Here is a 43,275-nt window from a genome sequence, read left to right as displayed (position 1 = left end):
TTGTTTTTTTCCGGTCTGGGGGGGGGGCGGGGTGGGGGTTTTTCCTATGCGAAGCAAGAGGGGGTGGGGGTTTTTGCCTGTGGGGGGGGGGGGGGGTGGGGGTTTTTTCCCCCCCCGGGGCCCCCCAGGATATTTCCAACGAAGCAAGGATGAAGACCATGGCGGATCTGCTGCGCAAACCTTTTGGAACGCATGGGAAAGTCCATGAAATCACCCCGGTTTCGGCGGGGTGGCGCTATGTGGGCTTTTCACTCTATCGCTTGCGGGCGGGGGAGACGGTGGGCGAGGCCACGGGCGCCAATGAGGTGATCCTGGTGCTGGTGGAGGGCAAGGCGCGGCTGACGGCCGCCGGGCAGGATTTCGGCCTGATGGGCGAGCGGATGGATGTGTTTGAGAAAACCGCGCCGCATTGCCTCTATGTGCCGAATGGCGAGGCCTGGGAGGCGGTGGCGGAAACCGAATTGACGCTGGCGGTTTGCGCCGCACCGGGCCAGGGCGGGCACAAGGCGCGCAGGATCGGGCCGGAGGGCATCTCCCTGACCCAGCGCGGCACCGGGGCGAACACGCGGTTTATCAACAATATCGCGATGGAGAACGAGGATTATGCCGACAGCCTGTTGGTAACGGAAGTTTTCACCCCCTCGGGCAATTGGTCCTCCTATCCCAGCCACCGGCATGATGAAGATGATTTCCCCCGGATGACCTATCTGGAGGAGACATATTATCACCGGCTGAATCCGGCGCAGGGCTATGGGCTGCAGCGGGTCTATACCGAGGATGGCACCCTCGATGAGGTGATGGCGGTCAAGAACCATGACGTTGTGCTGGTGCCGCGCGGGCATCATCCCTGCGGTGTGCCCTATGGCTATGAGATGTATTACCTCAATGTCATGGCCGGGCCCTTGCGCAAATGGCGGTTCGAGAATGATCCGGACCACGATTGGATCTGGCAACGCGACAATGCCAAGTGAGACACAGCGCCACCGGGGATCACCCCGGTGGCGTTCTAGATTTCGAGCACTTCAAAATCGAGGCCGCGGGCTTTTGCGCGCAGCTCGCTCCGGATCATCATCAGATTCGGCATCGTCGGCGCGATGGCGCGCAGGCTGCCGCGGAATTTCAGCTCATGCAGGCGCTGGAGCACGTCCAGAATGTCGTAGCGCGCCGTCATCAGCGGCGCCAGAACCACGTCGGGGTGATAGCGCTCAAGCACGAAACGGTCGAGCTCGGCAAAGGTGATCAGGGTCACGCTGGCACCGGTGACGCCGCGCAGGGCCGCCGGCAGCTTCAGGATCGGTTCGATCACCAGCACGCGGCGGCGGCTGCACAGCTGTGCCAGCGGCCGGGAGGGCGGTGTGATCCGCGCAATGGGCTGGCCAGTCTGATGCGCCATGCGCCCCTTTTCCATGCTGTTGCGGTGCCAAGTGATGTCAAAAGATATAAATGCACGCTTAGGTTTAGCCTCCGGTTCATCCGCTCACAATTGCAATATTGTGAAAAATGAGAAAGGTCGCGCCCTTGCCTTCTTTATGACCCGACGTGCCAATGGTTTACTCTGTTCCACATTTCGGCGAGGGTCGCGCCAGGGGTCAGGGAGATGCGGATGCAGGACGGTTTGAACGCGGCGATTTTGGAAGCCTTGCCGATGCCGGTTTTGATCGTGGACCGGCAGGAACGGGTGATCGTGGCCAATGCCGCCTCGCGGCAGATTTTTGGCGAAGCCGTGCAGGGGCGCACCTTTGCCACTGTGTTGCGGCAGCCCGCCTTGATGTCGGCGCTGGAGGCGGCGCTCCGGCGCGGCGATCAGGGGCGCGTCCGCTGCCTCATTCAGGGCGCGGGGCGCGAGATGGTCGCGATGGTCAGCTGCGCGCCGATCGGCAGCGGTGCCATGCTGAGTTTTGAGGATGTGACCGCGCTGGAAGAAGCCGAGGCGATGCGGCGCGATTTCGTGGCCAATGTCAGCCATGAATTGCGCACGCCCTTGACCGCGCTGATGGGGTTTATCGAGACGCTGCGCGGCGCGGCGCGCGACGATCCTGCTGCGCGCGAGCGGTTTTTGAGCATCATGGACCGCGAGGCGAACCGCATGAACCGTCTGGTGGCGGATCTGCTGTCGCTGAGCCGGGTTGAGGCCGAGGAGCGCAAGCGCCCGGCGCAAAGGGTGGATGTCGTCTCGCTGGTGCAAAGCGCGCTGGTGACGCTGCGCCCGCAGGCCGAGGCGGCGGGGGTCAACCTGCTGCTGGAGGGCGGTGATGCGGCCATCGTGATTCCCGCCGATCCCGATCAGCTGACACAGGTTTTCACCAATCTCATTGAAAACGCGGTGAAATATGGCGGCAGCGGCGGTGAGGTGACGGCAAGGATCAGCCGGATCCCGCATGAGGCGGGCCTGCGTGGCCCGGCGGTGAAGATCATGGTGATCGACAAGGGCGACGGGATTGATCCTTTGCATCTGCCGCGCCTGACCGAGCGTTTCTACCGTGTCGACACCCACCGCTCGCGCGAGCAGGGCGGCACCGGGCTGGGGCTGGCCATCGTCAAACATATCGTCAACCGCCACCGCGGCCGCATGCGGGTGGAGAGCCAGAAAGGGCAGGGCAGCTCGTTTATCGTGACGCTGCCCGAAACCTGATTTAACCTGACCGCAGGCGGATCCCGTGCTTTGGCCCGGCGGGGGATTCTCCGGCATTTTAGACACCACTTGGGAGATGTTATGACCCGCCACGCCACCACGCCGATCCCGGGGCAAAAACCCGGCACCTCGGGCCTGCGCAAGAAGACGCCGGTGTTTTCCGCACCCGGCTATCTGGAGAATTTCGTACAGGCGACCTTTGATGCCCTTGGCGGGGTGACGGGCAAGACGCTCGTCCTCGGGGGCGACGGGCGCTATTTCGGGGACACTGCCACGCAGATCATCCTGAAAATGGCGGCGGCGAATGGCGCGGCGCGGGTGATCGTGGGGCAGGGTGCGTGGCTCTCGACGCCCGCCGCCTCGCATCTGATCCGGCTGCGCGGGGCGGATGGCGGGCTGATCCTCTCGGCCAGCCACAACCCCGGCGGGCCGGAGGAAGATTTCGGCGTCAAATACAATATGGGCAATGGCGGCCCGGCGCCGGAAGCGGTGACCGAGGCGATCTATGCCCGAACGCAAGTGATTGATTTTTATCTTAAACTTGAGGCGCCGGACGTGGATCTGGGGGCTTTGGGCGACCAGCATCTGGGCGATATGGTGGTCGAGGTCGTCGACCCGGTCGCCGATTACGCCGATCTGATGGAGACGCTGTTCGATTTTCCGGCGCTGAAGGCGATGTTCGCGGGCGGCTTCCGCATGCGCATGGACAGCATGAACGCGATCACCGGGCCTTATGCGGTTGAAATCCTTGAGAAACGTCTGGGTGCAGCACCGGGCACGGTGGTGCATGCTACGCCCTTGCCAGATTTTGGCGGCATGCATCCCGATCCGAACCCGACCTGGGCGCATGAGCTGATGGCCGAGATGATGGGCGCGAATGCCCCCGATTTCGGCGCCGCTTCGGACGGTGACGGCGACCGCAACATGATCCTCGGCGCGGGTTGCTATGTGAGCCCCTCGGACAGTCTGGCGGTGCTGGCGGCCAATGCGCATCTGGCGCCAGGCTATGCGGGCGGGCTGAAGGGCGTGGCGCGCTCGATGCCGACCTCGGCGGCGGTGGACCGGGTGGCGGCGGCCATGGGGATCGAGGCGCATGAGACGCCGACGGGCTGGAAATTCTTCGGCAATCTGCTGGATGCGGGCCGCTGCACCATTTGCGGCGAAGAGAGCTTTGGCACCGGTTCGGACCATGTGCGCGAAAAGGACGGGCTCTGGGCGGTTCTCCTGTGGCTGAACATTCTCGCCGCCACTGGCAAAAGCGTGGCCGAGCTTCTGGCCGATCACTGGGCCACATACGGGCGCAACTATTACTCGCGCCACGACTATGACGCGCTGCCGGTCGATCAGGCCAATGCGCTGATGGGCGATCTGCGCGCGCGGCTGGGCGATCTGCCGGGCGCGGAGGTGAATGGCATGACGATCCGCGCGGCGGATGATTTTGCCTATCACGATCCGATCGACGCCTCGGTGTCAAAGTCGCAAGGGCTGCGGATCATCTTTGCCGATGACAGCCGGATCGTGCTGCGGCTCTCGGGCACCGGCACCGAGGGGGCGACCTTGCGCGTCTATCTTGAGCGCTATGTGGCGGGCCCGGAGGGTCTGGCCGAGGATCCGCAGCAGGCGCTGGCACCGATGATCGCGGCGGTCGAGGCGCTGGCCGGGGTGGCGGCTCGCACCGGGCGCAGCGGGCCGGATGTGATCACCTGAGCCGGTCAACAGCACCTTTGGCTGCGGAGACTTTACCGCAGCCAAAGACCAGCCGTTCTCTGGCGGATGTTGCACGGCGGGAAGGACAGGATCCCAGCAGATATTGGCCGCAGATATTGGAAGTATCAAAGTACTGATAATCAGTATTATGTAAATATATTGACGTGGCAATCCCACAGTTTACCGCAATACCGGTTAAAAACCGCCCCGTCCGACGTGCGCTGCTTTGCCATTGTCGCAAAAGATTGGTAATTGCGGCCAAGACCTTTTGGAGGAGATCCCGATGAGCTTCGCGTTTGACCGCCGTATCAAGATCGCCCCGTCGATCCTCTCGGCTGATTTTGCCAATTTCGGTGCGGAATGCCGCGCGATCGAGGCCGAGGGTGCCGACTGGGTGCATGTCGACGTGATGGATGGGCATTTCGTGCCCAACATCACCTTTGGCCCGGCCACCTGTGCCGCGATCCGGCCGCATATCAAGGGCGTGATGGATGTGCATCTGATGATCGCCCCGGTGGACCCCTATATCGAGGCCTTCGCCGCCGCGGGCGCCGATGTGATCACCGCCCATGCCGAGGCCGGTCCGCATGTGCACCGCACCTTGCAGGCGATCCGCAATGCCGGTGCCAAGGCCGGTCTCGCTCTCAACCCCGGCACCGGGTTGGATGGCGTCGAAAACCTGCTCGACATGGTGGATCTGATCTGTGTGATGACAGTGAACCCGGGCTTTGGCGGGCAGAAATTCATTCACAGCCAGGTGGATAAGATCCGCCGCCTGCGCGCGCTGATCGGCGAGCGTCCGATTCACATCGAGATTGACGGCGGTGTGACGCCGGAAACCGCGCCTTTGGTGGCGGCGGCGGGTGCCGATGTGCTGGTGGCCGGTTCGGCGGTGTTCAAAGGCGGCTCGGTCGGCGATCCCGCACCTTATGGTGCCAATATTCGCGCCATTCGTGCTGCGGCTGAGGCATCCCTCGGTTGAAGCACCCTGCCCGCCCTGCCTGCAAGGCCGCCTGCTCTTGTAGGTTGAACCGCCTTGCGTAAACTCAACCAAGGCCTGCGGATTGCGGGCGCAGGATGAATAGGACCGCCGGATGTTGACCCGAGAGACCATGCGTCGCGGCCGGACGCGCCGATGAGGCCGCCGGTTCCGCTGATCTTTGACCTGGACGGCACGCTGATCGACAGTGCCCCCGATCTGCACGCCACCGCCAATGCCGTACTTGCGGCCGAAGGCCTGCCCGGTGTCACGCTGCCGCAACTGCGCAGCTATATCGGCAATGGGGTCCGGCATCTGGTCGACTGCCTGCTGAAGGCGGACAACCGCCCCGTCAGCGGCCCGCTGCAGGCGCGGGTTCTGGCGGCCTATATGGCCCGCTATGAGGCGGCGGTGACGCTGACCTATCCCTATCCCGGGGTGCGCGCGGCGCTTGAGGGGTTCCGGCGTGCCGGGCACCGGATGGCGATCTGCACCAACAAACCGATGGCTGCGACAATGTCGGTCCTCAAGCATCTGAAGATGAATGAGTATTTTGATGTCGTGATCGCCGGCGACAGTCTGGAACTCCGCAAGCCCGACCCGGCGCCTTTGCTGCTGGCGCGCGCACGGCTGGGCGGTGACGAGGCGCTCTATATCGGTGACAGCGAAGTGGATGCCGCCACCGCCGCCGCGGCCCGGATGCGGTTTCTCGTCTATACCGAGGGCTACCGCAAAGGGCCGGTCGATGCGATGCCGCATGTTGCGGCCTTTGACGATTTCGCCGCACTGCCGGGGATCGTGGCGCAGATCCGGGCCGACGTTCCCTGATTGCGCCCGGTGACGCCGATCGCGGCGGGGCGAAAAGGGCTTTGCGTCACCCCGGCCGGGACGTTACATCTGCGTCAGCGCCCCTTCCCAACCAGCCGGGGCTGAGACAAGCGGGCAGCGCCCGGATCGGAGAGACGGATGGACTTGCGACAGATCACGCCGGATTTTGCGGTGGCCCCGCAGATCACCCTGGAGGACGTTGCGGCGATTGCGGCGGCCGGGTTTCGCACCCTGCTGAACAACCGCCCCGACGATGAAATCGGGGCCGAGCTGGACGCCGCCGCCATGGAAAAAGCTGCGCGGGCGGCCGGTCTGGAGTATCGGCATCTGCCGTTCTGGCCCGGGCAGATGACCCGCGATCTGGTCGAGGGGTTCGAGGCGGCGCTGGCCGAATGCCCGGCTCCGGTGCTGGCCTACTGCCGTTCGGGGACGCGCTCTTCCAATCTCTGGGCAATGGCGCAGGCCGGGCATCTCGAGATCGAGACCATCCTCAGTGCCACCGCAGAGGCGGGCTATGATCTGGGATCGCTGGTCCCTGCCCTCGCCGCGCGCGCAGCCAGCCGCTGATCGGGCAGGCCCCGGGGGGCGGGCATATGGGCCCGTACCCACCGCCGGGGCACCCGCGCCGCAAGAGAGGCTTTTCCCGTAAGAGTCGGGCAAAGCTGCAAAACCACGCCTCGCGACTCGACAGCCGGGCTGGAAACTGTCACAAAACATCACAGGGGTTAAGTACCGACCGGGAATTGCAACCGGCAGGTTACACTTCTGAGGTGGTGGCGGGGGCCATTAGAATGTTGAGTTTTTTAGAACAGCTCGTGCAGGCCAAACATATTCAGGACATTTGGTCTTTATATGCTGCCCGCATGGAAGAATACGGCTTTGACCGCCTGATCTACGGGCTGACACGGTTCCGCACGGTCAACTCGCTGGGGGATCTCGCGGATACGTTGATGCTCTCGACGCATGAGAAATCCTATACAGATGCTTTCGTCTGGGGGGGCGCCTATCAAAAGGCGCCGATGGTCACCTGGGCTGCCGAGAATGAGGGTGTCTGTTCCTGGAGTGTGGTCGAGGACCGGATGCGTGCGGGCCAGCTCAGCGAAGAGGAAATGGGCGTCCTCCTCCTCAATCAGAAATACGGCGTTGTTGCGGGCTACACGATCAGCTTTCCCGCCATGTCGATGCGGCAGAAAGGCGCGATGGGGCTGTGCGGCCGCCCCGGCCTGAGCCAGGCCGATGTCGATGTCCTCTGGGCCGAGCATGGCCGCGAAATCATGGTGCTGAGCACGCTGGTCCATCTGCGGATTTCCACCATGCCGCATGCCTCTGCGCGGCGGCCGCTGACACCGCGGCAGCGCGAGGTGCTGGAATGGGTCGGTGAGGGGAAAACCACGGCCGACATCGCTGTCATCATGGGGTTGACCTCGGCCACGGTCGAGAAACATCTGCGTCTGGCCCGCGAAGTTCTCGATGTCGATACCACCGCGCAGGCGGTGTTGAAGGCCTCGGTGCAGAACCAGATTTTCATGACCGGGAAGTGACATTTTCGCACTCTCGAAAGTATGGTTTTCCAGACTTTCGTTGGGTCAGAAATGGCGGCATGGTGCAGGCGTTCCAAGAGTGGTGGCTTTGGCCAGGAACATGCGAAAAAGCGCCGGTCAGCATAGAGGCTGGGGTTGTTTCGTTCCGGGTTACCGGTTCCGGTCCGTGGGGCTTATTTCAGCTCTGTTGATCGGGGTGACGCGTCAGTCCTCATCCCCAGCCAGGTCGGCGTTGTCGGGGCGGTGCGGTCCGGTTGGATCGCACCGCCCTGTGCCTTTTGCGGGGCCGGGTCTGAGGCATGGCACCGCCGGGTCTGCGGCGCGGTGCCCTTGGCTGTCTGGTCCCTGCCCCCTGCCCGGCCGCCTGCCCGACAGCCCCTGTCGCGTGCCCCTGTCGCGCGCGGCGTTGAACACTGAAAACGCGCTCGCGGATATCCGCCGCGCCGGATTGCGGTGGCGCGCAGGCCGCTGTCATCGGCAGATCTGGCGTCAACGGACCTTGAAGACGTGTTTCCAGATGGTCCCGCCGAAAAATTTCTTCCCTGCCCAGAAATAGACGAACATCAGAACAAAGAGCATAAGGGCGGGCCCACCGCTCAGGTGAAAGCCTGTCTCTGTCGTGCCGCCCGAAAACACAGCAATCAGATAGCCAAGCAAAAAGAACGCGGTGATGAAATCAAGAAGTGCTGCGAGAATAATGCGCCAATGCGCCACGGGCTGTTCGCCGCTCATGTTTACCGTCCATGCATTGCAAAAGATTCGGGTAAGTACCCGTCCGATAGGCGTTTTGAGCCCGTCAGGACCCATTTTCCGGACCCTATAGGGCGTATCAGAACGGGTCAAAGGCAATCCGGTCGAGGCCCCCGATCCGCAGCCCGCGATCCGGGGCCCCGGTGTTGCGCCCGCTCCGGTTCGGCCGCCCCTTGCGCCGGACAGCAAAAAGCCGGCCCCGCAGGACCGGCTTTTCGCGTAACGTCGAAGAAATCAGGCGCCTTGCAGCGTCTTGGCAACTTCTGCCGCGAAATCTTCTTCTTTTTTCTCGATGCCTTCGCCCACTTCGACGCGGGCAAAGCCCACGACTTCAACGCCGGCTTCTTTCGCGGCCTGCGCCACGGTCAGATCCGGGTTGATGACGAATTTCTGGCCGAGCAGCGTCACTTCTTCAAAGAATTTCGCCATACGGCCGACGATCATCTTTTCGATCACCGCGTCCGGCTTGCCCGATTCACGGGCTTGCTCGGTCAGAACGGCTTTTTCACGCTCGATCAGCGCCGGGTCCAGATCGGCTTCGCCGAGCGAGGCCGGGTTGGTGGCGGCGATGTGCATGGCGATCTGTTTGCCGATGCCGTTGTCGGCACCTTTCAGCGCAACCAGCACGCCGATCTTGCCCATGTCGGTGGCGGCGGCATTGTGCACATAGGTCACAACCACATCGCCCTCGACGCGCACGAGGCGACGCACGGACATGTTCTCGCCGATCACGGCGATGGCTTCGTTCACCACGGTCTCGACCGGCTTGCCGCCGAGATCGGCCGCTTTCAGCGCGTCAACGTCCGCAGCACCCAAGGCCACTTTCGCGATGCTCGCCACCATCTTCTGGAAGTCGCCGTTCTTGGCAACGAAGTCGGTTTCCGAGTTCACTTCGACCGCAACGCCAACGCCGCCGTCAACGGCAACGCCCACGAGGCCCTCAGCCGCAACGCGGCCCGATTTCTTGGCGGCTTTCGCCAGACCCTTGGTGCGCAGCCAATCGACCGCGGCTTCCATGTCGCCATCGGTTTCAACAAGCGCTTTTTTCGCGTCCATCATGCCTGCGCCGGTGCTTTCGCGCAGTTCTTTCACCATCTGAGCGGTGACGGCCATGGCGGCTCTCCTCGAATTTGAAATGTGGTCAGGCGGGGAATATCCCCGCCCGATGTCAATCAGGTGACAGGCGCACGCAAAGTTACCTCGCCGCGCCCGTCCCCCCGCAGCAAGGCTCAGGCCTCGGCGGCGTCTTCCAGAACTTCCACCGGCGCATCGGTCAGCGCGCCGAGGTCGACACCGGCAGCGCCCATCTGAGCGGTCATGCCGTCCAGAGCTGCGCGGCTCACCAGGTCGCAGTAGAGCGAGATCGCACGGGCGGCGTCGTCGTTGCCCGGGATCACATAGTCCACGCCTTTGGGCGAGCAGTTGGTGTCAACCACGGCCACAACCGGGATGCCCAGTTTCTGCGCTTCCAGGATCGCCAGATCTTCTTTGTTCACGTCGATGATGAACAGAAGGTCCGGAAGGCCGCCCATGTCGCGGATGCCGCCGAGCGAAGCTTGCAGTTTGTTCTGCTCGCGCTCCATGCCCAGACGCTCTTTCTTGGTCAGGCCTTCAGCGCCGTGCTCCATGATCTCGTCGATCTGCTTCAGACGCGCGATCGATTGCGACACGGTTTTCCAGTTGGTGAGCGTGCCGCCCAGCCAGCGGTGATTCATGTAGAACTGCGCCGATTTCTCGGCAGCATCGGCCACGGCTTTTTGCGCCTGACGCTTGGTGCCCACGAAGAGCACGCGGCCGCCTTTGGCGACGGTGTCGCGCACGACCTGCAGAGCGGCGTCCAGCATCGGGACGGTCTGGGTCAGGTCGAGAATGTGGATACCATTGCGGTCGCCATAGATGTACTCGGCCATCCGCGGGTTCCAGCGTTGGGTCTGGTGGCCGTAGTGAACGCCAGCTTCCAAGAGCTGACGCATGGAGAATTCGGGCAGTGCCATCGTCCGTGTCCTTTCCGGTTTCGATCCTCAGCGGGGCGTTTCAGGGCTCTCGCCCAACCGGCGGACCTTTGAGGATTTCTCCCTCATTGGCCCAACCCCACCTGTGAAGTGCGCGCCCCTTAGCGCGGATTGGGCGGCCATGCAAGGCCCCTGCCCTAATTTCGCGCCCGAAACCGGCCTGGGAACGCTCCGCGGGGGATATTTGGAACGAAGCAAGCCTGAGCCCGCGCAAATTGCTTCGTTCCAAATATCCCCGCCGGAGGCATCCGAACTCTCCGCTTGCACGCGGATCGGACCTTGGGCAGGAAGGTGCCCATGAAACAGCAACCCGACATATTGTGCATCGGCTCGGTCCTGTGGGACATCATCGGCCGCGCCCCGGTGCATATGCGCGCAGGCTCTGACGTGCCCGGCCGCATCACCCGTCTGCCGGGCGGCGTCGCGATGAACATCGCGATGACGCTGGCGCGTTTTGGCCTGACGCCCGGGCTTTTATCCGCGGTGGGCCGCGATCCCGAGGGCGACGAGCTGGTCGCCGCGGCCGAGCGGATGGGGCTGATCTGCGCGCATCTCTACCGCTCCGAGGATCTGCCGACTGACCGCTATATGGCGGTGGAGGGCGGCAATGGTCTGATCGCGGCCATTGCGGATGCGCATTCGCTGGAGGCGGTGGGCGACAAGATCCTGCGGCCGCTGGCGGATGGCCGTCTGGGCTCAGCCGAGGCGCCCTGGGCCGGGCCGATCGCGCTCGACGGCAATCTGACCGAGGCGCTGTTGTCTGAGATCGCGGGATCCCCGCTCTTTGCCGCCGCCGATCTGCGGGTGGCGCCTGCCAGCCCCGGCAAGGCCGAGCGGCTGTTGCCGCTGATGGATCACCCGCGCGCCACGCTCTATGTCAATCTGGAGGAGGCCGGCCTGCTCTGTCAGTCCAGCTTTGACGATGCCGGGGCCGCCGCCGAGGGGCTGCTTGCGCGCGGTGCCGCGCGGGTGCTGGTGACCGACGGCGGCAAGGCTGCCGCCGATGGTGCGCGGCATGGCCCCGATGCAGGCGTGATCCTCGCCGCCCCGCGCAGCGTCATGGTGACCCGTGTCACCGGCGCGGGCGATACATTCATGGCCGCGCATCTTGTGGCCGAAACCCGCGGGGCCGACCGCGCCACCGCCCTTGCCGCCGCCCTTGAGGCCGCTGCCCGTTACGTATCCGGAGATATTGCCACATGACCGCCCTGCCCCTGATCTATGCCCCCGACGTCCGTCTGGCCCTCGAGAACCGCCAGCCGGTGGTGGCGCTGGAATCCACCATCATCACCCATGGCATGCCCTATCCGCAAAACCTTGAGACCGCGCAGCGGGTCGAGGCCGAGGTGCGCGCGCATGGGGCGGTGCCTGCCACCATCGCGGTGATGAACGGCCAGATCCACATCGGCCTGACCCCGGAGGCGCTGGAGGCTTTGGCGCAAGCGAAAGATGTGATGAAGATCAGCCGCGCCGATATTGCCGCCTGTCTGGCGATGGGCCGGGTTGGGGCGACCACCGTTGCCGCCACGATGATCTGCGCGGCGCTGGCCGGGATTTCGGTCTTTGCCACCGGCGGCATCGGCGGTGTGCACCGCGGGGCCGAGCTGAGCTTTGATATCTCGGCCGATCTGCGCGAATTGTCCGAGACGCGGGTGACGGTGGTTGCCGCCGGGGCGAAGGCGATTCTCGACCTGCCGAAAACGCTGGAGGTGCTGGAGACTCTGGGCGTGCCGGTGATCGCGCTGGGGCAGAACGCCTTCCCGGCCTTCTGGTCGCGCGATTCCGGCCTGCCCGCCCCCCTGCGGATGGACAGCGCCGCCGAGATCGCCGCCGCCCATCTGATGCGCGCCCGCATCGGCCTGCCGGGCGGCCAGCTGATCGCCAATCCGATTCCCGCCGCCGCCGAAATCCCGCGCGACGTGATCACCCCGGTGATCGAAACCGCGCTGGCCGAGGCCGAAGCACAGGGGATTGCCGCGAAAGAGGTGACGCCCTTCCTGCTGCAGCGCATCTTTGAGCTGACCGAAGGCGCATCGCTTGCCTCGAATATCGAGCTTGTTTTGAACAATGCGCGGTTGGCGGCAGCGATTGCGGTGGAAATCACCCGTCAACGCTAAGCCGCCCATTGCAGGGCGCGTGGGGCCTGCCTAGATATGGATCCAGCACGACCACGCGCCTTGCGCCTGCCCGGGGAACCCGAGAATGAACGACATACCCGAGCCGCATGCCCGACGCCGGGGCTTTGTTGCCCGCCTGCGCAGCGCCTTTCTGACCGGCCTGGTGGTAGTGATGCCGATCGGCATGACCCTCTGGCTGATCTGGACCGTCACCGGCTGGATCGACGGCTGGGTCCTGCCCTTCGTTCCCGCCCGCTGGCAGCCCGAGCAATATGTCGGGCTGAATGTGCGCGGCTATGGCGTGGTCATCTTCCTGATCTTCACCGTCTTCATCGGCTGGATGGCCAAGGGGCTGCTCGGCCGCTCGCTCCTGCGCTGGGGCGAGCATCTGGTGGACCGGATGCCGGTGGTACGTTCGGTCTATAACGGCCTGAAACAAATCGCAGAAACCGTTTTCGCGCAATCCGACAGCAGCTTTGATAAAGCCTGCATGGTGGAATATCCGCGCAAGGGGATCTGGGCTCTGGGCTTTGTCTCCACCGTGGCCAAGGGCGAGATCGCCGCGAAAGTGCCCGACTCGGATGAGATCATCTCGGTGTTTCTGCCGACCACGCCCAACCCGACCTCGGGCTTTTTGCTCTATCTGCCGCGCCGCGACGTGATCTTCCTCGATATGAAGGTTGAGGATGCGGCCAAGCTGATCATCTCGGCCGGTCTGGTTTATCCCAATGCCAAAGAACTTCCGGGGGCCGCGGCACAGCCGTAACCGGGGCTTGGGGTCAGGAGAACATCGCCGTCAGATCGACGGTTGAGCGTTCGTTGATGTCGGCGGCATGTTTGCTCAGGAACACATCCGCCGCCGCCTGTCCGGCCAGTTTCATCTGCCCCATCAGCTCGCGGTCGGCCATCATCTTGCTGGCCACCCCGAGACGGATCATCAGATCGTCATCCGCCAGCAGATGCACCAGCACATCCTTCATTCCGCCCTTCTCGACCTTGCCCTCCGCAATCAGCCGTTTCACGAAATTGATTGCCCGCAGTTCCCGCAGGATCGAGGCGTTAAAGCTGATCTCATTCACCCGGTCCTCGATCTGCGAGGGGGTCTGCGGCACCTCTTCGCGGCGCAGCGGGTTGATGTTCACCAGCAGAATATCGGGCGGCAAGTCCATGCCAAACAAGGGAAACAGCGCCGGATTGCCGGAAAAGCCGCCATCCCAATAGGCCTCGAGCTGCCCCGTCGCGGGATCGATCAATTCCACCGCGCGGAACACCGTGGGCAAACAGGCAGAGGCCATCAGCACCTCTGGCGAGATTTCCTTGCCGCTGAACACCCGGATCTTGCCGGTCCGCACATTGGTGGCCGAGACATAGAGCTGCGGCCCCTCCGCGCAGGTGATGCGCGCAAAGTCGAACTCCTCCACGATCGAGGCCAGCGGGTTGATGTAGAACGGGCCGCTGTCATAGGGGCTGAACACCCGTGTCAGCGCATCCATCCAGGCGGCGGGCGAAAAGGCCTGTGCCAGCCGCTGCATCGGGCGCGGCACCGGAAACATCGCCTCCATCCAGCGCGAGAGGCGGTAATCCTGCACCCCCGCCACCCGCCCCCAGAGGGCGTCCAGCATGGCCCGCGCCTCCGAGCGCTTGCCCCGGCTCAGCCCCTCCTTCAGCACCGCCGCGTTCAGCGCCCCCGCCGATGTGCCGCTGACCCCGGAAATCTCCAGCCAGTCCTCTTGCAACAGTCGGTCAAGGACCCCCCAGGTAAAGGCGCCATGCGCGCCGCCGCCCTGCAAAGCCAGATTGATGCGTTTTGTCTTCACCTGAATATCCCCTGCAACATGCGGTCCGGTCAGCGCAGGGCCCCTCCGGCGGTCCGCCAACACTAACCCGTTGACCGCCGGTGGAAAGTCACTTTCTGAACAGGAGACCGTCAGCCGATCATCGGCATCTTGCCGCCATAGGTCTCGTCGTAATGCCGCTTGAGCCGGATCAGCGCGATGCGCAGCACGATCTTGCCCGAGCGCGCCGACCAGCCCAGCCGTTGCTCTGCCGTCTCCAGCCCCTCGAGAAAACAGCAGCAGCGCAGCGCCATATCGCCAAGCCCCGGCCCCAGATCGCGCAGGGCCAGCGCCACCCGGTCGCGCGCGCGGTCCGAGCCGCCGCCGAGCGCCCCCTCCACCCGGTAGCTGCCGCGGTCACCGCCGGTCAGGAACCGCTCCCAGTTCTGCGCCACGCGGGGGCCCATCTGCGCCAGCTCGAAATCCTCGCGCAGGCGCTCGCCCGCGCTGACGAGTTCGGGGGCCAGAAACGGCGTGCCCTCCTTGTCGCGACGCCGCGCCAGAATGCCCAGCGGGCTCTCGGCCAGGTTGATGCGGCCGCGCGCGCCGCGCCCCTCGGACCAGGCCCGGTGTTGCCCCGAAAATGCCGCCTGCGCGTCGCTGAACCCTTCCGGTGCTGCAGCCCCGGCGCCCGGGGATGGCCGGGAATTCGCGTCGCTTTCCAGCAGGCGCCGCAGCATCGCGCGGCCCGCGGTGGTGATCTCATAGGTGGTCACCCGGCCCGCCTGCGCCACGGCGATCCAATCCTTGAGCGCGAAGGCCTGCGCCACGTCCCGCTCAAGCACCGCCGTGCGCAGGGTGCCCTTCAGCACCACCGCCTTGTCCATATCCGGCGCGACGGCCAGGAGCGCCCCCGCCTCGGCCAGCCGCCGCAAGATCCGGCGCGCCTCGCCGATCAGCTGCTCTTCATTGATCCGTGCCTGACCGGCCTTGCGAATGGGTGCAGTCATGATGATCCCTTTCTGGATGTCCCTACCCTGAAGGCGGTCGCCGCCATGCGCCTGAGCCAGACGAGAAAGCGCTTCGTCCACCAGAGGGTCATCGCGGCGCTGTTCGACCCGTCGCACCCGACGCAGCACCGTCGAGGCGTGGACGCCCTCCGCGCGTGCCAGCTGCCGTATCGACACGCCATTCTCGGTGTGTTGCAAATACAGCCGGGCCGGCTCCGGCACCCACGCCGGAATCCGTCCTGGCCCTTCGGCCGGTGCTGGCATCCCTGTTCCCCCGGAATACGAAATGCGTTTCGTCGCATTTCCCCCCTACGCAGTTCTTCAACCGCAGATTGTATGGTTGCAGTTTCTTGTTGAAACACAACGGTCTCGATCATTGCCCCAAAAACTTTGACCAAGACATCTCTTCGCGCGCGCAGCGAATGATCCGCGCGCAACACACGCCAGGGTTGCATCAAGCTGGAGGCCGATGTCCAAGAAAGGATAGGCTATGACCGATTTCCACCGCTTGCTGTCGTCCCTGCGCCGCCCGCGTTTGCTGGTGCGCGCCGCCCGTCTGGGCCAGTGCGAATACAACCGCACCCGCGATCTGCGCCGCCTGATGCGGGCCAGTCAGATCCCCGGCCCCGAGACCGCGCTCACCCATCTGATTGCCGAAGAGGCATTGCTTGAAGCCGATCGCCGCGCCGGTGGTGCCACCTACAGCGTGGCCCGCCATATCGACCTGCTGATCGCCATGATGGCCGAAGCGCGCATTTTGCCTCAGGCCCCCTGGGGCCGCACCATCTGAAGAAAATCCTGACGGGGCGCAGCCTTGCGCCCCGATCCTGATGTTCCGCCCGTCCCGGCTACGGCGCGCCCGCGGTCAGCGGGCCCAATATTCAGCGGGCCCAAATTTTATAGGGCCCGCCCTTCAGCGTGCCTTGAACAGCGACCCGAGGACGCCCCGCACCAGCGCCTGACCCGAGCGGGTGCCGAGTTGGCGCACAAAGCTTTTGCCAAATGCCTCCACCAGACTGTCCGAGCGGGAGGCGCGGCCCGAACTGCCGCTGGTGCTGCTGCTCCGTCGCGTGCTGACGGTGCCGCCCTCATAGCGGCGCGCGGATTTATACTCGCGCGCCGCTTCTTTATCGGCCTGGGCCTGGGTTTTCGCTTCAGCCGCTTCGGCATCCGCTTTGGCGCTCTCTGCTGCCGCCGCTGCCGCACGTGCCGCCAGCCGCTCAAAGGCCGAGTCGCGGTCAATCGGCGTCGTGTATTTCGCCGTGAAGGGAGAGGCCCCCATCAGCACCGCACGCTCGCCCGGGCTGATCGGCCCAAGCCGGGACGCGGGCGGGCGCACGAGGGTGCGCTCCACCATTGCCGGCACGCCCTTGGCCTGCAGGAAGGAGGTGACCGCCTCGCCCGTCCCCACTTCCTTTATGGCGATTTCCGTATCAAAACGGGGGTTTGCCCGGTAATTCTCCGCCGCGCGGCGCAGGTCCTTTTGGTCCTTGGCGGTAAAGGCGCGCAAGGCATGCTGCACCCGGTTGCCGAGCTGGCCCAGAATATCCTCGGGCACATCGGCGGGGTTCTGGGTGATGAAATAGACGCCGACGCCTTTCGAGCGGATCAACCGCGCCACCTGCTCGACCTTGTCCACCAAAGCCTTTGGCGCATCGTCAAACAGCAGATGCGCCTCGTCGAAGAAGAACACGAATTTCGGCTTGTCCGGATCGCCGACCTCGGGCAACTCCTCAAAAAGTTCCGAGAGAAGCCACAAGAGGAATGTCGCGTAAAGCCTTGGAGACGCCATCAATTTATCGGCGGCCAGAATGTTGATCTGCCCGCGGCCATCCGGCGCCAGCGTCATCATATCGGCAAGTTCAAGCGCGGGTTCGCCGAAGAAACCGGCGCCCCCCTGGGTCTCGAGCACCAGAAGCTGCCGCTGAATCGCCCCCACGGTCGCCGGGGCCACATTGCCATAGCGCAGCCCGATGTCGGCGGCATTCTGGCCGATGAACACCAGCATCGCCCGCAGATCCTTGAGATCCAGCAGCGGCAATCCCTCTTCATCCGCCAGATGAAAGGCGATGTTCAGCACGCCTTCCTGCGCCTCGCTCAAGTCCATCAGCCGCGCCAGCAGCAAAGGCCCCATTTCGGAAATCGTCGTGCGGACCGGGTGCCCCTGCTGGCCGAAAATATCCCAGAAGGTGACCGGGAAATCCTTGTAGGTCAGAGGGTAACCAATGGTTTCTGCACGCTTCAGAAAGGCCTCATGCAGCTTGCCATTGGCCGAGCCGGGCAGCGCCAGCCCCGCCAGATCGCCCTTCACATCCGCCAGAAACACCGGCACGCCCGCCTCGGAAAACCCCTCCGCCAGGATCTGCAGGGTGACCGTCTTGCCGGTGCCCGTCGCCCCCGCGATCAAGCCGTGCCGGTTTCCGTATTTCAGCAGCATTTCTTGTGCCGCCGCATAGGCCTCGCCGCCGCCGCCCACAAAAATCCCGTTTTCCGTCAGCACGATCGCATTCCTCCGGTCCATCCTGGCCAGAGAATACAAAATTAACCAGTTCATGCCAGTATTGATCTTGTTCCGCGCCATGTCCTCGGCCCGGAACAACTTCCTCCCTGTCAGACTGGCCGCATCAAACGATGCGGCCGTTTTTTTTGGTAACATGCCCGTCACATTCCTGTTTTTTGCCTGTTGACGGAGACGTGACCTCGGTTTAGCGTCCCCAGAAGAACTAAGTCGGCCAGTCCGACGGGGAGCCAATAAAGAGAAAAGGGTCCTTTCGGGGGCCCTTTTCCGATTGTGCCTGCCGCTTGCGGTCAAGACCCCGGCCTGGCGGTCACCTTCCCCGGATTTCAGAATTCCCAGACATTGATCTTCACGAAAAGGTGGCAGAAAACCGCGCCTTGTGTGGCTGTCGGGATGATTTCGCCCCTGACTTCGGGCCCTGCCCATGTTAGGTCCGGGGCCGGAAACCCGTTCAGGATGGATGGACAATATGACACTTCTGACCAAATCGCTGGCAATCGTGGCCCTGATGGGGATGTCGCTGCCGGCGCTGGCGCAGGACAGCACCCCCGCAACGCCGGCCCCGGCCGCCGATGCGACCGCACCCGCCGCCACCACTGACGCCCCCGCAGCCCCCGCCGCCGGGGTTGACGCCCTGTCGATGGGCGCCGAAGCAACCCCCGGCCCCGATGCCGTCGGCTCGGAATATGTTGCCGCGACTCAGGGTGACTGGGAACAGCGCTGCGTGCGCACCGAGGATGGCAAAGATCCGTGCCAACTCTACCAATTGCTCAAAGACGGTGACGGCAATCACGTGGCCGAAATCTCGATCTTCCCGCTGCCCGCGGGTCAGCCTGCCGCCGCAGGTGCCACGATCATCACCCCGCTCGAAACCCTGCTGACCGAGCAGGTGGCCATTCAGGTCGATACGGCGACCGCCAAGGTCTATCCGTTCACCGTCTGCGCCCGCGTCGGCTGCATCAGCCGCGTCGGCTTTACCGCCGCCGAGATCGAGGGCTTCCGCAAGGGGAACAAGGCCACGATCTCCATCGTGCCCGCCGCCGCGCCGGACAAGAAAGTGGAACTGGCGATGTCGCTGAAAGGCTTCACCGCGGGCTATGAGGCGGTCAGCACCGCCAATGCCGCCGCGCAGAAATAAGCGCAGGCCGTTGCAGAAACGCCAAACGCCGCCCCTCGGGGCGGCGTTTTCTTTTCAAAGGCTTGCGGGCGCTTCTTCAGACCTTGCGCAAAGCGATGACCGCGTTCAGCCCGCCAAAGGCAAAGGCGTTTGACAGCACCGCCGTCACCTTCGCCTGCCGTGCCACATTCGGCACCACATCAAGCGCGCATTCCGGGTCCGCCTCTTCATAGCCGATCGTCGGTGCGATCACCCCGTCGCGCAGTGCCATGATGCAGGCCAAAAGCTCCACCGCCCCCGTGCCGCCGATCAGATGGCCATGCATCGACTTGGTCGAGGAGATCATCAGCTGATCCGCCTGCGGGCCAAAGGCATGCGCCACCGCCGCGCATTCCGTCTTGTCATTCGCCGCCGTGCCGGTGCCATGCGCGTTGATGTAGCCCACATCTTCCGGGTTCAACCGCGCATCTTTCAGCGCGCCGGTGATCGCCCGCTCTGCCCCCTGCGCCGAGGGCATCACGATGTCGGACGCATCCGAGGTCATCGCAAAGCCTGAAACTTCCGCCAGAATTTCCGCCCCGCGCGCGCGGGCATGTTCATATTCCTCAAAGACGAAAATCCCCGCGCCCTCGCCCTGCACCATGCCGTTGCGGTTGGCGCTGAAGGGGCGGCAGGCGTCACGGCTCATCACCCGCAGGCCTTCCCAGGCCTTGACGCCGCCAAAGCAGAGCATGGATTCAGAGCCACCGGTGACCATCACCTTGCACATGCCCGAGCGGACCATCTGGAACGCCAGCCCCATCGCGTGGTTCGAGCTGGCGCAGGCTGTCGCCACCGAAAACGCCGGGCCGCGCAGGCCAAATTCCATGCTGACATGGCTGGCGGCGGCATTGTTCATCAGTTTCGGCACCACGAACGGATGCACGCGGTTCTTGCCCTCTTCATAGACGGCGCGGTAATTCTCGTCCCAGGTGTTCACGCCGCCACCCGCCGTGCCGAGCACAACGCCCGACGCCAACCCCAGCGAGCCTGCGAAATTCAGCCCCGATTGCGCCACGGCTTCCTTGGCGGCAATCAGGGTGAACTGGGTGTATTTGTCATACAGAACAATCTGTTGCCGGTTGAAGTTCGCTTCCGGTTTCCAGCCATGCACCTGACCGCCAATGCGGATCGACAGCCGCTCCACATCCTGAAAATCCAGATCCGTGATGCCGCAGCGCCCCTCGGCCATGGCGGTCAGCGTGTCGCGCACGTTCAGCCCCAGCGCGTTCACGGTGCCCGCGCCGGTAATCACCACCCTGTGCATCTGTCAGACCTTTTCCGCCACCAGCCCCTCGACCGCCGCGATGATCGCCGCCACCGAGGAGATGTCAAAGGTGCTCTCACCCGGTTCATTGGCATTGAAGGGCACGGTGACATCAAAGGCTTCTTCGATGGCAAAGATCGACTCGACAAGGCCGAGCGAGTCGATGCCGAGATCCGCGAGCGTCATCTCCGGCGATACCTGTTCGGGATCAAGCACCGCCTGTTCGGCGATGATGGCAATAACCCGGTCTTTTACTGTTTGCGTCATGATGGCCTCCGTTCAGCCCTTTTCGCTCAGTTTTGTAACAGTTTCCCGAAGTTCTGCGACCTGTGTGTAAAGACGCCCCAACCGGCGGATGTTCTTTTGCGCCTCGACATGGGTTTCCATCTTCACCGCGGGCGAGCCGAGCAGAACGCGCCCCGCCGGCGCATTGGTAAAGATTTGCGTGCCGCCGCCCGCGATCACATCGTCGCCGACAAAGATATTGTCGGACACCCCGACCTTGCCGCCCAGCACCACCCGGTCGCCGATCCGGGTCGAGCCTGCGATGCCGACCTGACCGCAGAGCAGACAATCGCGCCCCACCTGCACATTATGGCCCACCGTCACCAGATTATCGATCTTGGTGCCCGCGCCGACCGAGGTGGCCCGAACCGTGCCGCGGTCGATGGTGGAATTGCAGCCGACCTCGACATCATCGCCAAGGGATACCGTACCAAGACTGTGGATGCGCACCCAGTTCTGTTGCCGGATTTCGTCGCGTTTTCCGACGGTTTCACGGATTTCTTCAACCCCCGACTTCTCGGGCGTCACAAAGGAGAACCCGTCACCGCCGATCACCGCATTCGGGTGGCAGATGAAACGATGGCCAATCTCCACCCTGGCGCAGATGCGCGCACCTTGCAGGATCAGCGCGTCATCGCCGATCCGCGCGCCTTCGGCGATGGAGACATGGCTGGCAATCCGCGCCCGCGCGCCGATCTTCACCCCGCGGCCGATCACCACAAACGGGCCAATCGCTGCGCCCGCGCCGATCTCGGCGCTCGGATCAATCAGCGCCATCGGATGAATGCCGGGGGCAATCTCGGGGCCGGGATCGAAGACGGCGCTCAGCCCTGCCATCGCCATCCGTGGCCGTGCGACGAAAATCGCCGCCTCCAGCCCCAGCGCTTGCCAGTCGGCCCCTTCCCACAGAAGGGCGGCGCGGGCCTGCCCCTGCGGCAGCCCTTCGGCATATTTCGGGCTCATCGCCAGCGCGATCTGCCCGGGCTCTGCCTGCGCGGGCTCGGCTGCGCTGGTTACGGTCAGGTCAATATTGCCCACGGCAGGTGCGCCGAGGGCGGCGGCGATATCGGCGATGGTCAGTCCCATGAGGCCTCCGGAAGTTGCGGGCGCCGGCGGATGATGCCGCCACAGCGCCCCTTGGCTCCGATTTAGCCCTGCACCGCGCCCAATGCCACCCCGGCTTTCGCCAAGGCGTCGAAAAGCTTGCCGTCACGGCCATAGATGTCGCGGCGGTATTCCATTGCGCCGCGTGCCGTGGGCCAGGCGGTGAAATAGACCAGATGCACCGGCACCGGCTGGGCCAGCGAAATGGTGGTTTCCGACTTGCTGCGCAGATGCTGGCCAAACAGCCCCTCCGGATCCGCCGTTTGCTTTTCGAGCAGAGTGTACGCAAAATCAAAGGGTTGCTGCAGGCGCACGCAGCCGTGCGAATAGGCGCGCACTTCGCGGCTGAACAGGGATTTCGACGGCGTGTCGTGCAGATAGATGTTCCATTTATTCGGGAACATGAACTTCACAAGGCCCAGAGCATTGCCATCCGAGGGCGGCTGTTTCATCCCGAAGGGAAAGGTCCGCGCGGTATATTGCGCAAAATTGATCGCCGAGCGCGGCACCGCACGCCCCTGCCCGTCCACGATCGTCAGATGCCCGGCCGCATTGGGATTGGCCTGCATCATCGGCAGGTATTCCTTGACGGTGATCGAGCGCGGGACGTTCCACGTCGGGTTCACCACCATATATTCCATCTGATCCGAGAATTCCGGCGTCTTGCGGTCGGATTGGTTCATGCCGACCACCGCCACAGTTTCAAAGGTCAGCTTGCCGTCGTCATAGACCTTTGCCGTGAAATCCGGCAGGTTGACCCAGACATAGCGCTGGCCCATCTCAACCCCGTGCATCCAGCGCAGCCGCTCCATCGCCACGATCACCGATTTCAACCGGTCCTGCGGTTCGCGGTTCAGCTCGGTCAATGTCGCTTCGCCCGCCACGCCATCGGCGGTCAGACCATTGTCGGCCTGAAACGCCTGCACGGCCTTCTGCATCTCGGCGTCAAAGCTGGCGGCAGCGCTGCGCCCGAGGTAACCCATTGCCTGCAAACGGTCGCGCAGCGCGATCACCGCTTTGCCCTGATCGCCGGGGCTCAGCTTGCCGCCGGGCACTTTCGCGCCCCAGCCGCCCGACAGGCTCAGCGCCTCCAGATCGGCCTTGGCCTTCATCAGCTGCGCATATTGCGGCGCCGAGGGCGGCAGGCTGCGCAGATAGGCCGCGGGTGACGCAGCGGCAAAGGCGGTGATCTGCGCCAGCGCATCGGGGCGCTGGATGTCACGTACGATCTGCGCATCAATCTTTGACGGGGTCAGCACGCCGCTTTGAATGTCGCGGGCATAGGACAGAAAGGCGGCCGACATCGCCACTTCCAGCTGGCCGCGCTGACGTTCGGATTGCAGCGCCCGGAAACCCGCCTTCAGCCCTTCGGCATCATACCGGCCCAAAGGCAGGCCATGCGCCCCCGCCCCGGCCAAAGCGGTAAAGAACGCCTCGCGCCGGGCCGCATCGGCGCCGCTGGTCCAGATCGGTTCGTAGTGACGGGCGGCGTAAAAACTGGCGAGCGCCGGATCGGCCGCGGCGGCCTCGGCCACAGCGCGGGAATAGCCGGACATTTCGCCCTGCAGGCTGCCGGTTTGCGCCACCGAGGGCTGCGCCATCAGCGCCAGAACAGAAACCGAGCCGGCAAACGGCACCGTGACAGCCCAGGCCGCCATCATCCATCCCAAGGGAAGCCGTGCTTTTCCTGCCGATGCCATCTCGATCCTCGCCGTTTTTGGTTGTTCGCAAGCCACTGTTGCATCATCGGAAACCGGCTGTCCATTGGCCGGGAGAGCAGTGTGACAGATGTGCCCGGCACCGATGCCAGAGGGCAACATGCCCTGGATTTCAGCAAAATTCTGCCGATTGAGCCGTTGTGTTCTCCGGTGAGGGAACTCAACGGTTTCGCAATGAATCGATTCGTGCCATAAAACGCCAAGTTAAACGGTGGGACATGGTTAAGCCGTCGACACAGGCGGCAACTTGGCAGAAACAGGCAACGGAATATAAGCATGAACGTTTCAAGACGCGGGCTTCTTGGTGTTTTCGCGGCAACAATGGTGACCGCCGCCCCCCAGGCAAGCAACGCATTCAGCTTTTTGAAGGGTGCCGGTGACGTTCGCCGCATCAACATGTACTCCGGCCGCACCGGCGAAAGCATCGATACCGTCTACTGGATCGAGGGCGAGTACATCCCGGACGCATTGGCCGAAATCAACCATTTCATGCGCGACTGGCGCACGAATTCCGTGATCAAGATCGACCCCCGCACCATCGACATCGCTGCCGCCTCGCACCGCCTGCTGGATGTGAGCGAGCCCTATATGATGCTCTCGGGCTACCGGTCGCCGCAAACCAACGCCATGCTCCGCTCGCGCTCTTCCGGTGTTGCCAAGAACTCGCTGCACATGCGCGGTCAGGCCACCGATCTGCGGTTGAAATCGCGCTCGGTCAGCCAGATGTACCAGGCAGCAACCAGCTGCTCGGCCGGTGGTGTTGGCAAATACATGCGCTCGAATTTCGTCCATATGGATTGCGGTCCGGTCCGCACCTGGGGCGGCTGAGGCAAAGCCTCTGACGCATGTTTCTGACGGGAAAAACGGCGCCGCTTTTGCGGCGTCTTTTCATTTGTTGCCACAGTTCCTGGATGCCCTACCTTAACGCTCTGATCTGCGTCACTTTGGCGCCGGGGCGTGTTGCCGCGTGGCGCATGGTCACGTCGCCGTGCTTGTGCGGACGGGTTAGATAGCGGCAAAGTTACATCGGACATCCCGCTTTGCAGCGGGGCCGCCCCTCCCGCGGTGCCCGAGTTGAAAGGACCTGTCATGGACTTCGGACAAAGCGCAGAAACCCTCGCGCGAATCCAGTTTGCCTTTACCGTCTCGTTCCACTTTCTGTTTCCGGCACTGTCGATCGGCACCGCCAGTTTTATCGCCGTGCTGAACGCGCTCTGGCTGTGGAAGCGCGACCCGGCCTATCTGAAACTCTTTGAATATTGGAAGACGATCTTCGCCGTCACCTTTGGCATGGGCGTCGTCTCGGGCATTGTGATGTCCTATCAGTTCGGCACCAATTGGGCGGTGTTTTCCGATAAAGCCGGGGCCGTCATTGGCCCGCTGATGGGCTATGAGGTGCTGACCGCCTTTTTCCTGGAGGCGGGCTTCCTCGGCATCGCACTTTTCGGGCGGCAACGTGTGGGCGACCGGATGCATATGGTGGCGGTGGCGATGGTGGCCATTGGCACGCTGATCTCGGCGACCTGGATCACCGCCGCCAACAGCTGGATGCAGACGCCCGCGGGCTACAGCATTGATGCGGCGGGGAATTTCGCGCCCGAGGATTGGTGGCAGATTGTCTTCAACCCCTCTTTTCCCTATCGGATGACGCATACGATCCTTGCCGCCTATCTGACGACGGCCTTTGCGGTCGGCGGTGTCGGCGCCTGGCATCTCTTGCGCGGGCGCGGGCCGGAGAACCGTCAGGTGCGGATCATGTTCTCGATGGCGATGTGGATGGCCGTCATTGTCACCCCGCTGCAGATTCTGGTGGGCGATGCGCATGGGCTGAACACGCTCGAACATCAGCCCGCCAAGATTGCCGCGATGGAGGGGCATTACGAGACGCATGAAAACGGCGCGCCACTGATCCTGTTCGGCATCCCCGATGATGAGGCCGAGGTCACCCGCTATGCGGTGGAAATCCCCAAACTCGGCTCGCTGATCCTGACCCACAGCCTTGATGGCGAGATTCGCGGCCTCAAGGATTTCCCGAAAGAGGACCGCCCGAAGGCGCTGATCCCCTTCTTCACCTTCCGCATCATGGTGGGCATCGGCTTTGCCATGCTGGGCCTCGGCCTCTGGGCGCTCTGGGCGCGCTGGAAAGGCCGGATCTATGAAAGCCGCTGGCTGCACCGCGCGGCGCTGGTCATGGGCCCTTCGGGTTTTGTCGCCGTGCTCGCGGGGTGGTACACGACCGAGGTCGGGCGGCAACCCTTTACGGTTTATGGACTTTTGCGAACCTCCGACTCGATCTCGCCGGTCTCGGCCCCTGCCGTCGGCGCCTCGCTTCTGGCCTTCATCATCGTCTATTTCATCGTGTTCGGCACCGGGACCCTGTACCTCCTGCGCCTCATGCACCGCCCGCCGGTGCGGGTTGAGGATCATGAGCTGGACCGCGCGCCCACCCGGACGGCGGGCCCGACCGCCCCGGTCACCTCTGGCGAAGGAGAGCCGTCATGACCGTCGATCTGCCCACCATCTGGGCCGGGATTCTGGCCTTTGCCGTGCTCGCCTATGTCGTGCTTGACGGGTTCGATCTGGGCATCGGCATCCTGTTTCCCTTCTTCCCCAAACGGCACGACCGCGATCTGATGACCAATTCCATCGCGCCGGTCTGGGACGGCAATGAAACCTGGCTGGTGCTGGGCGGCGGCGGGCTGATGGCGGTGTTTCCCGTCGCCTATGCGACGCTGCTGCCCGCCCTCTACATGCCGATCATCCTGATGCTGCTCGGGCTGGTGTTTCGCGGGGTGGCGTTTGAGTTTCGCTGGCGCGCGGGGCCCGACTCGCGGCTTTGGGACATCGGCTTTTGGGCCGGCTCGACGCTGGCGGCGCTGATGCAGGGGCTTGTGGTCGGCGCCATGGTGCAGGGCATCAAGGTGGAGAACCGTGCTTTTGCGGGCGGCCCCTGGGATTGGCTGACGCCCTTCACCGTGCTGACGGCGGTGGCGGTTCTGGTGGGCTATGCCCTGCTGGGCGCCTGCTGGATGAACCTTAAACTCAACGGTGAAGTGCAGGAAAAGGCGCATAAAATCGCCCTTCGCACCACGGTCATGCTCCTTTTGCTCATCGGTGCGGTCTCGCTCGCCACGCCCTTCATCCGGCAGGTGTATTTCGAGCGCTGGTTCGCCTTTCCCACCGCGTTTTTCTCGGCGCTGGTGCCCTTGTTCCTGGTCGGCAGCGCGGCGGTGCTCTGGCACGGGCTGCAAACCGGGCGGCACCTGCGGCCTTTCCTCGCGGCGCTGGGAATCTTTGTCCTTGGCTTTTGCGGGCTGGGCATCAGCTTTTACCCCTATATCCTGCCCGGCGCGCTGACGATCCACGAGGCCGCCGCCCCGGATTCTTCGTTGAAATTCCTGCTGGTCGGGGCGGTTGTTCTGGTGCCGGTGATCCTCGCCTATACCGGCTATGCCTATTGGGTGTTCCGCGGCAAGATTGATCCGGATGAGGGGTATCACTGATGGAGACCCCGTCCTTCTGGAAACGCCTTTTGTGGTTCATCGGCCTTTGGGGCGCGGGCGTCGGCAGCGTTCTGCTGATCGGGCTGGTGATCCGCGCCTTTCTCGGACAGTAGCCTCAGGGGTGGGCGCGTGCTAGCCTGAGGCGCGCCCACCCCAAGGAGGTCCCATGATCCATGTTACCGGCAGGCTGATCTGCGCCAATGACGCCCAACGCCAGATTGTTCTGGCACATTTGCCCGCGCATATCGAGGCCAGCCGTGCTGAGCCGGGTTGCCTCACCTTCAACGTGCAACCCACGGAAAATCCTCTGGTTTGGGAGCTGGACGAGAGCTTTGCCACCGCCGAGGATTTCGCCGCGCATCAGCAGCGCACCAAGGCCAGTATCTGGGGGCAGGTCTCCGGCGAAATCGGCCGCGATTTTACCTTCACCGAAGCGTGACGCGGGCTTTCGCTGTCCGCCCCCGAACGCGTTGAAAGCCACGTTGAATATTGCCGTCCCCTCGCATAGGAAGCGGGCACGATAAGGCCAGATGATAAGGATCCGGACCCGATGCTGACCGCTTTTCGCTGGCTTGTCCGCCTGACCACCGCCTTCCTGATTGTGGGCGTGCTGAGCGTGGTGACCGTCTATTGGTTCGCCGAACGCTCGCTGCCTGATTACAACGACAGTTTCACCGTCGAGGGGATCAGCGCCCCGGTCGAGATCGTGCGCACCACCGAGGATGTGCCGCATATCTTTGGCGCGACGGATGATGACGTGTATTTCGCCCTCGGCTTGGCACATGCGCAGGACCGGCTCTGGCAGATGATGATGATGCGCCGCACGGTGCAGGGCCGCCTGTCCGAGCTATTCGGCACCCGCACCCTGCCGGTGGATGAGCTGATGCGCAGGCTCGATCTCTACCGGCTGTCGCTGGATGCGGTGGCCGAACAGGATGATCGGACGAAGGCGGCGCTTGCGGCCTATTCGCGTGGGGTGAATGCCTGGATTGCGCAGGTCAATGCCGGGGCGCGTGGCCGCGGCGCGCCGGAATTCTTTCTGTTTTCCAATGAGATAGCCTATTGGCAGCCCGCCGATTCCATCGCCATCCTGAAGCTGATGGCGGTCGAGCAAAGCCATGAGATCCCCGCCGAAGTGCTGCGCGCCCGTGTCTCGCTGCTCAACCCCGACTGGGTGCGTGACCTCTTGCCGGAAGTGCCGGGGACGGGTGTGGCGGCTTTGCCGAAATATGCGGGGCTGTTCCCCGACACCCCGCGCAATGTCGCCTCTGCCCCCGCCGGCGATGACCCGCTGAACCCGTTTGGCGCGCGCGGCATGGCCTCGGCCTCCAATGCCTGGGCGGCGGCACCCGAGCGTTCGGCGGCGGGCGGCTCGCTTCTGGCCAATGATCCGCATATGGGGTTCACCGCGCCCTCGCCCTGGTATCTCGCGCGGCTGCAGCTGCAATCGGGCGGTGTGATCGGCGCCACCATCCCCGGTGTCCCCGCCATTCTGACCGGGCGCAACGGGCGGCTGGGCTGGGGGATCACCTCGGCCTATGTCGATGATGAGGATCTCTTTGTCGAAGAGCTGAACCCGGCCGATTCCAACCGCTACCGCACGCCCGAGGGCTGGAAAGCCTTTGAAACCCGCCGTGCGATCATCAATGTGAAGGATGCAGAGCCGGTCACCCTGACCCTGCGCTGGACGGTGAACGGTCCGGTGTTGCCGGGGGGGCATTTCAATCTGGCAAGCATCACCCCGCCGGGCCATGTCGTCTCGGTCAGCTGGACCGCGCTCAGCGCCCAGGACCGCTCGATGTCCGCCGCCATCGCGCTGATGCAGGCGGGCAGTGTCGAAGACGGCGTCGAGGCGGGCCGTGATTTTCTGGCACCGGCGATGAACCTGACGCTGGCCGATGCCAGGGGTGTCGGCATGGTCACCGTGGGCGCCGTGCCGCAGCGTGACCCCGCCAGCCAGACCCAGGGCCGCATGCCCAGCCCCGGTTGGGTGGCCGCCAACCGTTGGCAGGGCATGATGCCCTATGAGAGCAATCCGCGCTTTCTGAACCCCGAGGGCGGCATTGTCGGCAACACCAACAACAAGACCGTCGACCGGCCCTTCCCGAACCATGTCTCTTATGATTGGGGCGACAGCCAGCGCGTGCAACGCTGGCAGCGCCTGATGGGCGAGCGCGAGGTGCACACGCGCGAAAGCTTCATCGCGGCGCAGCTCGACACCGTCAGCCCCACCGCGCGCGGCCTCTTGCCGTTGGTGGGCGCCGATCTGTGGTTCACCGGCGAGCCTGCGCCCGAGGGCACCCCCGAGCATCAGCGCCAGCGGGCGCTGGAATTGCTGGCCAATTGGGACGGCGAGATGAACGAGCATCTGCCCGAACCGCTGATCTACGCCGCCTGGATGCGCGCGCTGCAATCGCGGCTGATCCGCGATGAGCTGGGGCCGTTGGCCAGCGAATTCACCCAGCTCGATCCGTTGTTCATCGAGCGTGTCTACCGCAACACCGATGGCGCCGCGAAATGGTGCGACGTGCTGCAATCGGCGCCGGTCGAGACCTGCACCGACATTGCGCGGCAATCGCTGGACGAGGCATTGCTGTCGCTGCAGCAGAAATTCGGCCCCGATGTCGCAAGCTGGCGCTGGGGCGATGCGCATGTGGCCACGCATGACCATCCGGTGCTGGGCAAGGTGCCGGTGCTGAAATGGCTGGTGAACATCCGGCAATCCACCTCGGGCGGGGATTTCACCCTCAACCGCGGCAAGACGGCGGGCACCGGGGCGAACCCCTTCGCCAATGTGCAGGGCGCGGGCTATCGCGGGGTTTATGATTTCGCCGATCCCGACAGCTCGGTCTTCATCATCGACACCGGGCAATCGGGGCATCCGTTCAGCCGCCATTATGACGATCTGGCCGATCTTTGGCGGCGGGGGGAATATATTCCAATGTCGCTGGACCCGGAACTCGCGCGGGCGGCGGCGGCGGGGATCACGCGGCTGGAACCCGTGGTGCCTGCGCCATAAGAGACCGCCGGGGGCTTCTGGGGAAGCCTCCGGCGGGGATATTTTAAACGAAGCAAAGCGTTAGGCGTGGATCTTAATCTTCGGGGCGCGGGACGGGTTCGCCGTAGCGGCCCGCCTGCGCCTCGGTCCACAGGACCTCTATCTGCCAGCCGGTCTCGGTTTCCGTCTCAGAGCGCACCACGTTTTCCGCATGCAGCCAGGCGCGGCGGCGGCCTTCGGCAAAGGTCACGTTCAAAAGCGCATAGAGTTTCGCCTCTGACAGACGCTGTTCGATCGCCTCGATCAGCGCCTCCAGCCCTTCGCCGGTGACCGCCGAGACGGCTTTGACATCGCTTCGCCGCGCATCCTGCACGAGGAGCGCCGCGCGGGTTTCCGGGCTGAGGCAGTCGATCTTGTTCCAGACCTCCATCAGCTCGACATCCTCGGCGACCCCGAGCGATTCCAGAATGTCGCCGACATCGCCTGCCTGTTCCTCGGTCTCTGGGTGGCTGATGTCGCGCACATGCAGGATCAGATCGGCTTCCAGCACCTCTTCCAGCGTGGCGCGGAAGGCGGCGACCAGTTCGGTCGGCAGATCCGAGATGAACCCCACCGTGTCCGAGAGGATCACCTTGCGCCCCGAGGGCAGCACCACACCGCGCATCGTCGGGTCGAGCGTGGCAAAGAGCATGTCTTTCGCCATCACATCTGCACCCGTCAACGTGTTGAACAGCGTGGATTTTCCGGCGTTGGTATAGCCGACCAGCGCCACCAGCGGGAACGGCACCTTGCGGCGCGCGGCGCGGTGCAGCTCGCGGGTTTTCACCACTTTAGACAGCTGACGGCGGATGCGGATCACCTGCTCGTCGATGGCACGACGGTCAGCCTCGATCTGCGTCTCGCCGGGGCCACCGACAAAGCCGAGACCGCCGCGTTGCCGCTCAAGGTGGGTCCAGGCGCGCACGAGGCGCGTGCGCTGATAGCTCAGCGCCGCCAGTTCCACCTGCAGCACGCCCTCGCGCGTGCGGGCGCGGTCGGCGAAGATCTCAAGGATCAGCCCGGTCCGGTCGAGGAGCTTGACCCCCCATTCCTTTTCCAGATTGCGCTGCTGCACCGGCGACACCGGCCCGTCGACCAGCACGAGATCCACCTCGGCCGCGCTCAGGCGTTCCTTCAGCTCAGCCATCTTGCCGGTGCCGAACAGATGGCCCGGATGCGCTTTCGGCAGGCGGACAATTTCCGCGCCCATGATTTCAAGACTGGGAAGCGCCGCTGCCAGCGACACAGCTTCCGCGAGGCCATGCTCGGGCATTCGCCGCGCATGACGGGCATCCTTCATATCGGGATGCAGGACCCAGGCCCGGGTAGGCCTGTCCTTTACCAGCTGGGGATCGCTCAGTCTTCGCCCTCGTACAGGCTGATCGGTTGACCCGGCATGATGGTGGAGATCGCGTGTTTGTAGACGAGTTGCGATTGACCATCACGGCGCAAGAGCACGCAGAAATTGTCAAACCAGGTGATCACGCCTTGCAGTTTCACGCCGTTGATCAGGAAGATCGTCACCGGAACCTTGGTCTTGCGCACATGATTCAGGAACGCATCCTGCAAGTTTTGTTTATCGGCAGCCATTGTTTTTATTGCCTTTGTTCTTTTTTTGTCCGTTCGCGGTGGTGCAAAACCTCCCCGACACTTTGCAACTATGCCGAAGATCGGGGGAGATTCCAGCCCAAAAAACCGATGCTTAGCGCACAAGCGCCGCCCCGTGTCCTAGCTGCGCCAGAATTCCGGGTTCAGGAGCGCGATAATCGCCAGCGTTTCCAGCCGTCCAAGCACCATGGCGGCGGCCAGAACCGCCTTGGCATCCGCCCCGAGGATGGACCAGGACAGGGGCTCCTGCACCGCCAACGTGGCCAGCGGGCCGGTGTTGGACAAAGCGGAAATCCCGAGCACCATGGCCGGTTCAAAGGCGATCCCGGCCATCCCCAGCGCCATCATCACCACGGCAATCGCCATCGCGAAGAGCATGAAGAAGATCCAGGACATATAGGCCCCGTCGCGCCGCAAGCGCCGTGCCACCACGCCGCCGCCACCCACCGAGGAGGGATGCACCAGACGTTCCAGCTCACGCTCGCCATGCCGCAAAAGCGCATAGACCCGCAGGAGTTTCACCCCGCCCGCCGTGGTGGCAACGCCGCCGCCGGTGATGGCGAGCCCGGCGAGGATCATCCCCGGCGTGCCAAGGCCCGACCAGCCGCGCGCCTCGGCCCAGCCATGTGATTCAAAGCCGGTGGTGGTCAGGAAGGACAGCACCGTGAACACCCCGCCCCAGAGCGCCTGCGCCGCCATCCCCAGATCCTGCCCCTCGGCCACGTCCAGCGCGCCGATCCAGTGGCGCAGGAACAGCAAGGCGGGCACGATCACCACCAGAGCCGCCGCCAGCCGCAGCTCGGGATCATCGCGCAGCGCATCGGTCGCGCGCAGCTCGCCGCCGCCGGGCCAGAGCCTGCGCGACAGCGCCGGGATCATGAACAGCAACACCGAGATTTCCCCGATGAAGCCCGAGGGCGCATAGGCGGTGCCGCCGATCGGCGAGATGCCCGAGGTGGAGAGCGTCGACATCGCGTGGCAGAGCGCCACCAGCGCGGGGTCACCTGCCAGCAGCAGCGCCACCCAGAGCGCAAAGGTCAGTGCGGTGTAGATCGGGAACAGTGTCGCGGCATAACGCACGATGCGGGTGCCCGGATCGACATTGCGCATGATCGGCCCCGGACGGCCCGCCGCATCATCGGCGCTGGTGCCGACGCCGGCCAGCACCTCAAAGCCGCCGATCCGCATTGGCGCCATCACCGCCACCGCCATCACCAGAATGAAAAAGCCGCCCATCCAGCCCACTTGCGCGCGCCACAGATGCAGGCTGGGCGCCAGACGTGCGGGTTCATAGAGCGTGGCGCCGGTGGTGGTCAGCGAAGAGACCATTTCCCACCAAGCGTTGAAGAGGCCGGTGTCTGGCAAAGCCTCGTTGAAGGGCACCGCCAGCATCAGGGGCAGCACGGTGAAGGTGCCGAGCATCGCCAGCAGGTGGCTGCGCGCCTGATGCCCCGGCCGGTTCGCCGCCGTGGCCAGCGACAGAAGCGCCACGAGGATCAGAAAGATCGTGCCCGAATAGAAGAACGGCCGCGAAATCGCGTAGTCGCGCAGCACGAAGGCATGAAAGGCCGGGACGAACATCGCCACCGCCCCGATCCCCATCAGGATCACCATCAAGGGAAGGTCGAGGATCCGCCGCATCAGAAAAAGTCGATCGAAACCTGGAGCAACCGCTCCACCTCCGGGATGTCGGAGGACAGCGCGAAAAGCGCGATCACATCGCCCTCCTCCACCTTGGTGTCGCCGGTGGGTTTCACCACCTTGTCGCCCTTCATCAGCGCGCCGACCAGCACGCCTTCCGGGAAGGCGATGTCGCGCACCATCCGCCCGGTGATCGGCGAGGTCGAGAGCACCTGCGCCTCGATCACCTCGGCCTCGGCGTCACCGATGGAGTAGATTGCGCGCACCCGGCCATGCCGGATGTGCCGCAGGATCGAGGAGACGGTGGTCGCGCGCGGGTTGATATAGGCGTCAATGTCGAGGGCCGACATCAGCGGCACCAGCGTCGGGTCATTGACCAGCGCAATCGCCATCTTGCAGCCCGCCTGTTTCGCGCGGACCGAGGCGAGGATGTTGGTCTTGTCGTCGTCGGTCACCACCAGCACCGCATCGGCGCGGGCAATATCCGCCTCATCCAGCAGATCGGCGTTCAGACCGTCGCCATTGAGTACGATGGTCCGTTCCAGCAGATCCGCCGCGCGTTCGGCCATGCCGCGGTTCTTCTCGATCACCTTGGTGCGCACCCGGTCGGTCCGCGCCTCAAGCGCCCGCGCCACCGCGAGGCCGACATTGCCGCCGCCGATGATGACGATGCGTTCCTGCTTGTGCGTCGCCTTGCCAAAGATCTCCAGCGTGCGGTTCACGTCTTCATTGTGGGAGAAGACATAGATCTGATCCTCGGCAAAGAGCTGATCGCCGGGCTCGGGCGCAAACAGCCGCCCCTCGCGCCGCACACCGACCACGATGGCGCGCAGGGTCGAGAAAAGATCCGTCAGCTGCCGCAAGGGCGTGTTCAGCACCGGGCAATCGGCATCGAGCGCGATGCCCAGAAGCTGGGCCTTGCCGCCCATGAAACTTTCGGTGTCAAAGGTCGAGGGGGCGGCCAGCCGTTGCAAGGCGGCCTCGGCCACCTCGCGCTCGGGGCTGATTACCACGTCAATCGGCAGATGGTCGCGGCGGAACAGATCGACATAGGCCGGATCCATATAGCTGGACGCGCGCAGACGGGCGATCTTGCGGGTGATGCCGAACACCGAATGCGCCACCTGACAGGTGACCATGTTCACCTCATCCGAATGGGTCGCGGCGATGATCAGGTCACAATCGCGGGCCCCGGCACGTTCCAGCACGTCAGGATAGCTCGCGAAGCCCGCCACCCCCTGCACGTCAAGCGTATCCGTCGCGCGGCGCACCAGTTCGGGGTTGCTGTCCACCACCGTCACATCATTGCGTTCGCCCGAGAGGTGACGTGCGATCTGCCACCCCACCTGACCCGCGCCGCAGATGATCACTTTCATGCTGTCTCTCCGTCCGGCCTTTCGGCAACGCCTCTAGGTCGCATGCCGCAGGGCCGGGGTCAATTCTTCCCGCCCGACGGGGCCCGAAATATCCCCGTGGCGGCTGCGGCCCCGCTGGGGGGCGCAGGATATGCCCGCGCGGCAGGCAGGTGGCGTTTGGGTCCGGCGTTGCCGCTCAGACCTCTTCTTCCTCGTCGAGCATCAGATCATCCAGATGCGCCACCCGGCCCCCCGCCTTGGACGAGGTGACCACGCCCAGAGATTTCAGCTTGCGGTGCAGCGCCGAGCGTTCCATGCCGACGAAATTCGCCGTGCGGCTGATGTTGCCGCCAAAGCGGTTGATCTGCGTCAGCAGATATTCGCGTTCAAAGAGTTCGCGGGCCTCGCGCAGCGGCAAGGTCGCCAAGGCGCCGCCGAGCACGATCCGCCCTTCATCGCCCCGGCCCGCCTCTTGCCCGGGCAGTTCGCGCGGCTCGATCGGGCCATTGCCATCGCCGAGGATCAGCACCCGCTCCATCACATTGCGCAGCTGGCGGATGTTGCCCGGCCATTCCATCGCCTGCATCACCGCCGAGGCATCCTCGGAGATCTCGCGCAGGGCGAGGCCCTGAGTGCGGTTGAAAATCTCGATGAAATGCGCAGCCAGCAGCGGAATATCCTCGCGCCGTTCGCTGAGCGCCGGCACCGCAATCGGCACCACGTTCAGCCGGTCAAACAGCTCTTGGCGGAAGCGCCCGGCGGCAATTTCCTGCGCCAGATCGCGGGTGGTCGAGGAAATGACCCGCAAATCCACCCGCACCTTGTCGACGCCGCCGACGCGGGTGAATTGCTGTTCGGTCAGCACCCGCAGGATTTTGGACTGGGTGCCCAGCGGCATGTCGGCCACTTCGTCAAAGTAAATGACGCCGCCATGCGATTGTTCCAACAGGCCTTTTTCAACGCCACGCTCGGGCGTTTCCCGACCGAAGAGGACCTCTTCCATCCGCTCGGGTGCGATGGAGGCCGAGTTCACGGTGATGAACGGCGCCGCCGCCCGTGCAGAACCCGCATGGATGAAGCGCGCGGCCACTTCCTTGCCCGAGCCCGGCTCGCCGGTCAGCATCACCCGGCCGTTGGATTTGGTCACCTTGTCCAGCTGTTCGCGCAATTTGCGGAAACCGACCGATTGGCCCAGCATCTCCGCCGAGGTCACTTCGCGCCGCCGCAGCGTCGAATTTTCGCGCCTGAGGCGGGCGGTTTCCATCGCCCGGCTGATGACCACCATCAACTGGTCGATGTTAAAGGGTTTTTCGATGAAGTCATAGGCGCCCTGCCGGATCGCCGCGACGGCAATCTCGATATTCCCATGCCCGGAAATGATGATCACCGGCACGTCCGGGTTGTCGCGTTTCACCTGTTTCAGGATGTCGATCCCGTCCATCCGGCTGTCCTTCAGCCAGATGTCGAGGATCATCAGCGCGGGCGGCTCGGCGTTGAGCTCGGCCATGCAATCATCCGAATTGGCCGCCATCCGTGTGGCGAAACCCTCATCTTTCAGGATGTCCGAGATCAGTTCCCGGATGTCCTTCTCATCGTCTACGATCAGAATATCACTCATATCGTCTCCGTCGGGGCGCTCGTACCCCTTTCCTTGACTGCCCGGTCTTTTGCAACCCGTCCCGCCGCGGCACGTGCGCGCGGCAGGCGGATTTCGGCCAACGCGCCGCTGTGTGCGGCGCCCCCCATCGGGGGTGCATCTGAAAGCGTCAATGTACCACCATGTTCTTCAATGATTTTCTTCACAATCGGCAGGCCGAGGCCCGTGCCCTTGGACCGCGTGGTCACATAGGGCTCAAACAACCGCGCCCGGTCGGGCGGCAGGCCGATGCCATTGTCGGCGATCTGAATGACCACCAGATCCGGTGCCACTTCCATCGAGACCCGCACCATCGGCGACCATCCCTCCGGTACGCCTTTTTCCGTCAGGCTTTCAATGGCTTCCCCGGCGTTCTTTATGAGGTTTGTCACCGCCTGCGACAGCATGGTCCCGTCCAGCTCGACCAGAATCGCCTCATCGGGCAGTTCAGACACCAGCCGGGCCCCGTGCAGCGCGTCTTGCTGCAAGATCACCGCATCTTTCAGGATCCGCGTCAGATCATGCTCGCGCCGGTCGGGTTCCGGCATGCGGGCGAAACGCGAAAACTCATCCACAATGCGCCGCAAGTCATTGACCTGCCGGACAATTACTCCGGTGTACTGCTCCAGCGCCTCACTCTCGGCGCCCACCATCGGGGTGAATTTGCGCCGGATCCGTTCCGCCGACAGCTGGATCGGCGTCAGCGGGTTCTTGATCTCATGCGCGATCCGCCGCGCCACATCGCCCCAGGCCGCCATGCGCTGCGCCGAGACCAGCTCGGTCACATCGTCAAAGGCGACCACATAGCCCTCGGGCTGGCCCTGCACATCCTGCCGCACCGCCATCCGCACCAGCAGGCTTTCCAGCCGACCGCCGCGGGAAATGCGGATTTCCTCTTGCGCAACGTCATGAAAACTGTCGCGCAACCGCTCGAAAAGACGCGCAAATTCCGGAACCGCCTCAGTCAGCGGCCGGTGATGGTCGCGGATGAAATCCAGCTCCAGCAGCCGCAAAGCCGAGCGGTTGAGAAAGTCGATCTCGCCCGCCGCATCCAGACCGATCACCCCGGAGGTGACCGAGCCCAGCACGGAATCAAACAGCCGCCGCCGCTCCTCGGTTTCCTGATGGCTCTCCATCAGCGCGTGGCGTTGCCCCTTCAGCTGCCGCGTCATCCGGTTGAAGGCGCGGCCCAGCGTCGCGATCTCATCATCGCCCTGCTCTTCGGTCACCCGGCTGTCGAGGTCGCCATCGCCGACCCGCACCGCCGCCTGCGCCAGCCGCCCGATGGGCCGCGCCAGCGTTTCGGCAAACCACAGCCCCAGCCAGATCGCCGCCATGATCAGCAGAAGCGCAAAGCCGAGATAGACCGCGCCGAATTCCGCCAGCACCTTGCCCCGCGTCGTTTCCAGCTGTTGATAGAGCCCCACCGTCTCGCGCGTGTCGTCCAGCAGGCTGAGGATCTGCCCGTCGACTTCGCGGCTGACATAAAGGTAGCGGTCCACATATTCATCCAGCGGCACCAGCGCGCGCAATTCGCCGCCCGGCCAATCCTCGATCAGCTGCACGCCGTCTGTTTCAGCGGCCTTCAACACCGCGGCCGAGGGTTTTTCAAAGTCGAACAGATAGCTGCGCTCGCCGCGCGCCCGGATCTCGCCGGTGCCGTCGATCACATAGGCCTCGCGCAGCCCGCGCTGCACCAGCGCCTGGCCCTGCGTCAGCAGTTCGCGCAGATCGCCGTCGGTGAGGAAAACGCTGGCCTGCCGCCGCAGGTTGAGAAAGGCGGCCAGCGCCTCGACATCCTCGGTCAGGTCGTTGCGGTGCTCATCCTGGTAGGCCTCGGCGGCGGCAAGCGAAGTGCCCACCACCTCGCGCACCCGGTCCGAGAACCAGCCCTCCAGCCCGATGTTCACTGTCAGCCCGGCAAAGACCGCCACCAGCACCGTGGGCACCAGCGCGATGCCCGCGAAAATCCCGGTCAGGCGCAGGTGCAGATGGCTGCCCGCCGAGCGCGCGCGCCGGGCGGCGATCATCCGCATCAGCCGCGCCAGAACCAGCGTCGCCAGCAAGAGAAAGTAGACGAGATCGGCCAGGAGGATCAGCCGCAGCTCGGTGCTCTGCGCGCCCTGCCCCCAGGGTCCGAGCACCATGAAGGTGCCCAAAGCCAGCAGCGGACCCAGGACCACCAGCCCCAGACGGCCAGCATTCTGAACCCGGCGTTGCCGCCGAAAATGTGCCAGCCTGTCCCAGACAGACCTTTGTACCAAGCCGCGCAAAACTGTCCCCCGGTGCAGGGTGGCGGTGATTCCGGCCTATGACCGAACTGCCACCCCACCTGTGGCGGTTTTACATCAGTTTGCGGCGCCGTGTCACCTGAATATCCAGCTCGGTGATCTTCTTACGCAAAGTATTGCGGTTGATCCCCAAAAGATCGGCACATTTTGCTTGGTTGCCAGCGGTGGCCTCCAAGGCGATTTCGATCAGAGGCGCCTCAACTTCGCGCAAAATCCGGTCATAGAGGCCGGGGGCAGGCAGATTGCTGCCGTGCAGATCGAAGTAGCGCCGCAGATGCCGCATGACCGAGGCCGAGAGTTTTTCGCCCTCGCCGCCCGAGCGCAAAGGCTCGATCGCGGGTTGGTTGCCGAGGACCGCCTCGACCTCGGGGCGCATGATCTCTTCCTCCGGGCTGGTCACCACCAGCCGCCGGATGGTGTTCTCAAGCTGGCGCACGTTGCCCGGCCAGCTGTAGGCGCGGATCAGCGTCAGCGCCTCGGCCGACAGACGCCGTGTCCCTGCCCCCTCGCGCTCGGCGCGGCCCAGGAAGTGGTCGGCCAAGAGCGGAATGTCCTCGACCCGTTCACGCAGCGAGGGCACGCCGAGGGTGACGCCGCCCAGACGGTAGAACAGATCCTGCCGGAAGCGCCCGGCCTCCATCTGCGCCATCAGGTCAACCTGGCTGGTCGCCATGATCCGCGGCGCCGGGTCGGGCAAAGCGTCGAGCATGCGCACGATGCGCGCCTGCGCTTCATCGTCAAAATCGCCGACTTCGTCAAAGACGAGGCTGCCGCCGCGCGCGCGCGCCATCATCGCCGAGGGGCCATCGGCGCCCTGCAGATCGGCCGCCTGCGCCACCACGAAAGGCAGGGTGCGCCGGTCCGAGAAATCATGGATCGCCCGCGCGATCAGCGATTTGCCGGTGCCGCTCTCGCCGGTGATCAGCACCGGCAGATCGGTGTTCATCACCCGCGCCACCAGCCGGTAGAGCGATTGCATGGCGGGCGTGCGCCCCACCAGCGGCAGATCGCCGCCCGCCTCGCGCGGCTCAACCGCTTTCGCGGGGATCGCGCGGCGTTTTTGATCCAGTGCGCGGGCGGCGCGTTTCATCAGATCGGGCAGGTCAAAGGGTTTGGGGAGGTAGTCATAGGCCTCGGCCTCGGCGGCCTGAATCGCCGTCATGATGGTGTTTTGCGCCGAAATCACGATCACGGGCAGGCCCGGCCGCTCCTTGGCGATGCGGGGCAGCGCCTCCAGCCCGTTGCCATCGGGCATCATCACATCCGAGATGACCAGATCGCCCTTCCCCTCCTCGACCCAACGCATCAGCGTCATCAGCGAGGAGGTGGCATGCACTTTGCAGCCTGCGCGGGTCAGCGCCTGGGTGAGCACGGTACGGATCGTGCGGTCGTCATCGGCGACAAGGATCGTGCCGTCCATCAGCTAATCTCCAGGTTCTTCGGGGCAACAGGTAGGGAAATTCGAAAGACCGTGCGGCCGGGAACGGAATCCACCGAAACCCATCCGCCATGGTCCGAGATGATCTTGGACACCAGCGCCAGACCGAGGCCGGTGCCGTTTTCGCGGCCCGAGACGAAGGGCTCAAAGAGCTCGGTGGCGATGGCGGGCGGAATGCCGGGGCCGTCGTCGATGATCTCGACCTGCAGGGGCAGCGCCGAGCCGGTGCCATCCTTGCGCCGCAGCCGCAGCGAGAGGTCATAGAAGGAATGGATGCGGATCGTGCCCTTGGCGCCCTTGGTCGCCTCGGCGGCATTCTTCAGGAGGTTGAGGAACACCTGCGTCAGCTGATCGGCATCGCCCAAAGTCGAGGGCAGCGAGGGGTCGTAATCCTCGACGATCTGCATATGGGCGGCAAAGCCCACCAGCGCCGATTTCCGCGCCCGGTCCAGCACGTCATGGATATTGACGGCCCGGAGTTCGGGCGGGCGGACATTCCCGAATTGCTCAACCTGTTCAAGAAGTTTCACGATCCGTCGCGTCTCGGCCACGATCAGATCTGTCAGCTCCAGATCTTCGCCCTGCAAGCCCATGCTCAAGAGCTGCGCCGCGCCCGAGATGCCCGCCAGCGGGTTCTTGATCTCATGCGCCAGCATCTCGGCCATACCAATCGCCGAACGCGCCGCCGATTTCACCTGTTGCGCCCGGCCCAGCCGCTCGGCCAGTTCGCGCGGGGAAATCAGCATCAAAATCGTGTCCGGATCCTCGCCCAGCGGCGCCACCGAGATGTTGCACTGCACCGGGGCCTTTTCGCCGGTGCCGATGTCCACATCATTCATGAACAAAGCCGAGCGGTTGGCGCGGACGCGGGCGAAAATCTCTTCCAGCGGCGCATCAATCGCCACCCGGTCATAGAGCGAATTGCCCTTCAGCGCCTTGGCCGAAATGTTGAGGAAGGTTTCCGACGCGGGATTGATCTCGATCACCCGGTCGCTGCGGTCGATCAACAGTGCGGGGATCGGCAGGCTGGACCAGATGATGCCGGGGGCTGGCAGGTTCATGCGGCTTCCTTTCCGGCATCGCGGAAGGCGGCGCGGATCAGGGCGCGCACGGCCTCGGGGCGGTCGGCCACCATCATCTCGGCCCGCAGCGGCGCGCCCGCTTCATCGGCGTACCACCCCAGATGTTTGCGCGCGAGGCGCAGGCCGATCTCGGCGCCGTAAAACTCCAGCATCAACTCATAATGCTCGGCGATCAGATCGGCGAGCGCGGCGCCGGTCGGGATCACCGGTGCCGGCGTGCCGTGCAGCGCATGGGCAATCTCGGCCAGCCGCCAGGGCGCGCCCTGCGCCCCCCGGCCTAGCATGACGCCATCCGCCCCCGAGAGCGCCCGCGCCTCGGCCGCGGTTTCGGCATTCACCACATCGCCATTGGCGACGACGGGAATGCGCACCGCTTGCTTCACCGCGCGGATGGCGGCCCAATCGGCATTGCCTTTGTAAAACTGCATCCGGGTGCGGCCATGCACCACCACCATCTGCACGCCCGCCCCCTCGGCCCGCGCCGCGAGATCGGGTGCGTTCAGACAATCGGTATCCCAGCCCAGCCGCATCTTCAGCGTCACCGGCACATCCACCGCGCCGGTCACCGCCTCAATCAGCCGCAATGCATGGTCAGGATCGCGCATCAGCGCCGAGCCGGAGAGGCCGCCCGTGACCTTCTTCGCCGGGCAGCCCATGTTGATGTCGATGATGCGGGCGCCCATATCGGCCACGATGCGCGCGGCCTCTGCCATCGGCTGCGCCTCGCGCCCCGCCAATTGCACCGAGGCCGCCATGTCCAGCCCGAGATCGGCGCGCGCCTTGGCCCGGACCGAGGGTTTCGCCGTCAGCATCTCGCCCGAGGCCACCATTTCCGACACCACCAGCCCCGCGCCAAACCGCGCCACCATCCGGCGGAACGGCAAATCGGTGATGCCCGCCATCGGCGCCAGAAATACCGGCGGGTCCAACGTGATCTGTGCCAGTTCGATGGTCACTTGCTTAATCCTTGTGCGTTGGAACGAGGGGTAGACCTGCCTGCGTGGAATCACAACCATCGCGGCCACCGCATCGCGCGGAAAAATTGCCATCGCCCAAATATTAGGCGTTATGCCTGACAAAAGCGCGCATTGCGCCTTTTCGCCGCTTGTCCTAAGCCTTTCGCCAGCGATCAGGAAGGGCCAAGCCGCATGAGTATTGCCGCGATCATCGTTGCTGCCGGACGCGGGCGCCGCGCGGGCGGTGCCGTCCCCAAACAATGGGCGGATCTGGCGGGCCAGCCGGTGCTGGCGCATACGGTTGCGGCATTCGCGCATCTGGACCGGGTGCTGGTGGTGCTGCATCCGGATGATTTCGCGCAAGGACGCCGTTTGCTCGGCGGCGGCGTCACGCTGGTGGCGGGCGGCGACACCCGGGCGCAGAGCGTCAAGAACGCGCTGGAAGTGCTTGAGGGCGCAGGAATTACCAAGGTTCTGATCCATGATGGTGCAAGGCCCCTCGTCGCGCCCGCGCTGATCGGCGCGGTGTTGGCGGCGCTGGACACGGCCAAAGCCGCCGCCCCGGCAGTGCCGGTCACCGATGCGCTCTGGCGGGGGGTGGATGACCGGGTGACCGGCACCGAGGACCGCAGCGGCCTCTACCGGGCGCAGACGCCGCAGGGGTTTGATTTCGCCACCATCCTCGCCGCCCACCGTGCGCATCCCGGGGATGCGGCGGATGATGTGGCGGTGGTGCGCGCAGCGGGCCATCCGGTGACCATCGTGCCCGGCGACGAGGCCAATCTGAAAATTACCTATGCTGCCGATTTTCAACGTGCAGCCAATATGTTGAGGACCGACATGGATGTAAGATGCGGCAATGGCTATGATGTGCATGCCTTTTGCGCGGGCGATCATGTGATGCTCTGCGGGGTGAAAGTGCCGCATGACAAAGGGCTCTTGGGCCATTCCGACGCCGATGTCGGCATGCATGCGCTGACCGACGCGCTTTATGGCGCGCTGGCCGAGGGCGATATTGGCCGCCATTTCCCGCCCTCGGACCCGCAATGGAAAGGTGCCGCCTCGGAGATTTTCCTCGCGCATGCGGCGGAGCTGGCCGCCAAACGCGGCTATAAAATCAGCAATGTTGATGTGACTCTGGTTTGCGAGCGGCCGAAAGTCGGCCCGCATGCCCTTGCCATGGCCGCCGAATTGGCGCGTATCATGGGCGTTGACCCGGGCCGCGTCTCGGTGAAAGCCACCACCTCGGAGCGTCTGGGTTTCACCGGCCGCGAAGAGGGTATCGCCGCAATCGCCACAGCAACCCTGGTGTCCGCATGACCTTCAGCC

Annotated in this window: 40 protein-coding genes (1 of these 40 only partly in view); 20 read left to right on the top strand and 20 right to left on the bottom strand. The window is 64.3% G+C overall.

What is annotated here, in order from left to right:
* Positions 1–158: 158 nt before the first annotated feature.
* Positions 159–971, top strand: a complete 813-nt coding sequence (iolB, locus tag ACEN2S_RS18665; RefSeq protein ID WP_441868978.1) for a 5-deoxy-glucuronate isomerase — start codon at positions 159–161, stop codon at positions 969–971.
* Between the two features lie 35 nt (positions 972–1,006).
* On the opposite strand, the gene ACEN2S_RS18660 is transcribed toward iolB, so the two are convergent.
* The gene (locus ACEN2S_RS18660; RefSeq protein ID WP_441868975.1) at positions 1,007–1,393 is read right to left on the bottom strand and encodes a hypothetical protein; all 387 of its coding nucleotides are present in this window, start codon (positions 1,391–1,393) and stop codon (positions 1,007–1,009) included.
* A 204-nt stretch (positions 1,394–1,597) separates the two neighbouring features.
* Between ACEN2S_RS18660 and ACEN2S_RS18655 the strand changes: the two genes are divergently transcribed.
* From ACEN2S_RS18655 to ACEN2S_RS18630, 6 genes are all read left to right on the top strand, one after another.
* A complete protein-coding gene (locus tag ACEN2S_RS18655) occupies positions 1,598–2,632 on the top strand; it encodes a sensor histidine kinase (RefSeq protein WP_441868972.1) in 1,035 nt (344 codons plus the stop codon).
* Positions 2,633–2,713: 81 nt separating this feature from the next.
* Complete coding sequence (locus tag ACEN2S_RS18650) at positions 2,714–4,339, top strand: alpha-D-glucose phosphate-specific phosphoglucomutase (RefSeq protein ID WP_441868969.1); 1,626 nt, start codon at positions 2,714–2,716, stop codon at positions 4,337–4,339.
* 283 nt (positions 4,340–4,622) lie between these two features.
* Positions 4,623–5,321: a ribulose-phosphate 3-epimerase gene (rpe, locus tag ACEN2S_RS18645; RefSeq protein WP_441868966.1), complete on the top strand. Its 699-nt coding sequence runs from the start codon at positions 4,623–4,625 to the stop codon at positions 5,319–5,321.
* A gap of 153 nt (positions 5,322–5,474) precedes the next feature.
* Positions 5,475–6,146 carry a phosphoglycolate phosphatase gene (gene gph, locus ACEN2S_RS18640; protein ID WP_441868963.1) on the top strand — a complete coding sequence of 224 codons (672 nt, stop codon included), beginning with the start codon at positions 5,475–5,477 and terminating at the stop codon, positions 6,144–6,146.
* 138 nt (positions 6,147–6,284) lie between these two features.
* Positions 6,285–6,713, top strand: coding sequence for a TIGR01244 family sulfur transferase (locus tag ACEN2S_RS18635; protein ID WP_441868960.1), 429 nt, complete (start codon positions 6,285–6,287; stop codon positions 6,711–6,713).
* 224 nt (positions 6,714–6,937) lie between these two features.
* The gene (locus ACEN2S_RS18630; protein ID WP_441868957.1) at positions 6,938–7,687 is read left to right on the top strand and encodes a helix-turn-helix transcriptional regulator; all 750 of its coding nucleotides are present in this window, start codon (positions 6,938–6,940) and stop codon (positions 7,685–7,687) included.
* A gap of 489 nt (positions 7,688–8,176) precedes the next feature.
* Here the strand turns inward: ACEN2S_RS18630 and ACEN2S_RS18625 are convergent, their stop codons facing one another.
* The 3 genes from ACEN2S_RS18625 to rpsB all read right to left on the bottom strand — a co-directional run bounded on the left by ACEN2S_RS18625 (position 8,177) and on the right by rpsB (position 10,431).
* Entirely contained in the window at positions 8,177–8,419 is a 243-nt protein-coding gene (locus ACEN2S_RS18625) for a hypothetical protein (RefSeq protein WP_441868954.1), read from the bottom strand.
* 252 nt (positions 8,420–8,671) lie between these two features.
* Positions 8,672–9,550, bottom strand: a complete 879-nt coding sequence (gene tsf, locus ACEN2S_RS18620) for a translation elongation factor Ts (protein ID WP_441868951.1) — start codon at positions 9,548–9,550, stop codon at positions 8,672–8,674.
* A gap of 116 nt (positions 9,551–9,666) precedes the next feature.
* On the bottom strand, positions 9,667–10,431 hold the full coding sequence (gene rpsB, locus ACEN2S_RS18615; RefSeq protein ID WP_441868948.1) for a 30S ribosomal protein S2: 765 nt from the start codon (positions 10,429–10,431) through the stop codon (positions 9,667–9,669).
* A 315-nt stretch (positions 10,432–10,746) separates the two neighbouring features.
* Here rpsB and ACEN2S_RS18610 point away from each other — a divergent pair, with 315 nt between their 5' ends.
* From ACEN2S_RS18610 to ACEN2S_RS18600, 3 genes are all read left to right on the top strand, one after another.
* Positions 10,747–11,652, top strand: coding sequence for a PfkB family carbohydrate kinase (locus ACEN2S_RS18610; protein ID WP_441868945.1), 906 nt, complete (start codon positions 10,747–10,749; stop codon positions 11,650–11,652).
* Positions 11,649–12,566, top strand: coding sequence for a pseudouridine-5'-phosphate glycosidase (locus tag ACEN2S_RS18605; protein WP_441868942.1), 918 nt, complete (start codon positions 11,649–11,651; stop codon positions 12,564–12,566). The genes ACEN2S_RS18610 and ACEN2S_RS18605 overlap by 4 nt, the downstream gene beginning before the upstream one ends.
* Before the next feature lie 85 nt (positions 12,567–12,651).
* Entirely contained in the window at positions 12,652–13,332 is a 681-nt protein-coding gene (locus ACEN2S_RS18600) for a DUF502 domain-containing protein (protein ID WP_441868939.1), read from the top strand.
* 13 nt (positions 13,333–13,345) lie between these two features.
* Here ACEN2S_RS18600 and ACEN2S_RS18595 read toward each other — a convergent pair whose 3' ends face one another.
* Together ACEN2S_RS18595 and ACEN2S_RS18590 are read right to left on the bottom strand one after the other, a co-directional pair.
* Positions 13,346–14,383 (bottom strand): patatin-like phospholipase family protein, encoded by a 1,038-nt coding sequence (locus ACEN2S_RS18595; RefSeq protein WP_441868936.1) that lies wholly within the window; start codon positions 14,381–14,383, stop codon positions 13,346–13,348.
* 110 nt (positions 14,384–14,493) lie between these two features.
* Complete coding sequence (locus ACEN2S_RS18590) at positions 14,494–15,615, bottom strand: DUF6456 domain-containing protein (RefSeq protein ID WP_441868933.1); 1,122 nt, start codon at positions 15,613–15,615, stop codon at positions 14,494–14,496.
* 226 nt (positions 15,616–15,841) lie between these two features.
* Between ACEN2S_RS18590 and ACEN2S_RS18585 the strand changes: the two genes are divergently transcribed.
* Positions 15,842–16,141, top strand: coding sequence for a DUF6477 family protein (locus tag ACEN2S_RS18585; protein WP_441868930.1), 300 nt, complete (start codon positions 15,842–15,844; stop codon positions 16,139–16,141).
* Positions 16,142–16,264: 123 nt separating this feature from the next.
* Here ACEN2S_RS18585 and ACEN2S_RS18580 read toward each other — a convergent pair whose 3' ends face one another.
* Positions 16,265–17,872 carry a helicase HerA-like domain-containing protein gene (locus ACEN2S_RS18580; RefSeq protein ID WP_441868984.1) on the bottom strand — a complete coding sequence of 536 codons (1,608 nt, stop codon included), beginning with the start codon at positions 17,870–17,872 and terminating at the stop codon, positions 16,265–16,267.
* Between the two features lie 466 nt (positions 17,873–18,338).
* Here ACEN2S_RS18580 and ACEN2S_RS18575 point away from each other — a divergent pair, with 466 nt between their 5' ends.
* Entirely contained in the window at positions 18,339–19,007 is a 669-nt protein-coding gene (locus tag ACEN2S_RS18575) for an invasion associated locus B family protein (protein WP_441868927.1), read from the top strand.
* Between the two features lie 76 nt (positions 19,008–19,083).
* Here ACEN2S_RS18575 and ACEN2S_RS18570 read toward each other — a convergent pair whose 3' ends face one another.
* The 4 genes from ACEN2S_RS18570 to ACEN2S_RS18555 form a co-directional block, all read right to left on the bottom strand.
* The gene (locus tag ACEN2S_RS18570; protein WP_441868924.1) at positions 19,084–20,292 is read right to left on the bottom strand and encodes a beta-ketoacyl-[acyl-carrier-protein] synthase family protein; all 1,209 of its coding nucleotides are present in this window, start codon (positions 20,290–20,292) and stop codon (positions 19,084–19,086) included.
* 3 nt (positions 20,293–20,295) lie between these two features.
* On the bottom strand, positions 20,296–20,559 hold the full coding sequence (locus tag ACEN2S_RS18565) for an acyl carrier protein (RefSeq protein WP_441868922.1): 264 nt from the start codon (positions 20,557–20,559) through the stop codon (positions 20,296–20,298).
* A 12-nt stretch (positions 20,560–20,571) separates the two neighbouring features.
* Entirely contained in the window at positions 20,572–21,663 is a 1,092-nt protein-coding gene (locus tag ACEN2S_RS18560) for a UDP-3-O-(3-hydroxymyristoyl)glucosamine N-acyltransferase (protein WP_441868919.1), read from the bottom strand.
* A 62-nt stretch (positions 21,664–21,725) separates the two neighbouring features.
* Entirely contained in the window at positions 21,726–23,339 is a 1,614-nt protein-coding gene (locus ACEN2S_RS18555) for a L,D-transpeptidase family protein (RefSeq protein ID WP_441868916.1), read from the bottom strand.
* A 336-nt stretch (positions 23,340–23,675) separates the two neighbouring features.
* Between ACEN2S_RS18555 and ACEN2S_RS18550 the strand changes: the two genes are divergently transcribed.
* From ACEN2S_RS18550 to ACEN2S_RS18525, 6 genes are all read left to right on the top strand, one after another.
* Positions 23,676–24,227 (top strand): YcbK family protein, encoded by a 552-nt coding sequence (locus ACEN2S_RS18550; RefSeq protein ID WP_441868913.1) that lies wholly within the window; start codon positions 23,676–23,678, stop codon positions 24,225–24,227.
* 261 nt (positions 24,228–24,488) lie between these two features.
* Complete coding sequence (locus tag ACEN2S_RS18545) at positions 24,489–25,901, top strand: cytochrome ubiquinol oxidase subunit I (protein WP_441868910.1); 1,413 nt, start codon at positions 24,489–24,491, stop codon at positions 25,899–25,901.
* Complete coding sequence (gene cydB / locus ACEN2S_RS18540; protein WP_441868907.1) at positions 25,898–26,902, top strand: cytochrome d ubiquinol oxidase subunit II; 1,005 nt, start codon at positions 25,898–25,900, stop codon at positions 26,900–26,902. Before ACEN2S_RS18545 ends, cydB begins: the two co-directional genes overlap by 4 nt.
* Complete coding sequence (locus tag ACEN2S_RS18535; protein ID WP_441868904.1) at positions 26,902–27,015, top strand: DUF2474 domain-containing protein; 114 nt, start codon at positions 26,902–26,904, stop codon at positions 27,013–27,015. The genes cydB and ACEN2S_RS18535 overlap by 1 nt, the downstream gene beginning before the upstream one ends.
* A 53-nt stretch (positions 27,016–27,068) precedes the next feature.
* The gene (locus ACEN2S_RS18530) at positions 27,069–27,341 is read left to right on the top strand and encodes a putative quinol monooxygenase (protein ID WP_441868901.1); all 273 of its coding nucleotides are present in this window, start codon (positions 27,069–27,071) and stop codon (positions 27,339–27,341) included.
* A 111-nt stretch (positions 27,342–27,452) separates the two neighbouring features.
* Complete coding sequence (locus ACEN2S_RS18525) at positions 27,453–29,921, top strand: penicillin acylase family protein (protein WP_441868898.1); 2,469 nt, start codon at positions 27,453–27,455, stop codon at positions 29,919–29,921.
* 73 nt (positions 29,922–29,994) lie between these two features.
* Here the strand turns inward: ACEN2S_RS18525 and hflX are convergent, their stop codons facing one another.
* The 9 genes from hflX to dusB form a co-directional block, all read right to left on the bottom strand.
* A complete protein-coding gene (gene hflX / locus ACEN2S_RS18520; protein WP_441868895.1) occupies positions 29,995–31,239 on the bottom strand; it encodes a GTPase HflX in 1,245 nt (414 codons plus the stop codon).
* A 56-nt stretch (positions 31,240–31,295) separates the two neighbouring features.
* Positions 31,296–31,529 carry an RNA chaperone Hfq gene (gene hfq / locus ACEN2S_RS18515; protein ID WP_107323454.1) on the bottom strand — a complete coding sequence of 78 codons (234 nt, stop codon included), beginning with the start codon at positions 31,527–31,529 and terminating at the stop codon, positions 31,296–31,298.
* A 138-nt stretch (positions 31,530–31,667) separates the two neighbouring features.
* On the bottom strand, positions 31,668–33,188 hold the full coding sequence (locus tag ACEN2S_RS18510) for a TrkH family potassium uptake protein (RefSeq protein WP_441868891.1): 1,521 nt from the start codon (positions 33,186–33,188) through the stop codon (positions 31,668–31,670).
* On the bottom strand, positions 33,188–34,564 hold the full coding sequence (gene trkA / locus ACEN2S_RS18505) for a Trk system potassium transporter TrkA (protein ID WP_441868888.1): 1,377 nt from the start codon (positions 34,562–34,564) through the stop codon (positions 33,188–33,190). Before trkA ends, ACEN2S_RS18510 begins: the two co-directional genes overlap by 1 nt.
* 175 nt (positions 34,565–34,739) lie before the next feature.
* Positions 34,740–36,161: a nitrogen assimilation response regulator NtrX gene (gene ntrX / locus ACEN2S_RS18500; RefSeq protein ID WP_441868885.1), complete on the bottom strand. Its 1,422-nt coding sequence runs from the start codon at positions 36,159–36,161 to the stop codon at positions 34,740–34,742.
* The gene (locus ACEN2S_RS18495; protein ID WP_441868882.1) at positions 36,158–38,452 is read right to left on the bottom strand and encodes an ATP-binding protein; all 2,295 of its coding nucleotides are present in this window, start codon (positions 38,450–38,452) and stop codon (positions 36,158–36,160) included. Before ACEN2S_RS18495 ends, ntrX begins: the two co-directional genes overlap by 4 nt.
* A gap of 70 nt (positions 38,453–38,522) precedes the next feature.
* Entirely contained in the window at positions 38,523–39,890 is a 1,368-nt protein-coding gene (locus ACEN2S_RS18490; protein WP_441868879.1) for a response regulator, read from the bottom strand.
* Positions 39,890–40,969 (bottom strand): two-component system sensor histidine kinase NtrB, encoded by a 1,080-nt coding sequence (locus ACEN2S_RS18485; protein ID WP_441868876.1) that lies wholly within the window; start codon positions 40,967–40,969, stop codon positions 39,890–39,892. Before ACEN2S_RS18485 ends, ACEN2S_RS18490 begins: the two co-directional genes overlap by 1 nt.
* The gene (dusB, locus tag ACEN2S_RS18480; protein ID WP_441868873.1) at positions 40,966–41,946 is read right to left on the bottom strand and encodes a tRNA dihydrouridine synthase DusB; all 981 of its coding nucleotides are present in this window, start codon (positions 41,944–41,946) and stop codon (positions 40,966–40,968) included. The genes ACEN2S_RS18485 and dusB overlap by 4 nt, the downstream gene beginning before the upstream one ends.
* A 192-nt stretch (positions 41,947–42,138) precedes the next feature.
* On the opposite strand from dusB, the gene ACEN2S_RS18475 reads away from it, so the two are divergent.
* Complete coding sequence (locus tag ACEN2S_RS18475) at positions 42,139–43,266, top strand: bifunctional 2-C-methyl-D-erythritol 4-phosphate cytidylyltransferase/2-C-methyl-D-erythritol 2,4-cyclodiphosphate synthase (protein WP_441868870.1); 1,128 nt, start codon at positions 42,139–42,141, stop codon at positions 43,264–43,266.
* Positions 43,263–43,275 carry the beginning of a phosphatidylglycerophosphatase A family protein gene (locus tag ACEN2S_RS18470; protein WP_441868867.1) on the top strand. It continues 485 nt past the right edge of the window, so 13 of the gene's 498 nt are visible here — the first part of the coding sequence; its start codon is at positions 43,263–43,265; the stop codon falls past the right edge of the window. Before ACEN2S_RS18475 ends, ACEN2S_RS18470 begins: the two co-directional genes overlap by 4 nt.

It is taken from the genome of Phaeovulum sp. W22_SRMD_FR3 (assembly GCF_052113705.1).
Classification (GTDB): Bacteria; Pseudomonadota; Alphaproteobacteria; order Rhodobacterales; family Rhodobacteraceae; genus JBGQOG01.
The sequence above is the reverse complement of the archived record's forward strand: the minus strand, read 5'-3'. Positions and strand labels throughout refer to the sequence as shown.

Coding starts and splice junctions, on each gene's coding strand:
- iolB (WP_441868978.1), top strand. CDS start 159: ATGGCGGATCTGCTGCGCAAACCTTTTGGAACGCATGGGAAAGTCCAT.
- ACEN2S_RS18660 (WP_441868975.1), bottom strand. CDS start 1,393: ATGGCGCATCAGACTGGCCAGCCCATTGCGCGGATCACACCGCCCTCC.
- ACEN2S_RS18655 (WP_441868972.1), top strand. CDS start 1,598: ATGCGGATGCAGGACGGTTTGAACGCGGCGATTTTGGAAGCCTTGCCG.
- ACEN2S_RS18650 (WP_441868969.1), top strand. CDS start 2,714: ATGACCCGCCACGCCACCACGCCGATCCCGGGGCAAAAACCCGGCACC.
- rpe (WP_441868966.1), top strand. CDS start 4,623: ATGAGCTTCGCGTTTGACCGCCGTATCAAGATCGCCCCGTCGATCCTC.
- gph (WP_441868963.1), top strand. CDS start 5,475: ATGAGGCCGCCGGTTCCGCTGATCTTTGACCTGGACGGCACGCTGATC.
- ACEN2S_RS18635 (WP_441868960.1), top strand. CDS start 6,285: ATGGACTTGCGACAGATCACGCCGGATTTTGCGGTGGCCCCGCAGATC.
- ACEN2S_RS18630 (WP_441868957.1), top strand. CDS start 6,938: ATGTTGAGTTTTTTAGAACAGCTCGTGCAGGCCAAACATATTCAGGAC.
- ACEN2S_RS18625 (WP_441868954.1), bottom strand. CDS start 8,419: ATGAGCGGCGAACAGCCCGTGGCGCATTGGCGCATTATTCTCGCAGCA.
- tsf (WP_441868951.1), bottom strand. CDS start 9,550: ATGGCCGTCACCGCTCAGATGGTGAAAGAACTGCGCGAAAGCACCGGC.
- rpsB (WP_441868948.1), bottom strand. CDS start 10,431: ATGGCACTGCCCGAATTCTCCATGCGTCAGCTCTTGGAAGCTGGCGTT.
- ACEN2S_RS18610 (WP_441868945.1), top strand. CDS start 10,747: ATGAAACAGCAACCCGACATATTGTGCATCGGCTCGGTCCTGTGGGAC.
- ACEN2S_RS18605 (WP_441868942.1), top strand. CDS start 11,649: ATGACCGCCCTGCCCCTGATCTATGCCCCCGACGTCCGTCTGGCCCTC.
- ACEN2S_RS18600 (WP_441868939.1), top strand. CDS start 12,652: ATGAACGACATACCCGAGCCGCATGCCCGACGCCGGGGCTTTGTTGCC.
- ACEN2S_RS18590 (WP_441868933.1), bottom strand. CDS start 15,615: ATGCCAGCACCGGCCGAAGGGCCAGGACGGATTCCGGCGTGGGTGCCG.
- ACEN2S_RS18585 (WP_441868930.1), top strand. CDS start 15,842: ATGACCGATTTCCACCGCTTGCTGTCGTCCCTGCGCCGCCCGCGTTTG.
- ACEN2S_RS18580 (WP_441868984.1), bottom strand. CDS start 17,872: ATGGACCGGAGGAATGCGATCGTGCTGACGGAAAACGGGATTTTTGTG.
- ACEN2S_RS18575 (WP_441868927.1), top strand. CDS start 18,339: ATGACACTTCTGACCAAATCGCTGGCAATCGTGGCCCTGATGGGGATG.
- ACEN2S_RS18570 (WP_441868924.1), bottom strand. CDS start 20,292: ATGCACAGGGTGGTGATTACCGGCGCGGGCACCGTGAACGCGCTGGGG.
- ACEN2S_RS18565 (WP_441868922.1), bottom strand. CDS start 20,559: ATGACGCAAACAGTAAAAGACCGGGTTATTGCCATCATCGCCGAACAG.
- ACEN2S_RS18560 (WP_441868919.1), bottom strand. CDS start 21,663: ATGGGACTGACCATCGCCGATATCGCCGCCGCCCTCGGCGCACCTGCC.
- ACEN2S_RS18555 (WP_441868916.1), bottom strand. CDS start 23,339: ATGGCGGCCTGGGCTGTCACGGTGCCGTTTGCCGGCTCGGTTTCTGTT.
- ACEN2S_RS18550 (WP_441868913.1), top strand. CDS start 23,676: ATGAACGTTTCAAGACGCGGGCTTCTTGGTGTTTTCGCGGCAACAATG.
- ACEN2S_RS18545 (WP_441868910.1), top strand. CDS start 24,489: ATGGACTTCGGACAAAGCGCAGAAACCCTCGCGCGAATCCAGTTTGCC.
- cydB (WP_441868907.1), top strand. CDS start 25,898: ATGACCGTCGATCTGCCCACCATCTGGGCCGGGATTCTGGCCTTTGCC.
- ACEN2S_RS18535 (WP_441868904.1), top strand. CDS start 26,902: ATGGAGACCCCGTCCTTCTGGAAACGCCTTTTGTGGTTCATCGGCCTT.
- ACEN2S_RS18530 (WP_441868901.1), top strand. CDS start 27,069: ATGATCCATGTTACCGGCAGGCTGATCTGCGCCAATGACGCCCAACGC.
- ACEN2S_RS18525 (WP_441868898.1), top strand. CDS start 27,453: ATGCTGACCGCTTTTCGCTGGCTTGTCCGCCTGACCACCGCCTTCCTG.
- hflX (WP_441868895.1), bottom strand. CDS start 31,239: ATGAAGGATGCCCGTCATGCGCGGCGAATGCCCGAGCATGGCCTCGCG.
- hfq (WP_107323454.1), bottom strand. CDS start 31,529: ATGGCTGCCGATAAACAAAACTTGCAGGATGCGTTCCTGAATCATGTG.
- ACEN2S_RS18510 (WP_441868891.1), bottom strand. CDS start 33,188: ATGCGGCGGATCCTCGACCTTCCCTTGATGGTGATCCTGATGGGGATC.
- trkA (WP_441868888.1), bottom strand. CDS start 34,564: ATGAAAGTGATCATCTGCGGCGCGGGTCAGGTGGGGTGGCAGATCGCA.
- ntrX (WP_441868885.1), bottom strand. CDS start 36,161: ATGAGTGATATTCTGATCGTAGACGATGAGAAGGACATCCGGGAACTG.
- ACEN2S_RS18490 (WP_441868879.1), bottom strand. CDS start 39,890: ATGGACGGCACGATCCTTGTCGCCGATGACGACCGCACGATCCGTACC.
- ACEN2S_RS18485 (WP_441868876.1), bottom strand. CDS start 40,969: ATGAACCTGCCAGCCCCCGGCATCATCTGGTCCAGCCTGCCGATCCCC.
- ACEN2S_RS18475 (WP_441868870.1), top strand. CDS start 42,139: ATGAGTATTGCCGCGATCATCGTTGCTGCCGGACGCGGGCGCCGCGCG.